This window comes from Halomonas sp. Y3 (genome assembly GCF_024137965.1).
Taxonomy (GTDB): domain Bacteria; phylum Pseudomonadota; class Gammaproteobacteria; order Pseudomonadales; family Halomonadaceae; genus Halomonas; species Halomonas mongoliensis.
On record NZ_CP099975.1, the window covers coordinates 221450 to 276225 of the forward strand.

General features: G+C 66.1%; 55 protein-coding genes, 5 tRNA genes, 3 rRNA genes and 1 pseudogene (2 of these 64 running past the window's edge). 56 read left to right on the plus strand and 8 right to left on the minus strand.

The window, feature by feature from the left end:
* Positions 1-518, plus strand: partial view of a type IV pilus twitching motility protein PilT gene (locus NHL60_RS01095; protein ID WP_253447869.1) — the final stretch only. Its footprint begins 520 nt before the window's first position; only the last 518 of its 1038 coding nucleotides appear in the window; its start codon lies off the left edge, out of view; its stop codon occupies positions 516-518.
* A gap of 26 nt (positions 519-544) precedes the next feature.
* Positions 545-1687, plus strand: a complete 1143-nt coding sequence (locus tag NHL60_RS01100) for a PilT/PilU family type 4a pilus ATPase (protein ID WP_253447873.1) — start codon at positions 545-547, stop codon at positions 1685-1687.
* A gap of 19 nt (positions 1688-1706) precedes the next feature.
* Here NHL60_RS01100 and NHL60_RS01105 read toward each other — a convergent pair whose 3' ends face one another.
* On the minus strand, positions 1707-2846 hold the full coding sequence (locus tag NHL60_RS01105) for an anhydro-N-acetylmuramic acid kinase (protein ID WP_253447875.1): 1140 nt from the start codon (positions 2844-2846) through the stop codon (positions 1707-1709).
* A 115-nt stretch (positions 2847-2961) separates the two neighbouring features.
* On the opposite strand from NHL60_RS01105, the gene tyrS reads away from it, so the two are divergent.
* The 6 genes from tyrS to rrf all read left to right on the plus strand — a co-directional run bounded on the left by tyrS (position 2962) and on the right by rrf (position 10390).
* A complete protein-coding gene (tyrS, locus tag NHL60_RS01110; protein WP_253447878.1) occupies positions 2962-4161 on the plus strand; it encodes a tyrosine--tRNA ligase in 1200 nt (399 codons plus the stop codon).
* Between the two features lie 804 nt (positions 4162-4965).
* Positions 4966-6504: ribosomal RNA gene (locus NHL60_RS01115) — 16S ribosomal RNA — on the plus strand.
* 95 nt (positions 6505-6599) lie between these two features.
* Positions 6600-6676 (plus strand) — tRNA-Ile (locus NHL60_RS01120).
* Positions 6677-6887: 211 nt separating this feature from the next.
* Positions 6888-6963 (plus strand) — tRNA-Ala (locus NHL60_RS01125).
* Between the two features lie 343 nt (positions 6964-7306).
* Positions 7307-10195, plus strand: a 23S ribosomal RNA gene (locus NHL60_RS01130).
* 79 nt (positions 10196-10274) lie between these two features.
* A 5S ribosomal RNA gene (rrf, locus tag NHL60_RS01135) occupies positions 10275-10390 on the plus strand.
* The 16S, 23S and 5S rRNA genes sit together here with 2 tRNA genes alongside, the layout of an rRNA operon.
* 343 nt (positions 10391-10733) lie before the next feature.
* Here rrf and hisC read toward each other — a convergent pair.
* Positions 10734-11789, minus strand: a complete 1056-nt coding sequence (hisC, locus tag NHL60_RS01140) for a histidinol-phosphate transaminase (protein WP_253447881.1) — start codon at positions 11787-11789, stop codon at positions 10734-10736.
* 125 nt (positions 11790-11914) lie between these two features.
* Here hisC and NHL60_RS01145 point away from each other — a divergent pair, with 125 nt between their 5' ends.
* From NHL60_RS01145 to mnmH, 5 genes are all read left to right on the plus strand, one after another.
* The gene (locus tag NHL60_RS01145) at positions 11915-12811 is read left to right on the plus strand and encodes an AEC family transporter (protein ID WP_253447884.1); all 897 of its coding nucleotides are present in this window, start codon (positions 11915-11917) and stop codon (positions 12809-12811) included.
* 98 nt (positions 12812-12909) lie between these two features.
* On the plus strand, positions 12910-13359 hold the full coding sequence (locus tag NHL60_RS01150) for a copper resistance protein NlpE N-terminal domain-containing protein (RefSeq protein ID WP_253447887.1): 450 nt from the start codon (positions 12910-12912) through the stop codon (positions 13357-13359).
* Positions 13360-13463: 104 nt separating this feature from the next.
* Positions 13464-14843, plus strand: a complete 1380-nt coding sequence (radA, locus tag NHL60_RS01155; protein WP_253447889.1) for a DNA repair protein RadA — start codon at positions 13464-13466, stop codon at positions 14841-14843.
* 85 nt (positions 14844-14928) lie between these two features.
* The gene (gene selD / locus NHL60_RS01160) at positions 14929-15966 is read left to right on the plus strand and encodes a selenide, water dikinase SelD (RefSeq protein WP_253447891.1); all 1038 of its coding nucleotides are present in this window, start codon (positions 14929-14931) and stop codon (positions 15964-15966) included.
* Positions 15963-17099 carry a tRNA 2-selenouridine(34) synthase MnmH gene (gene mnmH, locus NHL60_RS01165; RefSeq protein WP_253447894.1) on the plus strand — a complete coding sequence of 379 codons (1137 nt, stop codon included), beginning with the start codon at positions 15963-15965 and terminating at the stop codon, positions 17097-17099. Before selD ends, mnmH begins: the two co-directional genes overlap by 4 nt.
* Positions 17100-17112: 13 nt before the next feature.
* Here mnmH and NHL60_RS01170 read toward each other — a convergent pair whose 3' ends face one another.
* The gene (locus tag NHL60_RS01170; RefSeq protein WP_253447897.1) at positions 17113-17808 is read right to left on the minus strand and encodes a type 1 glutamine amidotransferase; all 696 of its coding nucleotides are present in this window, start codon (positions 17806-17808) and stop codon (positions 17113-17115) included.
* 45 nt (positions 17809-17853) lie between these two features.
* On the opposite strand from NHL60_RS01170, the gene NHL60_RS01175 reads away from it, so the two are divergent.
* On the plus strand, positions 17854-18147 hold the full coding sequence (locus tag NHL60_RS01175; protein ID WP_253447899.1) for an MGMT family protein: 294 nt from the start codon (positions 17854-17856) through the stop codon (positions 18145-18147).
* A gap of 25 nt (positions 18148-18172) precedes the next feature.
* Positions 18173-18751 carry a YjaG family protein gene (locus tag NHL60_RS01180; protein WP_253447902.1) on the plus strand — a complete coding sequence of 193 codons (579 nt, stop codon included), beginning with the start codon at positions 18173-18175 and terminating at the stop codon, positions 18749-18751.
* A 6-nt stretch (positions 18752-18757) separates the two neighbouring features.
* On the opposite strand, the gene NHL60_RS01185 is transcribed toward NHL60_RS01180, so the two are convergent.
* The 5 genes from NHL60_RS01185 to hisB form a co-directional block, all read right to left on the minus strand.
* Positions 18758-19285 (minus strand): hypothetical protein, encoded by a 528-nt coding sequence (locus NHL60_RS01185; protein ID WP_253447905.1) that lies wholly within the window; start codon positions 19283-19285, stop codon positions 18758-18760.
* 20 nt (positions 19286-19305) lie between these two features.
* Positions 19306-20079 (minus strand): imidazole glycerol phosphate synthase subunit HisF, encoded by a 774-nt coding sequence (hisF, locus tag NHL60_RS01190; RefSeq protein ID WP_253447908.1) that lies wholly within the window; start codon positions 20077-20079, stop codon positions 19306-19308.
* 1 nt (position 20080) lies between these two features.
* The gene (gene hisA, locus NHL60_RS01195; RefSeq protein WP_253447911.1) at positions 20081-20830 is read right to left on the minus strand and encodes a 1-(5-phosphoribosyl)-5-[(5-phosphoribosylamino)methylideneamino]imidazole-4-carboxamide isomerase; all 750 of its coding nucleotides are present in this window, start codon (positions 20828-20830) and stop codon (positions 20081-20083) included.
* A 110-nt stretch (positions 20831-20940) separates the two neighbouring features.
* Positions 20941-21582, minus strand: coding sequence for an imidazole glycerol phosphate synthase subunit HisH (gene hisH / locus NHL60_RS01200; protein ID WP_253447914.1), 642 nt, complete (start codon positions 21580-21582; stop codon positions 20941-20943).
* A 40-nt stretch (positions 21583-21622) separates the two neighbouring features.
* Complete coding sequence (hisB, locus tag NHL60_RS01205; protein WP_253447917.1) at positions 21623-22216, minus strand: imidazoleglycerol-phosphate dehydratase HisB; 594 nt, start codon at positions 22214-22216, stop codon at positions 21623-21625.
* Positions 22217-22408: 192 nt separating this feature from the next.
* Between hisB and NHL60_RS01210 the strand changes: the two genes are divergently transcribed.
* From NHL60_RS01210 to NHL60_RS01410, 41 genes and pseudogenes are all read left to right on the plus strand, one after another.
* On the plus strand, positions 22409-22858 hold the full coding sequence (locus tag NHL60_RS01210; RefSeq protein WP_253447920.1) for an acetyl-CoA sensor PanZ family protein: 450 nt from the start codon (positions 22409-22411) through the stop codon (positions 22856-22858).
* A complete protein-coding gene (locus NHL60_RS01215) occupies positions 22855-25206 on the plus strand; it encodes an AsmA family protein (protein ID WP_253447923.1) in 2352 nt (783 codons plus the stop codon). Before NHL60_RS01210 ends, NHL60_RS01215 begins: the two co-directional genes overlap by 4 nt.
* A 79-nt stretch (positions 25207-25285) precedes the next feature.
* Complete coding sequence (gene mutY, locus NHL60_RS01220) at positions 25286-26374, plus strand: A/G-specific adenine glycosylase (RefSeq protein WP_253447926.1); 1089 nt, start codon at positions 25286-25288, stop codon at positions 26372-26374.
* Positions 26375-26400: 26 nt separating this feature from the next.
* Positions 26401-26673 carry an oxidative damage protection protein gene (locus NHL60_RS01225; RefSeq protein WP_183334210.1) on the plus strand — a complete coding sequence of 91 codons (273 nt, stop codon included), beginning with the start codon at positions 26401-26403 and terminating at the stop codon, positions 26671-26673.
* A 91-nt stretch (positions 26674-26764) separates the two neighbouring features.
* Positions 26765-26840, plus strand: a tRNA-Phe gene (locus tag NHL60_RS01230).
* 6 nt (positions 26841-26846) lie between these two features.
* Positions 26847-26921, plus strand: a tRNA-Gln gene (locus NHL60_RS01235).
* Positions 26922-27017: 96 nt separating this feature from the next.
* Positions 27018-27093: transfer RNA gene (locus tag NHL60_RS01240), tRNA-Thr, on the plus strand.
* Positions 27094-27231: 138 nt separating this feature from the next.
* Complete coding sequence (locus NHL60_RS01245; protein WP_110070726.1) at positions 27232-28098, plus strand: ParA family protein; 867 nt, start codon at positions 27232-27234, stop codon at positions 28096-28098.
* Positions 28085-29488, plus strand: coding sequence for a replicative DNA helicase (gene dnaB, locus NHL60_RS01250; protein ID WP_253447929.1), 1404 nt, complete (start codon positions 28085-28087; stop codon positions 29486-29488). Before NHL60_RS01245 ends, dnaB begins: the two co-directional genes overlap by 14 nt.
* Positions 29485-29865: a hypothetical protein gene (locus NHL60_RS01255; RefSeq protein WP_096654976.1), complete on the plus strand. Its 381-nt coding sequence runs from the start codon at positions 29485-29487 to the stop codon at positions 29863-29865. The genes dnaB and NHL60_RS01255 overlap by 4 nt, the downstream gene beginning before the upstream one ends.
* Positions 29858-30094, plus strand: a complete 237-nt coding sequence (locus tag NHL60_RS01260; protein WP_096654978.1) for a hypothetical protein — start codon at positions 29858-29860, stop codon at positions 30092-30094. Before NHL60_RS01255 ends, NHL60_RS01260 begins: the two co-directional genes overlap by 8 nt.
* Positions 30095-30169: 75 nt before the next feature.
* Complete coding sequence (locus tag NHL60_RS01265) at positions 30170-32074, plus strand: ParB family protein (protein ID WP_253447932.1); 1905 nt, start codon at positions 30170-30172, stop codon at positions 32072-32074.
* Positions 32071-32673, plus strand: coding sequence for a DUF2857 domain-containing protein (locus tag NHL60_RS01270; protein WP_096654982.1), 603 nt, complete (start codon positions 32071-32073; stop codon positions 32671-32673). The genes NHL60_RS01265 and NHL60_RS01270 overlap by 4 nt, the downstream gene beginning before the upstream one ends.
* Positions 32673-34031: an STY4528 family pathogenicity island replication protein gene (locus tag NHL60_RS01275; protein ID WP_253447934.1), complete on the plus strand. Its 1359-nt coding sequence runs from the start codon at positions 32673-32675 to the stop codon at positions 34029-34031. Before NHL60_RS01270 ends, NHL60_RS01275 begins: the two co-directional genes overlap by 1 nt.
* Positions 34032-34113: 82 nt before the next feature.
* Positions 34114-34863, plus strand: a complete 750-nt coding sequence (locus NHL60_RS01280) for a PFL_4669 family integrating conjugative element protein (protein ID WP_023004985.1) — start codon at positions 34114-34116, stop codon at positions 34861-34863.
* A 727-nt stretch (positions 34864-35590) separates the two neighbouring features.
* Positions 35591-36046 carry a DUF3158 family protein gene (locus tag NHL60_RS01285; RefSeq protein ID WP_169956674.1) on the plus strand — a complete coding sequence of 152 codons (456 nt, stop codon included), beginning with the start codon at positions 35591-35593 and terminating at the stop codon, positions 36044-36046.
* 18 nt (positions 36047-36064) lie between these two features.
* Entirely contained in the window at positions 36065-36499 is a 435-nt protein-coding gene (locus tag NHL60_RS01290; protein ID WP_253447936.1) for a single-stranded DNA-binding protein, read from the plus strand.
* Positions 36500-36536: 37 nt separating this feature from the next.
* Positions 36537-37124, plus strand: a complete 588-nt coding sequence (locus tag NHL60_RS01295) for a hypothetical protein (RefSeq protein ID WP_253447939.1) — start codon at positions 36537-36539, stop codon at positions 37122-37124.
* 20 nt (positions 37125-37144) lie between these two features.
* Positions 37145-37369, plus strand: coding sequence for a hypothetical protein (locus NHL60_RS01300; protein ID WP_253447941.1), 225 nt, complete (start codon positions 37145-37147; stop codon positions 37367-37369).
* A 102-nt stretch (positions 37370-37471) separates the two neighbouring features.
* Complete coding sequence (locus NHL60_RS01305) at positions 37472-39364, plus strand: DNA topoisomerase III (RefSeq protein WP_253447945.1); 1893 nt, start codon at positions 37472-37474, stop codon at positions 39362-39364.
* 823 nt (positions 39365-40187) lie between these two features.
* Positions 40188-40463, plus strand: coding sequence for a hypothetical protein (locus NHL60_RS01310; protein WP_253447948.1), 276 nt, complete (start codon positions 40188-40190; stop codon positions 40461-40463).
* Positions 40464-40568: 105 nt separating this feature from the next.
* Positions 40569-41102, plus strand: coding sequence for an STY4534 family ICE replication protein (locus NHL60_RS01315; protein ID WP_096654998.1), 534 nt, complete (start codon positions 40569-40571; stop codon positions 41100-41102).
* Between the two features lie 91 nt (positions 41103-41193).
* Complete coding sequence (locus NHL60_RS01320; protein WP_253447951.1) at positions 41194-41430, plus strand: hypothetical protein; 237 nt, start codon at positions 41194-41196, stop codon at positions 41428-41430.
* A gap of 86 nt (positions 41431-41516) precedes the next feature.
* Complete coding sequence (locus NHL60_RS01325; RefSeq protein WP_096655003.1) at positions 41517-42053, plus strand: hypothetical protein; 537 nt, start codon at positions 41517-41519, stop codon at positions 42051-42053.
* Positions 42054-42193: 140 nt separating this feature from the next.
* Positions 42194-42838: a PilL N-terminal domain-containing protein gene (locus tag NHL60_RS01330; RefSeq protein ID WP_253447953.1), complete on the plus strand. Its 645-nt coding sequence runs from the start codon at positions 42194-42196 to the stop codon at positions 42836-42838.
* Positions 42831-43592 (plus strand): hypothetical protein, encoded by a 762-nt coding sequence (locus tag NHL60_RS01335; RefSeq protein WP_253447956.1) that lies wholly within the window; start codon positions 42831-42833, stop codon positions 43590-43592. The genes NHL60_RS01330 and NHL60_RS01335 overlap by 8 nt, the downstream gene beginning before the upstream one ends.
* Before the next feature lie 19 nt (positions 43593-43611).
* A complete protein-coding gene (locus tag NHL60_RS01340) occupies positions 43612-44367 on the plus strand; it encodes a TIGR03759 family integrating conjugative element protein (protein WP_253447958.1) in 756 nt (251 codons plus the stop codon).
* Positions 44368-44376: 9 nt separating this feature from the next.
* A complete protein-coding gene (locus tag NHL60_RS01345) occupies positions 44377-44961 on the plus strand; it encodes a transglycosylase SLT domain-containing protein (protein WP_253447960.1) in 585 nt (194 codons plus the stop codon).
* A gap of 14 nt (positions 44962-44975) precedes the next feature.
* Positions 44976-45551: an integrating conjugative element protein gene (locus NHL60_RS01350; RefSeq protein ID WP_253447963.1), complete on the plus strand. Its 576-nt coding sequence runs from the start codon at positions 44976-44978 to the stop codon at positions 45549-45551.
* A 9-nt stretch (positions 45552-45560) separates the two neighbouring features.
* Positions 45561-47606 (plus strand): annotated as a pseudogene (gene traD / locus NHL60_RS01355) (type IV conjugative transfer system coupling protein TraD); the annotation flags it as partial.
* Between the two features lie 217 nt (positions 47607-47823).
* Positions 47824-48114, plus strand: coding sequence for a hypothetical protein (locus NHL60_RS01360; protein ID WP_133066809.1), 291 nt, complete (start codon positions 47824-47826; stop codon positions 48112-48114).
* 1 nt (position 48115) lies between these two features.
* Positions 48116-48808, plus strand: a complete 693-nt coding sequence (locus NHL60_RS01365) for a TIGR03747 family integrating conjugative element membrane protein (RefSeq protein WP_253447969.1) — start codon at positions 48116-48118, stop codon at positions 48806-48808.
* 194 nt (positions 48809-49002) lie between these two features.
* On the plus strand, positions 49003-49356 hold the full coding sequence (locus tag NHL60_RS01370; protein ID WP_253447972.1) for an RAQPRD family integrative conjugative element protein: 354 nt from the start codon (positions 49003-49005) through the stop codon (positions 49354-49356).
* Positions 49356-49571 (plus strand): TIGR03758 family integrating conjugative element protein, encoded by a 216-nt coding sequence (locus NHL60_RS01375; RefSeq protein ID WP_096655021.1) that lies wholly within the window; start codon positions 49356-49358, stop codon positions 49569-49571. The genes NHL60_RS01370 and NHL60_RS01375 overlap by 1 nt, the downstream gene beginning before the upstream one ends.
* 59 nt (positions 49572-49630) lie before the next feature.
* Positions 49631-50011 (plus strand): TIGR03745 family integrating conjugative element membrane protein, encoded by a 381-nt coding sequence (locus tag NHL60_RS01380; protein WP_253447975.1) that lies wholly within the window; start codon positions 49631-49633, stop codon positions 50009-50011.
* Complete coding sequence (locus tag NHL60_RS01385) at positions 50011-50394, plus strand: TIGR03750 family conjugal transfer protein (RefSeq protein ID WP_253447978.1); 384 nt, start codon at positions 50011-50013, stop codon at positions 50392-50394. Before NHL60_RS01380 ends, NHL60_RS01385 begins: the two co-directional genes overlap by 1 nt.
* Positions 50391-51038, plus strand: coding sequence for a PFL_4703 family integrating conjugative element protein (locus tag NHL60_RS01390; protein WP_253447981.1), 648 nt, complete (start codon positions 50391-50393; stop codon positions 51036-51038). Before NHL60_RS01385 ends, NHL60_RS01390 begins: the two co-directional genes overlap by 4 nt.
* Positions 51035-51925 carry a TIGR03749 family integrating conjugative element protein gene (locus NHL60_RS01395; RefSeq protein ID WP_253447984.1) on the plus strand — a complete coding sequence of 297 codons (891 nt, stop codon included), beginning with the start codon at positions 51035-51037 and terminating at the stop codon, positions 51923-51925. Before NHL60_RS01390 ends, NHL60_RS01395 begins: the two co-directional genes overlap by 4 nt.
* Positions 51922-53367, plus strand: a complete 1446-nt coding sequence (locus NHL60_RS01400) for a TIGR03752 family integrating conjugative element protein (RefSeq protein WP_253447987.1) — start codon at positions 51922-51924, stop codon at positions 53365-53367. The genes NHL60_RS01395 and NHL60_RS01400 overlap by 4 nt, the downstream gene beginning before the upstream one ends.
* 61 nt (positions 53368-53428) lie before the next feature.
* The gene (locus NHL60_RS01405) at positions 53429-53845 is read left to right on the plus strand and encodes a TIGR03751 family conjugal transfer lipoprotein (protein WP_253447990.1); all 417 of its coding nucleotides are present in this window, start codon (positions 53429-53431) and stop codon (positions 53843-53845) included.
* Positions 53845-54776: the start of a conjugative transfer ATPase gene (locus NHL60_RS01410; protein ID WP_253447994.1), read on the plus strand. The gene runs 1996 nt beyond the window's last position; only the first 932 of its 2928 coding nucleotides appear in the window; its start codon is at positions 53845-53847; the stop codon falls past the right edge of the window. Before NHL60_RS01405 ends, NHL60_RS01410 begins: the two co-directional genes overlap by 1 nt.

The window sequence follows — 54776 nt, forward strand, 5'->3', positions numbered from 1 at the left end:
ACCAGCGCGAGGTGCACCGCGACACCCACGGTTTTGCTCAGGCCCTGCGCAGCGCCCTGCGCGAGGACCCGGACGTGATCCTGGTGGGTGAGATGCGCGACCTGGAAACCATCCGCCTGGCGCTGACCGCAGCGGAGACCGGCCATCTGGTGTTCGGTACCCTGCACACCACCTCGGCGGCCAAGACCATCGACCGGATCATCGATGTCTTTCCGGGGGAGGAGAAGTCCATGGTGCGCTCCATGCTCTCCGAGTCGCTGCAGGCAGTGGTCTCGCAGTCCCTGCTCAAGCGCATCGGCGGCGGGCGAGTGGCTGCCCACGAGATACTGATCGCCACGGCGGCGGTACGCAACCTGGTTCGCGAGGACAAGGTGGCACAGATCTATTCGGCCATCCAGACCGGAGGGAGTCTCGGGATGCAGACTCTGGACGCTTCACTTGCCAAGTTGGTCGCCGATAATCTGGTGACCCGTGAGGAAGCTCAATCCAAGGCCAAGGGTGTTCTGCAGGCGCTCTGACAGGACAGTGACGAGGGGGCAGGGGAATGATGGCGAAGGAGTGGCTCTATCAGCTGCTGGACATCATGGTGCAGCAGGAGGCGTCGGATCTGCTGATCTCGGTCAATGCACCGCCGACGCTCAAGCGGGCCGGTCAGCTGATTCCCATGGGAGATCAGCGGCTTTCCGTGGAGCAGGTCAACGAGCTGGTCAATATCGCCATTCCCGTGGGCATGGCCGAGCGCTTTCAGCTGGAGCGCGAGGCCAACTTCGCGCTTAGCCTCAAGGACAGGGGGCGCTTTCGTGTCAGCGCCTTTCAGCAGCGCAACCAGAAGGCCATGGTGATTCGCCGAATCGCCTTCGAGATTCCTCACCTGGAGACGCTCGGGCTGCCGGGCGTGCTGGGCGAGCTGGCCAACCTCAAGCGCGGTCTGGTGTTCGTGGTGGGGGGGACCGGTACCGGCAAGTCGACCACCCTGGCCTCGATGATCCAGCAGCGTAACGAGACCCTGGGGGGCCATATCATCAGCGTCGAGGACCCCATCGAGTATGTGCATCCGCACAAGAAGGCGATCATCAACCAGCGTGAGGTAGGCATCGATACCGACTCCTTCGAGGTGGCGCTGAAGAACACCCTACGCCAGGCTCCTGACGTCGTGCTGATCGGCGAGATCCGGACCCGGGAAACCATGGAGCATGCCCTGACCTTTGCCGAGACCGGCCACCTCTGCCTGGCGACCCTGCATGCCAACAACGCCAACCAGGCACTGGACCGCATCATTCACTTCTTCCCCCACGAGCGCCACGAGCAGATCTGGCTGGACCTTTCCCTCAACCTGCGTGCCATCGTGGCCCAGCAGCTGCTGCCCACGGTGGACGGTGGCCGCTGTGCGGCCATCGAGATCCTGCTCAGGTCGCCACTGATCAGCGACCTGATCGGCAAGGGAGATGTCAGCGAGATCAAGCGGGTGATGGGGCGCTCCCGGGATCAGGGCATGCAGACCTTTGATCAGGCGCTCTACGACCTCTTTCGGGCGGGGAGGATCACCGAGGAGGTGGCGCTGGTGCACGCCGATTCGGCCAACGACCTGCGCATGATGATCAAGTACGGCGATGAGGGTAGCGAGGGGCTGGCCCAGGCGCGCAAGGCGGCGAGCCAGCTCTCGCTCAAGCGCGACGAGGACTTCTGATGTGGCGGCTGCCCCCGGCTCAGGGGGCGTAGACCCCGCCCAGCACTCGGGGGCCCGCCGCGCCGGTCACCGAGGAGAGGTTGCCCGGCAGGCCGCGCAGCCTTCGCCAGGCCAGCCAGGCGAAGGCGCCGGCCTCCAGCCAGTCGGCGGGCCAGCCCGAGTCGGCGCTTGAGACAAGCGTGGTGGTGGGCAGCCGGCGGGCCAGCCGGGCCAGCAGGTCGCGGTTGTGGGCGCCGCCGCCGCAGGGAATCAGTCGTGCGGGTTCGGGGGCCTGCAGCCGCTCCCGCGCCATCTCCACGGCCAGGGCCACGCTGGCTGCCGTCAGCTCGGCCAGGGTGGCCTGGACGTCCTCGGGACGCTCCCGTCCGCTCAGCCGTTTCGCAAGCCATTCCAGGTGAAAGAGCTCGCGGCCCGTGCTGCGCGGCGGGGGCAGGTGAAAGAAGGGCTCCGCCAGCAGCCGGCCGAGCAGGGCCGCGTCGACTCGCCCCGAAGCGGCCCAGGCGCCATCGGCGTCGAAGTGGCCGCCGCGGTGGCGTGCGTGCCAGGCGTCCAGCAGGGCGTTGGCGGGACCGGAGTCGAAACCCAGCGGTGACCGCGGGTCCTCGCGCGGTGGCAGCAGGGTCAGGTTGGCGAAGCCGCCCAGGTTGAGCACCAGCTGCCACTCTCCCTCCGCACGGAAGAGCGCCTGGTGGAAGGCCGGCGCCAGGGGTGCCGCCTGCCCCCCCGCGGCCAGATCCCTGCGCCGGAAGTCGGCCACCACGCAGAGCCCGGTGAGCTCGGCCAGCAGGCTGGGATTGTCCAGCTGCAGGGTGTAGGCGGGGCCGCCGGCGTGCCCCAGCGGGGCGTGTTCGATGGTCTGGCCGTGGCTGGCGATGGCCTCCACCGTCTCCCGGGGCGTGCCGCTGACTTCCAGCAGGGCCGCCACGGCATCTGCCTGCAGACGGCAGAAGAGATCCTCGGCGGCGGCGAGCTCCGCAAAGCTCGGACGCTCGGTGTGGCACAGCGCCCAAAGGGAGTCGCGCAGGGCGGCGGGCATGGGCTCGGCGTGGGTCGCCAGGAGGCGCGGGCGGCCGCTCTCCGAGGTGTCGTCCATTTCCACCAGGGCTGCGTCGATACCGTCCAGGCTGGTGCCGGACATCAGGCCAATATAAAGGGGCATGGCACTCTCTCGGGTCGTTGGTGCGTCACTGCAGGGCGTCGACTCATGCTACCATTCTGCCCCATTCGATGGTCCCGGCCGGGGCCCGGCAACCGTACACGTGGAGTAGGAGATGATGAGCGACGTGGCTAGCGCACTGGCGCTGCTCAAGCGAGGCACACAGGAGATCCTGCTGGAAGAGGAGCTGATCAAGAAGCTGGAGTCCGGGCGCAAGCTGCGGATCAAGGCGGGTTTCGACCCCACCGCCCCCGACCTGCACCTGGGCCACAGCGTGCTGCTGACCAAGATGCGTCAGTTCCAGGACCTCGGCCACCAGATCATCTTCCTGATCGGCGACTTCACCGGGCGCATCGGTGACCCCACCGGCAAGAACGTCACCCGCAAGCCGCTCACCGAGGAGGAGGTCCGTGCCAACGCCCAGACCTACAAGGAGCAGGTGTTCAAGATCCTGGACCCCGAGAAGACCGAGGTGCGCTTCAACTCCGAGTGGTTCGGCGAGCTCAACGCCGCCCGCATGATCGAACTGGCCGCCCAGAGCACGGTGGCGCGCATGCTCGAGCGGGACGACTTCGACAAGCGCTACAAGTCCGGGCAGCCGATCTCCATCCACGAGTTCCTCTATCCGCTGGTGCAGGGGTACGACTCCGTAGCGCTTGAAGCCGACATCGAGATGGGCGGCACCGACCAGAAGTTCAACCTGCTGATGGGGCGCGAAATCCAGAAGCATTACGGCATGGAGCCCCAGGTAGTCATTACCATGCCGCTGCTCGAGGGGCTGGACGGCGTGCAGAAGATGTCCAAGTCGCTGGGCAACTATGTGGGAGTGGATGAGGCCCCGGGCGCCATGTTCAACAAGCTGGTCTCCATGCCTGACAGCCTGATGTGGCGCTACTTCGAGCTGCTCTCGCTGAAGTCCAACGAGGAGATCGAGTCGCTCAAGCGCGACGTTGAGGCCGGCGCCAACCCCCGCGACATCAAGATGGTCCTGGCCCGTGAGCTGATCGGCCGCTATCACGGCGAGGAGGCCGCGGCCAATGCGCATCGCTCTGCGGGCAATCAGCTGGCCGAGGGTGAGCTCCCCGAGGACCTGCCCGAGGTGGAAGTGGACTTCGAAGGCAGCGAGCAGGCGCCCATTGCCGCGGTGCTCAACCGCTCCGGCCTGGCCAATAACAGCGCTCAGGCCAAGGACATGCTGGGCAACGGCCGGGTCAAGGTAGACGGCGAAGTGGTCGAGCGGGACCATATGTTGACGACCGGCAAGAGCTACGTGATCCAAGCGGGCAAGAAGCGCTACGCCCGGGTGACTCTCAAGTAGTGGGCCATCGGCTACCCGACATCAGCTGTAGTTGATAGATGCTGCGCCCGCTTCATGCGGGCGCAGCCGTTTCCAGGCTCCGCTCTTCTTTATTTGGCGCTGCTCCAGGGGTGACTCGAGATCTATTCACAACCCTGGGCCGCCGGGGCGCTGTGGGCAGTTTCGGGGCGCGCTGACTCGAAAGCTTCGCCTTTCCGCCACCGTTCTGAAACTTTTTTACCGGAAGGGCTTGCAGGGCCCCGGGGAAAACCGTAAAGTACGCATCCGCTGCCGGTGACCAGCAAGGTTGCAGGCGGTAACAGGTGGTAGAAGTGATTGATCTGTCTGAGTTTTTTGAAACGCTTCGAAAAACTTTCAGTTGACAATCACTGCAGATTCGCTAGAATGTGCGCCACTAAGTCTACGGGGCTCGCTGAGGGCTCTATTCGCAGACGCCTCGGCAGGATGAGGCGGGCTGTCAGCGGAAGCCGGTCGGGATGCAGCGCATCGCCAACCACCGCTTGACACGCTGAAGCGAATCGGTAGAATACGCCTTCCTCGCAGGGCGCTGACGGCAGGCGGAGAGCTCAAGAGAGCCTACTCCGGTCGACAGCACAGCGAGACGCTTCACTCCACAGGGTTCGCCCGAGAGTTCGAAGCCGCTCTTTAACAATCGATCAGGTAATTCATGTGGGCGCTTGTCGATGAGTTCGGTGACCAGTCACAGAACCATCAAGGCAAGCGACTCGTCAAGACCTCCGGGTCTTTTGAGAAACGTTTGAACCTTGAGCCAAGTTTGGTGCGCTTAATGCACTATATGATCTTAAACTGAAGAGTTTGATCATGGCTCAGATTGAACGCTGGCGGCAGGCCTAACACATGCAAGTCGAGCGGAAACGATGGAAGCTTGCTTCCAGGCGTCGAGCGGCGGACGGGTGAGTAATGCATGGGAATCTGCCCGATAGTGGGGGATAACCTGGGGAAACCCAGGCTAATACCGCATACGTCCTACGGGAGAAAGCAGGGGATCTTCGGACCTTGCGCTATCGGATGAGCCCATGTCGGATTAGCTTGTTGGTGAGGTAATGGCTCACCAAGGCGACGATCCGTAGCTGGTCTGAGAGGATGATCAGCCACATCGGGACTGAGACACGGCCCGAACTCCTACGGGAGGCAGCAGTGGGGAATATTGGACAATGGGCGAAAGCCTGATCCAGCCATGCCGCGTGTGTGAAGAAGGCCCTCGGGTTGTAAAGCACTTTCAGTGGGGAAGAAAGCCTTGGGATTAATACTCCCGAGGAAGGACATCACCCACAGAAGAAGCACCGGCTAACTCCGTGCCAGCAGCCGCGGTAATACGGAGGGTGCGAGCGTTAATCGGAATTACTGGGCGTAAAGCGCGCGTAGGCGGTCTGATAAGCCGGTTGTGAAAGCCCCGGGCTCAACCTGGGAACGGCATCCGGAACTGTCAGGCTAGAGTGCAGGAGAGGAAGGTAGAATTCCCGGTGTAGCGGTGAAATGCGTAGAGATCGGGAGGAATACCAGTGGCGAAGGCGGCCTTCTGGACTGACACTGACGCTGAGGTGCGAAAGCGTGGGTAGCAAACAGGATTAGATACCCTGGTAGTCCACGCCGTAAACGATGTCGACTAGCCGTTGGGGTCCTTGAGACCTTTGTGGCGCAGTTAACGCGATAAGTCGACCGCCTGGGGAGTACGGCCGCAAGGTTAAAACTCAAATGAATTGACGGGGGCCCGCACAAGCGGTGGAGCATGTGGTTTAATTCGATGCAACGCGAAGAACCTTACCTACCCTTGACATCGAGAGAACTTGGCAGAGATGCCTTGGTGCCTTCGGGAACTCTCAGACAGGTGCTGCATGGCTGTCGTCAGCTCGTGTTGTGAAATGTTGGGTTAAGTCCCGTAACGAGCGCAACCCTTGTCCTTATTTGCCAGCGCGTAATGGCGGGAACTCTAAGGAGACTGCCGGTGACAAACCGGAGGAAGGTGGGGACGACGTCAAGTCATCATGGCCCTTACGGGTAGGGCTACACACGTGCTACAATGGACGGTACAAAGGGTTGCAAAGCCGCGAGGTGGAGCTAATCCCATAAAGCTGTTCTCAGTCCGGATCGGAGTCTGCAACTCGACTCCGTGAAGTCGGAATCGCTAGTAATCGTGAATCAGAATGTCACGGTGAATACGTTCCCGGGCCTTGTACACACCGCCCGTCACACCATGGGAGTGGACTGCACCAGAAGTGGTTAGCCTAACTTCGGAGGGCGATCACCACGGTGTGGTTCATGACTGGGGTGAAGTCGTAACAAGGTAGCCGTAGGGGAACCTGCGGCTGGATCACCTCCTTATCGACGACGTCACCGACTCGCGACAAGTGCTCACAATGAATTACCTGATCGACCAGAGCAAAAGACTGTTTGGGTATAGGCCCAGCGTGACCAATGGGTCTGTAGCTCAGTTGGTTAGAGCGCACCCCTGATAAGGGTGAGGTCGGCAGTTCAAATCTGCCCAGACCCACCATTCTCTGAACGGCCGGGTAGCTCAGTTGGTTAGAGCGCACCCCCAGAAGTTCTGTAAAGAGAAGGGTGAGGTCGCGAGGTTTATTCAAATCTGCCCAGACCCACCAAATTTTATCCAGTCCTGCGTTATTTTGTGACTCGCATAGCAGGCTATGCATCGCCACAAAATGCCTTGGCCTGAATAAAATTACCCAGAAGTATCGGGTATCAGTGGGGCCATAGCTCAGCTGGGAGAGCGCCTGCCTTGCACGCAGGAGGTCAGCGGTTCGATCCCGCTTGGCTCCACCACTTTCTTCGGAAAGTATTGAGGAGCTCAGCTAGAAGAGCGCCTGCCGGCACTAGGAGGTCGCGCCGGGGTCGCGCTCGACTTCGAGCGAAACGTCGCACCGCCCGCTTGGCTCCACCATCGTCTCCCCTGCAGCAGTCTTACCTGATCGGATCCGCAGTCATAAGCCAGCATCTCTGCAAAAAATGTCAGGTTTATGACTGTCGATTGACAGTCGCTCTTTAACAATGTGAATCATGCTGACAAACGTTCCTTCTGGAGTGATCCAGAAGAAACAAGTGATACGTCTCAAGCGTATCCGGCAATGTCGTACGTTATCGCAGACCAGACCCTTTGGGGTTATATGGTCAAGCGATTAAGCGCACACGGTGGATGCCTAGGCAGCCAGAGGCGATGAAAGACGTGGAAGCCTGCGATAAGGCTCGGCGAGGTGGCAAACAACCTGTGACCCGGGCATCTCTGAATGGGGAAACCCACCCAGCACAAGCTGGGTATCCCGCACTGAATACATAGGTGTCGGGAGGCGAACCAGGGGAACTGAAACATCTAAGTACCCTGAGGAAAAGAAATCAACCGAGATTCCCCCAGTAGCGGCGAGCGAACGGGGACCAGCCCTTAAGCATGTGACTGATTAGGCGAACGCGCTGGGAAGCGCGGCCATAGTGGGTGATAGCCCCGTAGTCGAAAATCTGATCATGTGAAATCGAGTAGGTCGGGGCACGTGAAACCTTGACTGAACATGGGGGGACCATCCTCCAAGGCTAAATACTCCTGGCTGACCGATAGTGAACCAGTACCGTGAGGGAAAGGCGAAAAGAACCCCGGAGAGGGGAGTGAAATAGATCCTGAAACCGTGTGCGTACAAGCAGTGGGAGCAGACTCGTTCTGTGACCGCGTACCTTTTGTATAATGGGTCAGCGACTTATTTTCAGTGGCGAGCTTAACCGTATAGGGGAGGCGTAGGGAAACCGAGTCTTAACTGGGCGACCAGTCGCTGGGAATAGACCCGAAACCGGGCGATCTATCCATGAGCAGGTTGAAGGTTGAGTAACATCAACTGGAGGACCGAACCAGGATCTGTTGAAAAAGATTTGGATGACTTGTGGATCGGAGTGAAAGGCTAATCAAGCCCGGAGATAGCTGGTTCTCCTCGAAAGCTATTTAGGTAGCGCCTCACGTATCACCGCCGGGGGTAGAGCACTGTTTCGGCTAGGGGGTCATCCCGACTTACCAACCCGAGGCAAACTCCGAATACCGGTGAGTGCAAGCGTGGGAGACACACAGCGGGTGCTAACGTCCGTTGTGAAAAGGGAAACAACCCAGACCGTCAGCTAAGGTCCCCAAATCCTGGTTAAGTGGGAAACGATGTGGGAAGGCTCAGACAGCTAGGAGGTTGGCTTAGAAGCAGCCATCCTTTAAAGAAAGCGTAATAGCTCACTAGTCGAGTCGGCCTGCGCGGAAGATGTAACGGGGCTCAAACCAGGTACCGAAGCTACGGGTTCGTCGAATGACGAGCGGTAGAGGAGCGTCGTGTAAGCCGATGAAGGTGAGTCGAGAGGCTTGCTGGAGGTATCACGAGTGCGAATGCTGACATGAGTAACGACAAGGGGAGTGAAAAACTCCCCCGCCGGAAGACCAAGGGTTTCTGTTCGACGCTAATCGGAGCAGAGTGAGTCGGCCCCTAAGGCGAGGCCGAAAGGCGTAGTCGATGGGAAACGGGTCAATATTCCCGTACCTCACTGTATTGCGATGGGGGGACGAAGAAGGCTAGGTGAGCCAGGCGTTGGTTGTCCTGGTGAAAGCCAGTAGGCTGGGATCTCAGGCAAATCCGGGATCCTAAGGCCGAGAGGCGAGACGAACTGACTACGGTCAGGAAGTCATCGATGCCACGCTTCCAGGAAAAGCCTCTAAGCTTCAGATACAGTGAGACCGTACCCCAAACCGACACAGGTGGTCAGGTAGAGAATACCAAGGCGCTTGAGAGAACTCGGGTGAAGGAACTAGGCAAAATGGTGCCGTAACTTCGGGAGAAGGCACGCCGCATTAGTGTGAAGGCCCTCGCGGTCGGAGCACGAAGCGGTCGAAGATACCAGGTGGCTGCAACTGTTTATTAAAAACACAGCACTCTGCAAACGCGTAAGCGGACGTATAGGGTGTGACGCCTGCCCGGTGCCGGAAGGTTAATTGATGGTGTTAGCGCAAGCGAAGCTCCTGATCGAAGCCCCGGTAAACGGCGGCCGTAACTATAACGGTCCTAAGGTAGCGAAATTCCTTGTCGGGTAAGTTCCGACCTGCACGAATGGCGTAATGATGGCCACGCTGTCTCCACCCGAGACTCAGTGAAATTGAAATCGCAGTGAAGATGCTGTGTACCCGCGGCTAGACGGAAAGACCCCGTGAACCTTTACTATAGCTTCACACTGGACGCTGATGTTGCTTGTGTAGGATAGCTGGGAGGCTTTGAAACCCGGACGCCAGTTCGGGTGGAGCCAACCTTGAAATACCAGCCTGGCATCATTGGCGTTCTAACTCAGGTCCGTTATCCGGATCGAGGACCGTGTGTGGTGGGTAGTTTGACTGGGGCGGTCTCCTCCCAAAGCGTAACGGAGGAGCACGAAGGTACCCTCAGCACGGTTGGAAATCGTGCATTGAGTGCAAGAGCATAAGGGTGCTTGACTGCGAGACAGACACGTCGAGCAGGTACGAAAGTAGGTTCTAGTGATCCGGTGGTTCTGTATGGAAGGGCCATCGCTCAACGGATAAAAGGTACTCCGGGGATAACAGGCTGATACCGCCCAAGAGTTCACATCGACGGCGGTGTTTGGCACCTCGATGTCGGCTCATCACATCCTGGGGCTGAAGTCGGTCCCAAGGGTATGGCTGTTCGCCATTTAAAGTGGTACGCGAGCTGGGTTTAGAACGTCGTGAGACAGTTCGGTCCCTATCTGCCGTGGGCGTTGGAAGTTTGAGAAGAGCTGCTCCTAGTACGAGAGGACCGGAGTGGACGCACCTCTGGTGTTCCGGTTGTCACGCCAGTGGCATTGCCGGGTAGCTATGTGCGGACAGGATAACCGCTGAAAGCATCTAAGCGGGAAGCCCCCTTCAAGATGAGACTTCCCTGAGGCCTCGAGCCTCCTGAAGGGCCCAGCGAGACCAGCTGGTTGATAGGTCGGATGTGGAAGCGCTGCAAGGCGTTGAGCTAACCGATACTAATGGCCCGTGAGGCTTGACCATATAACACCCAAGGGGTCTGTCGATAACAGACGACGCCGGGTACGCGAGACGTATCTCAGCATGATTCACACCCTTTTCGCCTGACGACCATAGCGTGCGTGAACCACCTGATCCCATGCCGAACTCAGCAGTGAAACCGCTCAGCGCCGATGGTAGTGTGGGGTCTCCCCATGTGAGAGTAGGTCATCGTCAGGCACTTATACAGAAAAACCCCGATCATCGTGAGATGGTCGGGGTTTTTCGCATGGCGGCAGCGTGACGAGCTAGGCTTCTCTCCATTGATCCCGCCTGTCGGGAACAGGCGGAAACCGCGTCAGCGGGCCCGTAGGGCGAGACTCAGGATGAGGCGAGTCGAGTCGCGGAGTGCCGGCCCCCGGAGCCCGGCGCGATCATCGTCAGGCACTTATACCGAGAAAACCCCGAGCATTCAGATGTTCGGGGTTTTTTCGTGGCCATTCGGCGGGTACCTATTCAGAAAAGCCCCGATCATCGTGAGGTGGTCGGGGCTTTTTGCGTCTGGCGACGCGGTCGCTGTCGGTCAGCGGCAGATTGCCTCCAGGGCCTCCATCAGGCTGTCCATCTCATCCTCGGTGCCGATCGTGATGCGCAGGTAGTCGCGCAGGGCCTCGGTGTTGAAGTGGCGTACCAGGATGCCGCGCTCGCGCAGGCCGACAAACAGCTGGGCCGCATCGTGTTCCGGGTGGCTGACCAGCACGAAATTGGTCCGGGAGGGCAGTACCTCAAAGCCCAGCTTCTCGAGCCTGCCGCGGGTGCGTTCGCGGGTGGTGATCACCTTCTCGCGACACGCCTCGAAGTGCTCCCTGTCCTCCAGGGCGGCGATGGCCACGGCGCTGGCCAGGCTGTCGATAGGGTAGGAGTTGAAGGAGTCCTTGACCCGGTTCAGCCCCTCGATCAGCTCTCGGGAGCCCACCGCATAGCCCAGTCGCAGGCCGGCCAGGCTGCGGGACTTGGAGAAGGTGCCGGTCACCAGCAGGTTGGGGAAGCGAGCCACCAGGGAAGTGGCGCTTTCGCCGCCGAAGTCCACGTAGGCCTCGTCCACCAGCACCACGGACTCCGTGACGCGACCCAGCAGCGCCTCGATGGCGTCGCGGCCATGGCCGTGCCCGGTGGGGGCGTTGGGGTTGGCGAAGATCGCCCCGCCGCTGCCGGCCGAGAAGGCGTTCAGGTCCACCTCATGGCTAGCCGTGAGGGGGAGGGCGCGGCGCTCGATGCCATAGAGCCGGCAGTAGACGGGATAGAAGCTGTAGGTGATCTCGGGCATCTCCAGCGGCTTCTCCTGACAGAAGAAGGCCTGGAAGGCCAGCGCCAGCACCTCGTCGGAGCCGTTGCCGACGAATACCTGCTCGGCCTCGACGCCGAACTCCAGGGCCAGGGCCTCGCGCAGGGCGCGGGATTCCGGGTCCGGATAGAGGCGCAGGTGGTCGGTGCGGAATTCGCGCAGTACGGCACCCACGCCGGGGGCCGGCGGGTAGGGGTTCTCGTTGGTATTCAGCTTGATCAGGCGCTCGCGGGGCTGCTCACCGGGGACATAGGGCGTCAGCTCGCGCACCCTGGGGCTCCAGAACTTGCTCATGTTGGCTCGCTTCGTTGGCAAGGGACAGGACTCGGCTCATGTTGACCTGCCCGCGGCAGCCGTGCAAGCCGGCACCGTGCTAGTCTGTGGAGCGCTTGCATAGATTCGAATCCACTGGAATCCCCATGACCGCCCAGATTCTTGCCACCCTGCTGCCGGTATTCCTGATCGCCGGCTGCGGCACCCTCTACGGCCGCTTCCGGACGCCGGACATTCGCAGCATCAATACGCTCAACATGGAGCTGTTCGTGCCGATGCTTGTCTTCGCCGTGCTGGCCGACGGCGAGGCGCCCCTGGAGGAGTATGTGGGCCTGGCGCTCGGGGGCGCGGTGATCGTGGTGGGCTCCGGCGTGCTGCTCTGGCCGCTGGTGAAGTGGCTGAAGCTCAACCCGAAGACCTTCCTGCCGCCGATGATGTTCAACAACTCCGGCAACATGGGGATACCGCTGCTGCTGCTGGCCTTCGGCGAGGCGGCGCTGCCCGCCGCTGTGGTCCTCTTCATCGTCGAGATGCTGCTGCACTTCTCGCTGGGGCTCTGGATGCTCAGCCCTGGCACGCCGCTGTGGCGCATCCTGCGCATGCCCATCGTGCTGGCCAGCATCGCCGGCCTGGCCGTCAACCTGGCCGGTGTCGGCCTGCCGGGCTGGCTGCTGGAGGCGTTGCATATGCTGGGTGGCGTCTGTATTCCGCTGCTGCTCTTTGCCCTCGGGGTGCGGATGCTCGACATCGACTTCGGCGACTGGAAGACCGGGGTGCTGGGGGCGCTGCTCTGCCCGCTCTCGGGGCTGGTGCTGGCCGTCCCGCTGATCTGGCTGCTGGGCCTTTCCGGCCTCCAGGCGGCGGCGCTGTGGGTCTTTGCCGCCCTGCCGCCGGCGGTACTCAACTACCTGGTCGCCGAACAGTACCGCCAGGAGCCCCACAAGGTGGCCTCCCTGGTGCTGATCGGCAACCTGGGGGCGTTGGTGGTGATGCCGGTGGTGCTGGCCCTGGTCTTTGGCCACGTCCATCCGGCGGCGGGCTGAAAGCCAGGCAGGCTGTCCGCCGCTGGCATGAGAGGTTATGCTGTCAGACAGGCCGCCGTGAATGACGGTGTCATTGCCCACTGCTCAGGAGGACACACATGCAAATCAGGACCTTGCTCGCGGGATCGGCCATGCTGGCACTGCTGGCCGGCTGTGCCGCCGGACCGACTCCCGGGCCCAGTGCGCCTGGACCCTATGTTGCGGAAGAACGCTATCAGGGTACCCTGCCGTGCCGCAACTGTGACGGTATCGACCTGGATGTGGTCATGCAGGGTAGCGAGCAGAGCCAGCCGGAGGAGCGGACCTTTACCCTTCAGGCCTCCTATCGTGCCCATCCCCAGAACCCGCCCGATGAGAATTACGCCGGCAACTGGGAGGTGCTCAGCGGCACCGCGACCGACCCGGACGCAACCGTCTACGAACTGACGCCGGACGGCGAGGGGCAGATCTACTACTTCCTGCGCTTGGACGAGCAGACCCTGGAGCTGATCGACCCCCAGCGTCGCCGCTTCCAGAACAGCGAGATGCTGCAGCTGCAGCGTCGCTGATCCACTGCGGTCAGGGACGAACCCCGGGGCGGCCATGGTGCCGCCCCGGGTGTTTGCGGGCTGCTAGAATGCCCCTCCAGCCAGGATCCGGGAGTCGAAACACCATGGCCAAGGCAAAGAGCGCCTTCGTCTGCACCGAGTGCGGTGCCGAGTACCGCAAGTGGCAGGGGCAGTGCACCAGCTGCCAGGAGTGGAACACCCTGAGCGAGGTTCGCCTGGCCGCCGCGCGGCCCGGTGCCGGGAGCACAGGCGCCGGCGGTGGGCGCAGCGGCTATGCCGGGGCCCTGACGCGGGAGGTGGTGGACCTCGCCAATGTGGATCTCTCCGAGGTGCCGAGGCTCTCCTCCACCTTCGGCGAGTTCGACCGGGTGCTGGGGGGCGGGCTGGTGCCGGGGTCGGCGGTGCTGCTGGGGGGACACCCCGGCGCCGGCAAGTCGACCCTGCTGCTGCAGACCGCCTGCAAGCTGGCCCAGTCCCGCCGGGTGCTCTATGTCACCGGTGAGGAGTCGCTCTCCCAGGTGGCGATGCGCGCCCACCGCCTCCAGCTGCCGGTCCAGGGGCTCAAGATGCTGGCCGAGACCAGCGTCGAGACCGTGCTCGCCGTGGCCGAGCGGGAGCGCCCCGAGATACTGGTGATCGACTCCATCCAGACCATGCACCTGGAGGACATCGCCTCGGCGCCGGGGGGCGTGGCTCAGGTCCGCGAGTCCGCCGCGGCCCTGACCCGCTTCGCCAAGCAGAGCAACACCGTGCTGCTGCTGGTGGGCCATGTGACCAAGGATGGCACCCTGGCCGGCCCCAAGGTGCTCGAGCACATGATCGACGCCTCCCTGCTGCTGGAGGGAGGGGCCGACTCGCGCTTTCGCACCCTGCGTGGGCAGAAGAACCGCTTCGGCGCGGTCAATGAGCTGGGGGTCTTCGCCATGCTCGAGCACGGTCTCAAGGAGGTGAAGAACCCCAGCGCCATCTTCCTCTCCCGGGCCGAGGAGCAGTCGCCGGGCAGCCTGGTGATGGTGGTCTGGGAGGGCACACGGCCGATTCTCGTCGAGGTGCAGGCGCTGCTCGACGACTCGGCGCTGGGCAACCCCCGGCGGGTCGCCGTGGGTCTCGATCCCAATCGCCTGGCCATGCTGCTGGCGGTGCTGCACCGCCACGGTGGGCTCTTCACCGGCGACCAGGATGTCTTCCTCAACGTGGTGGGCGGGGTCAAGGTGCTGGAGACCAGTGCCGACCTGGCCGTGCTGCTGGCGGTGGTCTCCAGCCTGCAGAGCCGGCCGCTGCCCCGGGAGCTGGTGGTGTTCGGCGAGGTGGGGCTTTCCGGCGAGATCCGCCCGGTGCCCAGCGGCCAGGAGCGCATCGTCGAGGCGGCCAAGCACGGCTTTACCCGCGCCATCGTGCCTCGCGGAAATGCACCCAAGTCATCGCCTCCCGGCATGGAGGTGGTCGCCGTGGACAAGCTCGCCGATGCGCTGGAGGCACTCTAGCTGCCGGGCCGAGCCCTTAACCAGCGGTCGTGTCCGGCCCGATCTGCAGAGTAGAATAGTCCCACCGTTTGCCAAGGAGATCCCGATGAGTGCCATTCGCCTGACCCAGTACAGCCACGGCGCCGGCTGTGGCTGCAAGATCGCCCCCGACGTGCTCGACGGCATCCTGGCCAAGGCCGGCCCGGGCGCCTCCCACTCGCGGCTGATCGTCGGCAACCAGGGGCGCGAGGACGCCGCCGTCTACGACCTGGGCGACGGTCGCGGCATGATCGCCACCACCGACTTCTTCATGCCCATCGTCGACGACCCCTTCGACTTCGGGCGCATCGCCGCCACCAATGCCATCAGCGACGTCTTCGCCATGGGCGGCACCCCGGTGATGGCGCTGGGGATTCTTGGCTGGCCCCTGGACAAGCTGCCCGCGGAGGTGGCCGGGGACGTCCTGGCCGGCGCCCAGGCGGTATGCCGTGAGCTCGGCCTGGCCCTGGCCGGTGGCCACTCCATCGACGCCCCGGAGCCGATCTTCGGCCTGGCGGTCAACGGCCTGGTGGAACTCGACCACCTCAAGCTCAACAAGGGGGCGAAGCCGGGGGACCTGCTGTTCCTGACCAAGCCGCTGGGGGTGGGCATGCTCACCACCGCCGAGAAGAAGGGGCTGCTGGCGGCGGGCCACCAGAGCCTGGCCCGGGAGACCATGCTCAAGTCCAACCGCATCGGCGTGGACCTGGCCAGGGTGGCCGGCGTTCACGCCATGACCGATGTGACCGGCTTCGGCCTGGCCGGGCACCTGGCCGAGGTGTGTGCGGCCAGCGGCGTGGCGGCCCGCATCGACTTTCGACGTCTGCCGCGGCTGGCCGAGGCCGAGGCCTACCGCCGCCAGGGCGCGGTGCCAGGCGGTACCCTGCGTAACCGTCAGGCCCTGGGCGAGAGTCTGCCCGAGATGGACGAGGTCCACTGGCAGTGGCTCTGTGACCCTCAGACCTCCGGCGGCCTGCTGCTCTCGGTGGACCCGGCCTGGGAAGATGACGTGGAGCGCATCGGCCGCGATCACGGTATCGAGCTGGTTCCCTTCGGTGAAGTGGTCAAGGCCGAGGGGCCGGCGCTGATCGAGGTCATCGGATGAGCGAACTGCCGCTGGTGGCCCCCGACCTTGCGCTGCTGGGCGAGGAGCGGGTGCTGATCGATGTCCGCGCGCCGGTGGAGTTTGCCCAGGGCGCGCTGCCCGGTGCGGTGAATCTGCCGCTGATGGAGGACGAGGAGCGCCGCCTGGTCGGCATCGAGTACAAGCAGCGCGGCCAGCAGGCCGCCATCGAGCTCGGCCAGCGGCTGGTCAGCGGCGACATCAAGGCGGCCCGGGTGAACGCCTGGCTGGAGGCCCTGGAAGCGCACCCCGAGGCCATCGTCTACTGCTTTCGCGGCGGCCTGCGCTCGCAGATCGCCCAGCAGTGGATCCAGGAAGCCGGCGTTACTCGGCCGCGCATTCGCGGCGGCTGGAAGGCGATGCGCCAGGCGCTGTGCGCGCGCATCGACGCCGCCGCCGACCAGCCCCTGCTGGTGGTGGGGGGGCTGACCGGCTGTGCCAAGACCGCGCTGATACAGGCCCTGGACAACGGCCTGGACCTGGAGGGCTGTGCCCGGCACAAGGGCTCGGCCTTCGGCCGCCATCCGCTGCCGGCCCCTAGCCAGATCGACTTCGAGCACGCCATGGGGCTGAGGCTGCTCGACCTGCCTGGCCCCGTCGTGGTGGAGGACGAGTCGCGACATATCGGCGCTGCCAACATCCCGCTGACCTTCTGGCGTGCCATGGAGCAGGCGCCGCGGCTGCGCGTGGAGATGCCCCTGGACTGGCGCCTGGCGCAGATCCACAAGGACTACATCGACGATCTCTGGGAAGTCTATCGCCACCAGTGCGGCGAGTGGCTGGGCTGGGCGCTGATGCGCAAGCAGCTCGCCGGCGCTCTGGGGCGGCTGCGCAAGCGCCTGGGCAGCGCCCGGCTGGCGCGGCTGCAGCGCCTGCAGCAGCTCGCCTTCCGCGAGCACGAGCGCGGCAACCGCCAGGCCCACGAGGCGTGGCTGGCACCGCTGCTTACCGAGTACTACGACCCCATGTACCGCTACCAGCTCGAACGCCACCCGGAGCAGCACTTCCTCCACGTGGGTGACTGGGAGAGCTGCCTGGCCGCTGCCCGGGAGTGGAGTGCTGCCCAGGCGGCAGAAGGTTCGGCGGCGGGCGCCCGGGTCGGGGCCGCCGGGTGAACCTGGATTTCGCTCAGGCCGCCAGGGGGCGCAGCCACTGGCTGAGCATGCGGTCGAGCAGCGGCGCCAGCTTCACGAAGCGCTGAGGGTCGGCCAGCAGGGCCTCGTCCGGTTGAGCGTGGGGGCTGTCGGCATGGCCATCGGGCCTGGGGCCGTGCTCGAGCAGGGCGGCCACGCTCTCCGGCGTGGCCTCCAGGTGGCAGAGCAGGCCGATCACGCGGCCACCATCCCAGCTGAAGCCCTGCAGCGGGCTCGCCTCGCTGCCACCCAGCGTCACGGCATCCTCGGGCAGGGCAAAGACATCCCGGTGCCACATGAAGGCCTCGAACTGCTCGGGCAGATCCAGGGGGCTCTCCGCCGCCAGGGTCACCCGGTGCCAGCCGACTTCGGCGCAGCGCCCACGAGCCACCACGGCCCCCAGCGCCTCGGCGATCAGGCGAGCCCCGTAGCCGATGCCCAGCAGCGGCTTATGGCTGTCCAGGGCGCGCTCCACCAGCCGGCGCTCCCGCTTCAGCCAGGGCTGATCGGCAGGATCGAGGGGGCCGGCCGGGCCGTCGAGCAGCACCAGGGCGTCGCAGTCGGCGAGCCGGGGGGGAAGCTCTCCCGCCGCCAGATGGAACACCGTATGGCTATGGCCCATGCTGGAGAGCCAGTCGGCCAGGCGCGCCGGGCCCTGGTGGGGGCTGTGCTGGAGCAGGTGGAGATGCATGGGGAACCTCACCGTCGAAGGAAGTGCCAGGGGGCGCAAGGGTACATGAAGCCGACATGGCGAGAACAGGTGTTCAGCGTAATGGCCGCGATCCCGGCCGGGCGGGTGACCACCTACGGGCGCATCGCCGCCATGGCCGATGGGGTCACCCCGCGGATGGTGGCTCGCGCCCTGCGCGAGCTGCCCGCGGGGCACGGGCTGCCCTGGTATCGGGTGGTGACCGCCTCGCGGAAGCTGGCCGACCACCCCGGCGCGGCGGAACAGCGAGAACGACTGGCGGCGGAGGGCGTGGTGCTGGATGACCGCGGCCGCGTGCCGGTAGAGCGGCTATGGCCGTAAGACAGCGTTATTCAAAGGAGAGTCCATGAGCGGTTTCTACCAGCGCCTGCAGGCCCTCGAGCCGCGTCGCCAGCAGGCCTTCATGGCGGCGCTCTGCGAGCGCCTGCTGCCAAACTATGCCCTCTACGCCCAGACCGCCGATCAGGGCAACCCTCGGGCGCTGCGTGCGATCCTCGACCTGGTGTGGGAGCGACTCTCGGTGAAGGAGGCGAAGATCGATTTTGCCCTCCAGGCCGAGAAGCTGGCCGAGCTGGCGCCAGGCGAGGAGGACGACAGCTTCGGCGCGCGCCGCGCCTCGGAGGCGGTGGCGGCGCTCTCGGCCCTGCTGGATACCCTGCAGGGGGAGGCGCCGGAGGCGGTGCTGGAGGTGAGCCGCGCGTCGCGAGGGGGTGTCAGGGCCTTTATCGAGCTGACCGAGGGCGAGGAGGACGGCGAGCGGCTGGCCGCCCTGGTGCGCGACCACCCGCTGATGGCGGACGAGAACGACTTCCAGGATGCAGTGCTCGAGGCCGTCGAGGGCCCGCTGGGTCGGGATGAGCTCAAGGCGCTGCGCCGCCTGGGGCGCAACGACGGGTTCAGCAACCTCGGGCTCTCACCTGACTAGCCGGGTTCAGAAGCGCCAGCCGGCGGTCACCATCAGGCCGGCGGCACCGAAGATGATCAGGTCCGTCTCCAGGCGCCTCCAGCTGACGCCCACCGTGGGCAGGATGCCCGGGGCCACCTCGTAGCGGTTGAAGGGGATCTTGTCGCGGTACTCGCCGCGATAGCCGTGCAGGATGCCGGCGGAGAGCTTGGCGCGGATGCGGGTGTCGCCGGACTCCCACATGGTGAGCTCGCGGCCCACGTAGAGGTAGTGGGAGTCCTGGTTGAAGGAGTTCTTGAAGCGCGCGAAGCCGGCGAACCAGAGCTCGGGGTTGTGGAGTTCCACCCCGATCAGCCGCTGGTTGTTGGTGTGCTCCGGGTCAGGGCTGAAGTGGTCGGTATAGAGGCTGGTCTGCACCAGCACGCTGTCGAGCTCCATCACCGGCGGCCAGTCGATTCGCTCGCGCCAGCCCTCTGCCGGCTCCTCCGCCAGGGCGGGGAGGGCCGGCAGCAGGAGACCGAGCAGCAGGGCGGCCAGGGCGTTGCGTAGCGGCATCCGGTCGTCTCCCGAGGCGCTCAGAGGCGCATCTCGATGCCGCGCTCGGCCATATAGCGCTTGGCCTCGGGGATGGTGTACTCGCCGAAGTGGAAGATGCTGGCGGCCAGCACCGCATCGGCGCCGCCCTCGAGCACACCCTCCACCAGGTGGTCGAGGTTGCCGACCCCGCCGGAAGCGATCACCGGCACGCCCACCGCATCGGTGATGGCGCGGGTCACGCCCAGGTCGAAGCCGGCCTTGGTGCCGTCGCGGTCCATGCTGGTGAGCAGCAGCTCACCGGCGCCGTACGCCACCATCTTCTTCGCCCACTCCACGGCGTCAAGCCCCGTGGGGCGGCGCCCGCCGTGGGTGAAGATCTCCCAGCGCGGCGTCTCGCCCTCGGCGGAGACCCGCTTGGCGTCGATAGCCACCACGATGCACTGGCTGCCGAAGCGTTCGGCGGCCTCGCGCACGAAATCGGGGTTGGTCACCGCGGCGGTGTTGATGGAGACCTTGTCGGCGCCGGCGTTGAGCATGGTGCGGATGTCATCGCAGGTGCGGATGCCGCCGCCCACGGTGAGGGGAATGAAGACCTCGCCGGCGATGCGCTCCACCATCTCCACGGTGGTGTCACGGTCCTCGTGGCTCGCCGTGATGTCGAGGAAGGTAATCTCGTCGGCGCCCTGCTGGTTGTAGCGCTGGGCGATCTCCACCGGGTCACCGGCGTCGCGAATGCCGATGAAGTTGACGCCCTTGACCACGCGGCCGGCGTCGACGTCGAGGCAGGGGATGATGCGCTTGGCGAGTCCCATCTCAGGCTCCTTTCGCGGCGGTGAGTTCATCGCAGAGCCGCTGCCCTTCGGCGACATCCAGGCTGCCCTCATAGATGGCTCGGCCGGTGATGGCGCCCAGGATGCCGGGCTCGCCGGCGGCCACCAGGGCGCGCAGGTCGTCGAGGTTGGTGACGCCGCCGGAGGCGATCACCGGCAGGCCGCCGTCCCGGGCCAGGGCCGCGGTGGCCTCCACGTTGACGCCGTTCATCATGCCGTCTCGGGCGATATCGGTGTAGACGATGCTGGAGACGCCGTCGTCGGCGAAGCGCTTGGCGAGATCCACGGCCTTCACCTGGGAGACCTCGGCCCAGCCGTCGGTGGCCACGAAGCCGTCATGGGCATCCAGGCCGACGATCACATGGCCCGGGAAGGCGCGGCACATCTCGCCGACGAAGGCGGGCTCCTTGACCGCCTTGGTGCCGATGATCACATAGGAGACGCCGGCGGCCAGGTAGTGCTCGATGGTCTCGGCGGAGCGGATGCCACCGCCGATCTGGATCGGCAGCTCGGGAAAGCGGCGGGCGATGGCGGTGACCGCCTCGCCGTTGACCGGCTTGCCCTCGAAGGCGCCGTTGAGATCCACCAGATGCAGGCGGCGGGCGCCGGCCTTCACCCAGCGCTCGGCCATGGCCACGGGGTCGTCGCCGTAGGTGGTGGCCTCGTCCATGCGGCCCTGCTTCAGGCGCACGCACTGGCCGTCCTTGAGATCGATGGCGGGAATCACCAGCATGTCCAGCTCCTCTTGGGGGCCTCAGCGGGCCCCGGTTGAAAATCGTGGTCGGGCTCAGGGCGCCCAGGTGACCCGGCGCGGCTCAGGGCGCCCAGGTGACCCGGCGCGGCTCAGGGCGCCCAGGTGACAAAGTTCTCGAGCAGCTTGAGGCCGGCCCGGGAGCTCTTCTCCGGGTGGAACTGCACGGCGAAGGTGGCGTCGCGGCCGATGGCCACGTGGGCCTGCACCCGACCATAGTCGGTGGTGCCGAAGACGGTGGCGTCCTCGGCCGCCTCGACGTAGTAGCTGTGTACGAAGTAGAAGTGCTCATCCTGGTCGATATCGGCCCACAGCGGGTGGTCGCGGTGCTGGTGCACCAGATTCCAGCCCATGTGCGGCACCTTGAGTCGCTGGTCGTGGTCGTTGCGCATCTCGGCGGGGAAACGTTTCACCTGGCCGCCGATGAAGCCCAGGCAGTCGATGCCGCCGTTCTCCTCGCTGCGGTCGAGCAGCATCTGCTGGCCCACGCAGATGCCCAGCAGCGGCTTCTCCTGGCGAGCCAGCAGCTCCTCCACCAGGCCGCGCAGCTCGGTCTTCTCGAGCTCGCCCATGCAGTCCCGGATCGCCCCCTGGCCGGGCAGCACCAGACGCGTGGCGCCCAGGATGCGGCGGGGGTCGCGGGTCACCACCACGTTCTCGTGGGTGACGTGCTCCAGGGCCTTGGCAACCGAATGCAGGTTGCCCATTCCGTAGTCGATGACGGCGATGGTCATGGGGCGCTTCTCCTGGCGGCGTGGGGCTTGGGGTTCAGGTTCACAGGCAGCCCTTGGTGGAGGGCATCTGGCCGGCCATGCGGGGGTCCTCTTCCAGGGCCATGCGCAGGGCGCGGCCGAAGGCCTTGAAGATGGTTTCCGCCTGGTGGTGGGCATTGAAGCCCTTCAGGTTGTCGATATGCAGGGTGACCATGCCGTGGTTGACGAAGCCCTGGAAGAACTCCCAGAAGAGCTGGGTGTCTAGGCGGCCGATGGCGGCACGGGTGAACTCCACGTCCATGAACAGGCCGGGGCGGCCGGAGAAGTCCACCACCACTCGGGAGAGCGCCTCGTCCAGGGGCACATAGGCGTGGCCGTAGCGGCGGATGCCGCGCTTGTCGCCCACCGCCCGGGCGAAGGCCTGCCCCAGGGTGATGCCCAGGTCTTCGACGGTGTGGTGGTCGTCGATATGCAGGTCGCCCTCGGCCTTGATGTCGAGGTCGATCAGGCCGTGGCGGGCCACCTGGTCGAGCATGTGATCGAGGAAGGGCACGCCGGTCTCGCAGGCCAGCTTGCCGGTGCCATCGAGGTTGACGGTGACGGTGATCCGGGTCTCCTGGGTGTCACGGCTGACCGTGGCGATACGCTCGGACATTGAGGCTTCTCCAGCGCCTGGGCGCGTGTCGAGGCGGGCCGCTGGAGCAGCGACCCGCATAAACGGGGGTGGCGGCGGGCCTCACCCGCGGCCGCAAAACAGCCATTATAGAGAATCGCCGACCCCATCCGCTACAATGCCCCCCAATGCGCGGCGGCGACCCTCGCCGCCCCGGCCCAGGGAGACCCATCTATGCCGGTGACTCTTCACCCCGTCGACCGAGCCGCCTGGGAAGCGGACGCCCAGGCGCGGCTCGACCTGTCCCGTATCTATGCCGATGCCCCCCCCGAGCGTCTGCCCGCTTCGGCGGACGCCTTTATCGAGGAGCATCTGGGGGAGGGCGGCTGTTTCCTCTGCGCGCGCTTCAACGACCGCCTGATCGGCGCCGTGGCCCAGCGGGATGACGGTGAGGCCTGGTGGCTATCGCACTTCTGCATTCGCAAGCCGACCCGGCGCCGCGGCGTTGGCACCCGGCTGCTGACCCTGGTGGGGCAGTCGGCCCATGGGGCGGGCAGGCCGCTGCGTGCCGAGCTGGATCAGCTGCGTATGGCCGACCAGGTGCTGCTGGTGCGCCTGGGCTACCGGCTCGAGCAGCGCGATGGCTTCCATGAGCTGCACCTGCCCGAGGAGTGTCAGCGATGAAGCGTGTGCTGAGTACCCTGCTGGCCGCCATCGGCATCCTTGCCGTGCTGGCCGTGGCCGCCGTGGTCTATGTCACCACCTTCTTCGACCCCGAGGATCTCAAGCCGCGACTGATCGAGGTGGTGCGCGAGCAGAGCGGCCTGGAGCTGGCGCTGGAGGGCCCCCTGACCTGGTCCTTCTACCCGCGGCTAGGCGTCGGGGTCGAGAAGGCCGATGCCTGGCTGCCCGACCAGGCGGTGAGCGAAGAGGCCTCTTTCGTGGCCTTTCGCCGTGCCGAGGTGAGCCTGGCCTTCGCCCCCCTGCTGCGGGGTGAGGTCGCCATCGATGGCATGACCCTGGAGGGCATGCGCCTGAACCTCGAGCGCGACGAGACGGGCCGTGGCAACTGGGAAACCCTGATGGAGCGCCTGGCCGAGCGCAGCGAGGCCGCCGAGGAGGTGCTGGCCCCGGCCAGCGCCACGACCGGGCCGGTGCCGGATGTCCAGAGTGGCCTGCGGGTGGCGCTCAATATCGCCAGCGTACAGGTGCGCGATGGGGAGGTGAGCTATCGGGACCTGGGGGCAGACCAGGAGCTGCGCCTGGAGAACCTGGCGGTGACCGGCAGCAACGTCAATCCGCGTAACGCCTTCCCGCTGCGCGCCAGCTTCCGCCTGGTCCGCTACGACGACCTGGAGTGGCAGGCCGAGGAGTTGCCCCCGCGCCTGGCCAGCGATGTCACCCTCGAGGGGCGGGCCACCCTGGGCCTGGCAGAGCGCCGCTACCTGCTCGACGGGCTCTCCCTGACCACGGCCAGCCGGCTGGCGGCAGTGGAGGGGGAGCAGAAGCTGAACCTGCAGGGCAGCCAGCTGCGCCTGGACGCCCTGGAGCGCCGCCTGCACCTCGAGGACGGTCGCCTGGAGTCCACGCTGCGCCATCCGGCGCTGGGCAGCGCGCCGCTGCCGCTCTCCATGACCTTCGCCCTGGAGGCCGACCTTCAGGAAGAGACCGCCCGCCTGCGCGACCTCGAGCTGAGCGGCGAACATGGCCTGAGGCTGAGCGGCAACCTCAATGTCAGTCAGCTGCTGGAGGCCCCCGCCTATGATGGCCAGGTGCGCCTGGCCCCCTTCTCGCTGCGCCCCTGGCTCGACCGGTTCGACAGTCTGCCGACGACCGCCGACGCCGAGGCGCTCACCGACGTGGCGCTGACCAGCTCCCTGCAGGGTGATCTGTCGCGGCTCGAGCTGCCTGGCCTGACCCTGATCCTGGACGGCAGCACCTTTACCGGGCGCTTGGCGGCGGGTCTGGACGGCCATGCCCTCGACTTCGACCTGCAGGGGGACCGCCTGGACCTGGACGCCTACCTGCCGTCGACACCGCCCGCCGACGCGCGCGCCTCCACCGGCTTGCCCACCATTGCCAGGGCCCATGCCCAGGAGCCGGGCAACCTGGTGCCGGCGGAGTGGCTCGCCGAGCTGGCGCTGAGGGGCGAGTTGCGGCTGGGCTTGCTGGGGCTCGGAGGGCTCGAGTTCCGCGACGTCGACCTGGCCCTGGAGGGGGGCGACGGCCGCCAGCGCCTCAGTCGCTTCGAGGCCGGCTTCTACGAGGGCAGCCTGGCCGCCAGCGGCGAGCTTGACCTGACCCGCGACCCGATCCGCTGGCAGCTCGAGCCGCGCATCGAGCGGGTGCGTGCCGATGAGCTGCTCGAGGCGCTGGGCGACGAGAAGGCCCCGCTGCGCGGGCGCTTCTCCGCCCAGGGTGAGCTGACCACCCGGGGTAATACCTGGCCCGCGCTCAAGCGCCATCTCGATGGCCGCGTCGAGTCTCGTATCGACGACGGCGCCATTTTTGACGTCAACGTCTCCCGGGAGCTGTGCACCGCGGTGGCGGCCCTGGAGGGGCGCGAGACCACCCGCGACTGGCATCCGGATACCCGCTTCGATGAGGCCGGCGCCACCTTCGTCATCCGCGACGGCACCGCCAGCAGCGATGACCTGCTGATCACCCTGCCCGGTATCGAGATGGGCGGCGAGGGCTGGCTCGACCTCACCAGCGAGCGCTTCGAGCTGCGTGCCGCGGCCCGCTTCGTGGATACCGCCGATGCGGCCTGCCGGGTCAACCCGCGGCTCGAGCGGCTTCCCTTCCCGGTGCGCTGCGAGGGGAGCCTCTCCGGCGAGCGCAGCGAGTGGTGCCGCTTCGACCGCGCGGCCTTCCAGTCCGCCATCGGCGAGGCGCTGCGCGACGAGCTGGGAAGCCGGGCCGGCGAGGAGCTGGAGCGTCGCCTCGAGGGCACCCTTGAGCGCCTCGATGAGCGGGTCGGCGAGGGTGCCGGCCGGGAACTCCGCGACGCCCTGCGCGGTCTCTTGAATTGAGCAACGTCAGTCCCTGCGCCGGCATCCCTGTCGGCGCTTTTTTATGCCCGTCCGCTTTTCCACACAGGAGGGAGCCCCGATGACGGAAGCACCAGCCCCGGTGCTGCCCGCCGCCGCTTTCCAGCGGCGCCTGCTGGAGTGGTTCGACGACCACGGCCGCCACGACCTGCCCTGGCAGCAGGCGCGCACCCCCTATCGGGTGTGGGTCTCGGAGATCATGCTGCAACAGACCCAGGTCACCACCGTGATCCCCTACTTCGAGCGCTTTATGGCTCGGTTTCCTGATGTTGCCGCTCTGGCAGAAGCAGAGCAGGACGAGGTGCTGCACCTCTGGACGGGGCTCGGCTACTACGCCCGGGGGCGCAACCTGCACAAGGCGGCCGGCGTGATCCTCGACGCGCATGGCGGCGAGTTCCCCATGGAGATCGAGGCGCTGGCCGCGCTGCCCGGCATCGGCCGCTCCACTGCGGGGGCCATCATCGCCCAGAGCAGCGGGCGCCGGGCGGTGATCCTCGACGGCAACGTCAAGCGCAGCCTGGCCCGCCTGCATGCGGTGGAGGGCTGGCCCGGCCGCCCGGCGGTGGAGCGTCGCCTGTGGGCGCTGGCCGAGCACTACACGCCCGATGAGCGCCTGGTCGACTATACCCAGGCGATGATGGACCTGGGGGCCACGCTATGCCGCCGAGGCACCCCGGCGTGCGGGCGCTGTCCCTTCGCGGACGTCTGCGTGGCCCACGCCCGCGGCGAGGAGCGCCGCTTCCCCGAGTCGAAGCCGAGCAAGGCGCTACCCACCCGGACCACTCGCATGCTGCTGCTGCGCGATGCCCGGGGGAGGGTGCTGCTCGAACGGCGGCCGGCCAGTGGCCTCTGGGGCGGGCTCTGGAGCCTGCCCCAGTTCGACGACCAGGCGGCGCTTCAGGCCTGGCTCGATACCCAGGCCCCGGGCAGCCGGCTGGAGGCCTCGCAAACGCCCTTCACCCACGTCTTTAGCCATTTCCGCCTGGAGATCACCCCGCAGCCGGCGAGGATCGGCGCCCTGGATTCGGTGGGCGAGGCCCGGCGCTGGTACGATCCACAGGATCCCGACAGCATCGGCCTGGCGGCGCCGGTCAAGGCCCTGCTGGACTCGCTGTCGCCCTTTTCGCTCACTGCACCGGCGGGCCCCTGATCCCCGGTCCACACGAGGAGAGTCCCATGAGCCAGACCGTCTTCTGTCGCAAGTACCAGCAAGAGCTCGAGGCCCTGCCGTTTCCGCCCCTGCCCGGCAAGAAGGGGCAGGAGATCCAGGCCAGCGTGTCGAGGCAGGCCTGGGAGGAGTGGCAGGCACTGCAGACCCGCCTGATCAACGAGAAGCACCTCAACATGCTCGAGCCGTCGGCCCGGGAGTACCTGATGGAGCAGATGGAGCGCTTCCTGGACAACCGCGAGACCGACCAGGCGGAGGGCTACGTGCCGCGGGAGAGCTGAGCCTTGCCCCGGTCCGGCGGCGGCCATCGTTTTGAAACGGAAGGGGTTGACGCGGAAAGTCGGTTGGGGTTTAATACGCACCGTTGGCAGCGGCCAGATAGCTCAGTTGGTAGAGCAGGGGATTGAAAATCCCCGTGTCGGCGGTTCGATTCCGTCTCTGGCCACCACACTGCTGGGGTATCGCCAAGTGGTAAGGCACCGGTTTTTGGTATCGGCATTCCCAGGTTCGAATCCTGGTACCCCAGCCATCGCCAACCTCGATTCCGAAAGACCGTGAACGTGGGTTCACGGTCTTTCTCGCTCAGAGGATGCTCATCCTCCACGCGAGCCCATCGCGTCGCATTGCCGGCATAGCTCAGTTGGTAGAGCAACTGACTTGTAATCAGTAGGTCCCGGGTTCGACTCCTGGTGCCGGCACCATCAAACAGTACGCGAAATCAGCAGCTTACGAGCAAGAGTGGAACCCCCGCCTGGCGTGTCAGTAGACCTGACAGCTTCGTGAAATAGAGACAGATCATCAGCCTCACACTTGTTTCCATCTGGAACCGAGGTGAGGTTATGCGCGTTGTATCCGTTATTTCGACCAAGGGCGGGGTCGGCAAGACCACCGTCACTGCCAATCTGGGCGGCCTCCTGGCCGATGCGGGCCTCAGGGTCCTGTTCATCGACCTGGACAGTCAGCCGACGCTCTCCAGTTACTACCCCCTCCGCACCGAAGCCCCCGGCGGCACCTATGAGCTGATCGCGCTTAGCGACACGGCTCCCGACCGCGTCATATCGCAGACGGCCCATCCCAATCTGGATGTAGTGATCTCCAACGATCATGCCGGCCAGCTTCCTCAGCTGCTGCTCAACGCCCCGGACGGCCGTTTCCGGCTTGCCCAGCTGCTCTCCAATCTGTCGGGCTATGACCTCATCCTGATCGACACCCAGGGGGCGCGCTCCATCACGCTGGAGATGGCGGTCCTGGCTTCCGATCACGCTCTCTCTCCCATCACTCCCGAGCTGCTCTCTGCCCGTGAGTTCGTGCGTGGCACCGTTGGCCTGCTGCGCGATCTCGAGGCGCTCAGCCAGTTCACCCACCTCTCCGTTCCCCCCGTTTCCGTACTCGTGAATCGCCTGGATGAAACCGCCGATGCGCGGGGCATCCACCAGACGCTGGCAGAGATGTTCGCCGCCGGCGAGCAGGGCGTCACCGTCATGCAGAGCACCATCCGCGCCGGTGTCGCCTTCCGACAGGCGGCCAGCGCGGGGTTGCCGGCTCACCAGTTCGAGCCGCGCAAGCCCGCCGGCCGCAAGTCGCCCGCCGCTGCCGACCAGGTCAAGACGATGGCCTGTGAGCTCAACCCCGACTGGCAGCCGCTGATCGACGCCATGGTCAGCACCACCGCCATGCAGGGAGGCTGCCACGATGAGTGCCATTGAGAACCTGGTCGAGCTTCGGGTGGCCGAGGAGCGCCTGGAAGCCGGTTATCTGCCTCCCCACAGCCTGGAGGCAGAGCAGTCGGTGCTGGGTGGGCTGCTGCTGGATAACGCCATGTGGGACGAGGTCGCCGACCGCCTGGCCCCTGTCATGTTCTATCAGCAGGCCCACCGCCTGGTGTTTCAGGCGATCCGGGAGCTGGCAGATCGCGACCAGCCGATGGATGTGGTGACCGTCTCCGAAGCGCTGGAGGAAGCCCACCAGCTGGAGCAGGTGGGAGGGCTCGCGTTTCTGGCTGAGCTGGCCCGCAATACGCCCAGCGCGGCCAATGTGGCGGCCTATGCCGAGATCGTGAAGGACCGCCATGCGCTGCGGCAGCTGATCCACACCTGCTTCACGCTGAACCAGCAGGCCCTGAACGCTCAGGGCCGCACGGCCGCCGAGCTGATCGAGGAGGCCGAGCAGAAGCTCTTCGCCCTGACGGAGGAGCGCCACGACCGGCTGAGCTCCATGAAGGAGATGCTGGGGGAGGCCATCAACGTCATCGATCAGGCCTTCAATGCGCAGGGTGGGGTGACGGGGATCCCGAGCGGCCTGAGCGAGCTGGACGCCATGACCGCGGGCTGGCAGCCGGGGGATCTCATCATCCTGGCCGGCCGCCCCTCCATGGGCAAGACCGCCATGGGGCTCGGCTTTGCGGAGCATGCCCTGATGGCAGAGGAGGCTGCCGGTCCGGTCTTTATCTTCTCCCTGGAGATGCCCGAGTCGCAGCTGATGCTGCGGCTGATCTCCAGCCTGGGCAATGTCTCCCTGCAGAAGCTGCGCACCGGAAAGATGGAAGACGGGGATTGGCCCAAGGTAACCGCCGCGGTCAGTCGGCTCACCCAGCTGGACGGGAAGCTCTTGATCGATGATGCCTCGGGAATCACCGCTTCCAGCCTGAAGGCCCGCGCTCGCCGCATGACCCGCCGCTTCGGGCGCCCCTCCATGATCCTGGTGGACTACCTGCAGCTGCTTCAGGAGCCGGGCAGCGAAAACCGCACCCTCGAGGTGGGCAAGGTCAGCCGCATCCTCAAGGAAACCGCCAAGGAGCTGCGCACCCCGGTGATTGCCCTGTCGCAGCTCAACCGCTCCTTGGAGACCCGCCCCAACAAGCGCCCCTGCATGGCCGACCTACGTGACAGTGGCGCGCTGGAGCAGGATGCCGACGTCATCGCCTTCATCTACCGCGACGAGGTCTACCACCCCGACAACGAAGACAGCCACGGCCTGGCCGAGTTGATCCTGGGCAAGCAGCGCAATGGGCCCACCGGCACCGTGCACCTGGCGTTCCAGGGGGAGTCGGCGCGCTTCAAGCCGTTGGCCTGGCAGCATCAGGAGGTGACCCCATGAGCCAGTATCGCGTGCGCACACCCGAACCCCGTTCCCGGCTTTCTCAGGCGTTGGCTCAGGTCATGAACGAGACTCGCCAGCGTCAGCTTGAGGCTGAGCAGCAGGGGCTCTCATCTCTCGAGCATCTGATCTGCGTGGCTCAGGGACACAGCGGCCAGTCCCATCACCTGCGCCGCCTACTCCTCGCGCTCTACAACGGCGACAGCTGGCCTTTCGAGATGCAGCGGCTGCGCGGGCTCGACCCTGCCCTGCAGGCAGATGCCCTCGCGGTGATCCAGATGGCCACCTACAGCGGCCACGAGATCCACACCTTCATCGAGGGTGGTGATGCCTTGCTGAAACGCTTCTGGGAGATCGAGGAGGCCAAGGATGAGTAAGTCGCTGTCGGCAGCACGAGGGTGCAAGGGGATGCAGCGTCTGGTGCGCTATGCCGCCACCCGGGGGTGGGAGGTGCAGCGTACCAGCGGTGGGCACCTGCGGTTCAGCAAGCCGGGTTGTGCGCCGGTCTTCACCTCCTTTACCACCAAGGACCGCCGCGCCGAGCTCAATGCACGCTCCCAGCTGCGCCGCGCGGAGGGGCAGCAGAGGGGCCGCCATGAAGAGTGATTCCACTGTCATCAGCACCCAGGCGCCGCATGGCGGTGCCGCCTCCGTCCGCTTCGTCACCGAGGAATACCGCCGATGAAACGCCCGAGCGACCAGCAGCTTCGTGAGCGCTTGATGCAGCCCAGCCCCAAGCGTCAGGGGCAGCCCGTGGATGCCATGACACCGCCCGACCAGGAGATGGCCGTCTGGGTCACCCTGGACATGCTCAAGCCCTACGAGCACAACCCCCGGCAGGTCCAGAACCCCAAGTACGAGGAGATCAAGGCGTCGATCCGTGCCGCGGGCCTCAAGCACAAGCCCCCGGTCACCCAGCGGCCGGGCGAGAAGCACTACACCATCTGCGACGGTGGCAATACCCGCCTGCAGATCCTGCGCGAGCTCTATGAAGAGACCGGTGAGTCGCGCTTCCACGCCTTCTATGCCCTGTACCGACCCTGGCAGTCGGAAGTGAAGATGCTGACGGGGCACCTCAGCGAGAACGACAACCGCGGCCAGCTGCTCTGGATCGAGCGCGCCAAGGGTGTGGTGGACGCCAAGGCAATGTATGAGGAGGAGAGCGGCAACACGCTCTCGCAGCGCGAGCTGGTCAAGCGCCTGGCCGAGGATGGCTACCAGGTCGCCCAGAGCCATATCAGCAGGATGCTCTATACCGTCGAGCACCTGCTGCCCACCCTGCCCAACAGCCTCTACAGCGGGCTTGGCCGCTCTCAGGTCGAGCAGTTGATCAGCTACCGGGAAGCCTGCCGGCTGCTCTGGGAGCGCTGCACCGAAGAGGTCGCGCCCGAGGGTTTTGGCGAGGCCTGGCACCAGACCATGGCCTGGTTCGATGACGAGGGCCAGACCGAGATGAACTGGAGCATCGTGGTGGATCGGCTGTGCGGCATGCTGTCGGACCATACCGGCGTGCACTTCAACGTCTGCGAGCTGACCCTCGATAACATCGTCACCTACCGCAAGCGCCGCTGGGACCTGGAAGAGCATCAGGCTTTTGAGGCCCTGGACGTGGAGCTGCAGCAGATGCGCGACCCCAACGCCCAGCCGCCCTCGCTCTATCCGCCGCTGCCCGAGCCCGCCACGGGCGGTGCGCCGGTGGTGAAGGTACCCGCTTCAGATCCTGGCCGTGAACCTCAATCTCAGCCGCAGACCGACCCTCAGGCCGAGCAGCTGCCGTCGCCTCGGACCCTTAGCCGAGACGCGCCTACCGACGATGAGAGGGCAGAGAGCGCCGAGCTGCTTCGGCTGCGTGAGCAGGTTGCCGCTCTGGAGCGCGAAAAACAGCAGCTGAGCGAGTCACCGTCTCCCTCGGTGTCGGTATTCAGCGAGCCGGCATCGGAGGCTGACCCAGTGCCCATGGCGGCACCCGCAGAGGAGGCGGATGACTGGCCAGAGGGTGCAGCGCGGACGGAGGCCGAGCGGGCTGCCCGCCTCGAGGGGCTGACCCAGTCCCGCTGGGAAGAGACTCCAGGGAAGCGCGGCTACCGTCACCATCTGGCCAGCGAGCTCGGCGTGCCCAGCTTCGACTTCGAGCAGCTGGCTCCCCTGGCGGCACCGGTGCTCTCCGGTGAGACCACCCCGCCCATTGCCGACGTCTGGTTTATCGAAGGCGTCGAGGATGAGCCTCGCTCACTGCGTATTCGTATCCGTGAACTGGTGCAGGTCATCGCTCGCTGGGGCGGCTTCGGCGGCAGCGACGTGGTGATCGCCGATGACGACGGCATCGGCTTCGACCTCAACCCACTGCCCGAGGCGGCCGACCGCCGTGCCCGCTTCGCCTGGCAGGCGCTGGCCAGCCTGCGCGGCGAGCTCAATCCCGAGTACCCCGCCGATGCCACCCTGTGGGGAGCGCTGCTGGGCACCCATCGGGAAGAGGGCGCTGAGAACGCCTGGGACGATGCGGTACTGCTTCGTTTCTTCCGTCTGGTGCGGCTGATTCGCCGCCTTCGTGAACACCTGCAGGGACAACAGGAGGCCCAGTCATGAGCTCTTCATCCGCCAACCTGAATCAGGCGCTGCTCAGCCAGGTCATGGGGTTTCTTCGTGAGGGCAACATGCGCCGTGCGCTGGCCCTCGGCTTCAGTGAGGATGAGCTGCGCACCCTGCGGCGACTGAGAGCGAGCGATATCGACTCGCTGGCCTGCGCAGGACCGGTGGTAGCGCGCTTCTCGGTGGATCACGCCGCACTGCGCGGCGTCCTGGCGCGCATCGATCGTGACCAGGACCGTGAGACCTTGATCGACCGCTGCCTGAGGCTGGGGGCCAGCGTCAGCATGATGGGCGCCTTCTTCGGCCTGACCGGCAACGACTGCTCGACGCGCCGTCAGCTGTTGGGCATCGCGCCGCGCCAGGGGCGGCTGGCGATGCCGCCGGAGCAGGCTGAGCACGATGCCTGGGAGCGCTGGCAGCATATCGCCCTGGACCCCAAAGCGACCGATGACCTGCAGGGTATGGTGACCCTCGCCGAGGAGACCGATATCCCGCTGGCGGTGGTGTGGCACCTGGTCAAGCAGTGGGTCGACCCCGGCCAGCCGCGCACGGCGCCGCCGGCCGAAGAGTGGGCGTCACCTGAAGGAGAGCGGTGATGGTGCAGCTTCGTGATGCCACTCGGAAGGGGCTGGATCGCCTGATTGGCCAGGCGGCTTCCGAGCTGACCCAGCGCCGGGGCGAGTCCCCGGCGTCCTCCGTTGTGAACGGTGAGGTTGGGCAGTCTGGAGAAGCCGCATCCTCGGGCCTCGATGGCCTGCTGTTCTTCGGGAACCCCCATGAGACCGTGCCGCGGTCGTTGCTGCTGGATCCGCGCCTCGGGCACGTTGACAAGCTTGGCTGGCAGATGATGCGCATGCTGGTCAATCCGGACCGAACCACCGCGGTGCCGACCTACGACGAACTGCAGCCCTTGCTGCGGGGGGCGCCGGGCCAGAAGGCGTCGCGGGCCACGGTCGCCCGGGTTATCGCTGTGCTTCGCCTGACCCGCTGGGTCAGCCTCGGGCACCGGGCGCGCAACGCGCAGAACGGCCGAATTATCGGCAACGTCTATATCCTGCACGACGAGCCACTTTCGCCCGCAGAAGCTTCGGTGCTGGATGCCGACTACGTTGAGTATGTGTGTCGCTGCCTTGATCACCAGAACAAGGTGGTCAAGGCCGTCGCTGCCATGGTGCTCGAGGAGCTCCAGGAAGCCGGTGCCCTGCATGAGCTGCCGACGCGTCTCGATACCATGGCCTCTCGCTCCCGGCAGGCCCGGAGCCGGTCGCTTGCCAGGCATGACGCTGCCCAGTTCTCTACCGTGACTGACCAGAAGAACCAGGGCAGGCAGCCGAGTTCTCATCGAGAACCCGGCCGAGTGCATCGAGAGAACTCCCCTGGTTTTCAGAGAGAACCAAGCCTGAAATCAAAGGCTTATCGGGCTGTCGAGGCAGTTCTCGATGAAAACTCGGGCAGTTCTTCCCGTACAGTACGTACTTCACACTGTGTAAAACCTACAGGTACCTCAGCCGTGAACCTGCACTGGCCGGCATGTCTCGCGATGGATGAGAGCGAACGCCAGGCGACTCAGCTGCTGATGGCGGAGCTGGCCGGCGACACCCAGCAGGCGATTCTCGATGAGGCGGCAGGGCGCGTGAGCAGTGGCTCGGTGCGAAACCCCAAGGGCTTCCTGCGAGGGCTGATCAAGCGAGCCATCGGCGGCGAGTTCGTGGCGACCGGCTATGCCCAGGCTCAGGCGAAGCGCCGGGTGGGGAGGGCGCCACAGGGGGCTTCCGCCGCCGCCGAGCGGCCGGCAGCTCGAAGCGTACCGCCGTCCTCCCCCTGGACAGCGGAGCCGCCGATTGCCGAGCCGAGCACCACCTCGCCCGAGGAAGCCCAAGCCGCCCGAGAGCAGTGTCTGCGCTCGCTGGGGTTGTGGCCATCGGCCGGGAAAAACCCACTCAGCGGCCATTAACGATTCCCCTGTCTTCCCCGCATCAACTGATTGACAGTGCCTGCCGTACCGCGGACACACATCAGCATGAGGGCAACGCGACATGGCCGTTGATCGCCTGGGAGCACTGCGCAGCAAGATCGAGCTGACGCTACACACCCATCACGCAGCACGGATCTGGAAGGGGCGAGGCGTCGAGACAGGGCGTCCGCAGATTATCGGCATGCGGCAGTTTCTGCTGATCTGCGGTGCGATCAAGCAGAACGCCGCCAAGGATGACCCCTATGCGGATCACTGGCTGCTGCAGCTGGATGCCAAGCTCGCCGAGACGCGAGCTCAGCTGGACCAGCGCCTTCAGGAGCTGGATAACCTGCTGGCTCAGCTGCCGCCAGAGCTGGACGTGGAAGAGAATCTCAACCAGCAGCCCCTCAAGATTCCCGTCTATACGGGCGGCCAACACGGCTGGCTCGCTCTGCGCCTGCTGATCGATTTCGACCGCTTCGTCAGGCGCGTCATGCTTGCTCACCATATCGCCCTGATTGGCCGGCGACAGATGGAGGAATACGTCCGGGTGGGGGGGCACCTCCTGCGCAGCCTGTGCGCGAGCACCCAGAAGTACCCCGGCTTCAGCGGTGCCACCCGGGATGACTTTGCCGCCAACAATGCCAAGGCTCGAGACGCCATCGAGAAGTTCGGCGCACTCCCTGACGATGTGCTCTCCGGCAAGCGGCGCAGCGAGTTTGCACCGCCAATTGCCAAGCCAGCTGAGGCCGCGAGGGCCGGCAGCGACGGCGAGTCGAAAGGAGACTCACCGCCTTCCGCTGGGGAGCCAGGAGACGCTCCCTCGACGTGATTCCACTGGAATCACCTGGGCGGCGGTGCCGAGGAGGCCTCCAGGGTGATGCCAGTGGCATCACTTGGTCGGTGGTGCCGGGGAGGCCTCCAGGGTGATGCCAGTGGCATCACTTGGTCGGTGGTGCCGGAGGAGGCCTTGGGGTGATTCCAGTGTAATCACTTGGGCGGTGGTACCGGGGAGGTCTCTGGGGTGATTCCACTGGAATCACTTGTTCGGCGGTGCCGAGGAGGCCTCCAGGGTGATGCCAGTGGCATCACCTGGGCGGCGGTGCCGAGGAGGCCTCCAGGGTGATGCCAGTGGCATCACTTGGGCGGTGGTGCCGAGGAGGTCTCTGGGGTGATGCCAGTGGCATCACTTGGTCGGTGGTGCCGGGGAGGGCCCCGGGGGTGATTCCAGTGTAATCACCTGGGCGGTGGTACCGGGGAGGTCTCTGGGGTGATTCCACTGGAATCACTTGGGTGGCGGTGCAGGGGAGGCCTCCAGGGTGATGCCACTGGAATCACCTGGGCGGCGGTGCCGGAGGAGGCCTCCGGGGTGATGCCACTGGAATCACTTGATCGGCGGTGCCGGAGGAGGCCTCCAGGGTGATGCCAGTGGCATCACTTGGTCGGTGGTGCCGGGGAGGGCCCCGGGGGTGATTCCACTGGAATCACTTGATCGGCGGTGCCGAGGAGGTCTTCGAGGTGATTCCAGTGGAATCACGGCAAGTGCATGAGGGGGCAGCTTGGATACCGCATCGAACAGCTATGGCAATGATGCATTCAACAGCTACGCAAAGGGTTTTTTAAAACCCTTTAAGGGTAAGGGGGAGCTGATTCGGCTCCGTGATGAGTTGGAGGAGTCGGCAAGAGCGGCGCGGCAAGAGGCGATCGATATAGCCTCGCAGGCGAATGGGGGGTTGCTGAAATCGACCGACCTCTGGCTGACCCCATGGGGTAAATCAGGCGTTCCTGCCAGAACGCTGCAGTGGCGCGATAACAGGCAGAGGAGCATGGGGCTTTGGCTGCTGGAAACGTTCCTGTCTCGCGACGACATATCCGAGGCGATGCGGCAGTCCGTCATCGATCTCGAGGTGCAGCGCTGCGTGTTCAATGCCAAGGCGGCCACGATCAACTGGTCGATCAAGCGAATCGGCAAGGCGCTGGCCGATATCGAGCATGCCGTCTCATTTCAGCGATAACGACCAAGGAGGATACCCATGGGCACCCGCTTTTACGGTGAGGGAAATATCGGCAGCGATCCGGAGGTTCGGACATTCCCCGTGCGTGAGAACCAGCCGCCCCGCACGCTGCTCAGGCTCAATGTGCGGTTCGATAACCTGGTCCCCAAGGATGGAGAGGTCGTGGACCGGGGAGGCTTCTGGGCCGATGTGGAGTGGTGGCACCGGGACGCCGAGCGCTGGTCGCGACTTTACCAGCGGGGCATGCGGGTGGTGGTGGTAGGCAAGATGGTCCAGGACAGCTGGGAGCAGAACGGCGAGACGCGAACGGCGTTCAAGGTGCAGGCGGACCGGGTCGCTATCTTGCCTCATCGGGTGGGTCAGGTAATCATGGATGCACCCCATAGCCATCAGCAGCCGGCTGAGCAGTATGCCAGCGGCCCGGGAGCCAGCCAGGAAGGCTACGGGGGCTAGCCGCTGAAAGATCATGGATGAATCAAGGAGAAGAATGATGAAGGGAGCCAAGAGGGTGCTGTGCTGGATGGGCCTGGGCGTTGCTGTGACGCTGGTAGCGGGCTGTGCCACACAGGACCATCTCTACTCTCAAGGACGCTGCCTGACCTGCATCAACAATCCGGTGACCGGGGAACCAGTCAATTACGACCCCGAGCAGCAGCCTGCTATCGAAAAGGATGCTGTGGCAGCCAGCGGTGACCAAGAGGTATCGGCAAGCAGCCGGCATGGGCGCTTCAGCATGGCATCGCCGCTTGATGTGGATACGGCCTATGCTCGGGTGCGTTCCGAGTTCGGATTCCGCTCCGATGCGGACTTCAACCCGAACAGCAACTCTGACCAGTGGGCGATGATGGACAACGCCTGGCACTTCGATGCCACGCCCGGCGCTTTCTACCAGATGAGTGACTATGCCAGGCAGGCCGTCAACGGTGCCGAGCACTCCCTGGTGCTGAAGACTCAAATCCAGCGCGACGGCAGCGGCTCTCGCATCAACGTTGAGTATCTGCCAACGACCAGTGCCGGGTACGATGGAGATGCCATGGGTGAGGCGCTTGAGGAGCGTTTCCGTATGGCGCTCCGTTAGCGCAGACAGGAGGGCATTCGGTGACATCGCCAGCACTGAGAAAAGAGCGGATCGGCATCACCCATGCGGCGCAGCTGCTGGGTGTTCGTGTCACCGATCTCAAGGATGCCCTTCGGCATGGACGCGACCTTCGCGGCCATGCGCCACCCCAGCCCATTGTCAGAGGTGCCGGCTCGTCCGGCACCCAGATGCTGTTCCTCCTGGGCGAGGTGATGGACGTCGCCGAGCTGATGGCCAGCTCTTGAAGGCGTCGGTGCAAAGCCGTTTCGCTGTCGTTCCCTTTCTTGCTTCGCTCCCTCCCACTGCCTTGCCATGCTGCCCTCCATGCTTATGAGGGAGGTGTGTCAATGCGTCTATTCCTGTGCGAGAAGCCTTCGCAGGCCCGAGATATTGCCCGTGTGATCGGTGCCGGCCAGCGCAGCGAGGGCTTCCTGAAGGGCGAGGGGTGTGTCGTGACCTGGGGGTTCGGGCATCTGCTCGAGCAGGCCCCGCCGGAGCAGTACGACCCGGCGCTCAAGCGCTGGTCGCTGGAGGCGCTGCCGATTCTGCCTTCGATCTGGAAGATGGAGATCAAGAAGAGCGGCCGCAAGCAGTTCGGTGTCGTGAAGAAGCTGCTGGGCCAGGCGACCGAGGTGGTAGTGGCCACCGATGCCGACCGGGAAGGGGAAACCATCGCCCGCGAAATCTTGGATCACTGCGGCTATCGGGGGAAGGTCTCCCGCCTGTGGCTCTCGGCCCTGGATGATGCCTCGATCCGCAAGGCCCTGGCCGGCATCAGGCCCGGCGAGGCGACCTACCCGCTATATCTGGCTGGGCTCGGGCGTAGCCGGGCCGATTGGCTGGTCGGGATGAACCTGACCCGGGCCTATACGGTGCTGGCCCAGCGACAGGGCCATCAGGGAGTACTCTCGGTGGGGCGTGTGCAGACGCCTGCGCTGCGCCTGGTTGTGGATCGCGACCGGGAGATTGCCAACTTCGTTCCCCTGCCCTTCTGGGAAGTCGTGGCGCATCTGCAGGCGTCGGGCGGGACCTTTCAGGCGAAGTGGCAACCGAGTGATGCCTCGATCCAGGATGCCGCGGGGCGCTGCGTCAGCGAGGAAGCCGCCCGGTCATTGGCTCAGCGAGTCACCGGGCAGCAGGGGCGTGTCAGCCACCTCGAGACGAGCCGCAAGAAGGAGGCGGCGCCACTGGTGATGGATCTCTCATCGCTGCAGCAGGAGGCGTCGCGCCGCTTTGGTTACGGTGCCCAGCAGGTATTGGATATCGCCCAGGCGCTCTACGAAGTCCACAAGGCGACCAGCTACCCGCGAACCGACTGTCGGTATCTGCCGGAGTCGCAGCGCGATGATGCCGAGCGCATCGTGACGATGCTGCTGCACTCGGATGAGGTGCTGTCACCGCTTCGCCAGCGGCTGGACACGAGCCGCAAGAGCCGTGTCTGGAACGACAGCAAGATTACCGCCCACCACGGCATCATCCCGACCGCGGCCTGCGACCTGGCCAAGTTGAGCGATGACGAGCGCAACGTCTACGACCTGATTCGTCGCCACTACCTGGCCCAGTTTCTGCCGGCTCACGAGTACGATCGGACCGAGGTGCGGGTAGACCTGGAGGGCGAAGCGTTTGTGGCCTCAGGGCGGCAGGTGCGTGTGGAAGGGTGGCGCGAACTCTTTCCCCGGGCGGCGGTTGGAGATGGCGGCGACGAGGAGCGGGAAGCGCCCCCGCTGCCGTCGCTGAGCGAGGGGGAGTGCTGCCAGGCCCGTCAGCTTGAGGTGCTGGCCAAACAAACGACACCGCCCAAGCCCTTCACCGAGGGCACCCTGGTCGCCGCCATGAAGCATGCCGCTCGGTTCGTGACAGACGAGCGCCTGAAGGCGCGCCTCAAGGAGACGGCAGGGATCGGCACCGAGGCAACGCGAGCCGGCATCATCGAGACGCTGCTGAAGCGGGGCTTCATCAAGCGGCAGAAGCGTGCCCTGGTTTCGACGCCGACCGGCCAGCAGCTGATCGATGCGCTGCCTACCGTCATCACCAATCCCGGCATGACGGCGCTCTGGGAACAGGCGTTGGATGACGTCGCGGCAGGGCGCCTGGCGCTGCAAGAGTTCATGGGCCGTCAGGCCGGCATGGTGGAGAAGCTGGTGCAGCATGCGCGAGAGTCCACGGTGACGATGCCTCAGCCAAAGAGCAAGACGCCAGGAAAAGGCGCCGGCAGCCGGCGCAAGGCGCCATCATCTTGACCCTAAGAGGGGTAGGCTCAATAATGAGGGCTGTACCCCGTTGGTTGCTGACGGTCATCACGCAACGCCCTTTGAGCGCCAACGCTCAATCCCCCAAAGCGACAGCGCCTCGCGAGACTGTCACGTCCCACTCCCTACCTTTGAAGCCAGAGCCACTGACTTCATTGCTTCCACCGGGATACGAGGCTCCTTTATCTCAGGCCAACTTGGTTGGTTGGCCACCTATCTCATACGACGACCGGCCTGCCGGCTGCCTTGATCCAGGGTAGCGGTCAGGCCGGTTGACGTTTCCACGCTGGAAACGCCTGCCCTTCTGCGGAGCCCGCCGCATCACCAACGGGAGCCCTTTGTGCAGGGATCTGTGCTTGATCGACCGAATGCGTCCGCGAAGAGATTCGGGTGCCACCGTGAGCGAAGCATGACAACGAGGGACATGCCTTGGCTCCAGTTGCATGGCGGACATCCTGGTACTTGTCGATACGGCGACGACCCTGTTGATGCCCTCTATGGTCTTCAATCCCAAGACGTGGCGTGCCGCGTCTTGCGAGTGGGGATATCGAGGAGACGCTGCCCAAGCAATGAGCAGCCTTCCAGTGGGCAAGTGCCGCCGCTGGCGGCCCGGTGGTCTCGACCGGTTCCAACCGAGACACCCCAGGCACCCGGGCGTTTCAAGGGTGCGCCGCTTGGCGGTACGCCATCACCCAAGGCCTCGCGCATCCCGAGACGAGGCCGCCCATTCGGGCTGGATGCCACTGCGATTACCACCCATTCGGGGAGATGCCTCCCCAGGGGGCGGACCCCCTGGAACCTGGAGGAAGACCCCATGGCCACGATTGTCGACGACCATGTCATGGTCTGTGACGACTGCCTGATGATCATCGCCAATGACGATGCCACCGGGCTGGATCACTTCCTGGATGAGGAGAGCGCTGCCGCCCGCGAAAGGGAAGTGCGTGAGTCCATCTACGCAGCGCAGCGTGACGGGAACACCCTCGTCGTCGGCGATAGCGAGCACGACGAAGCATTCTCGACATCATCCTGCGACTGCTGCCACACCAACCTGGCGGGCGCTCGGCACCACTGCGTGCTGATGGGCTGAGCCAGCGTCTGAAACCACCCATTGCCCACCCGGGAAGCCACTCGACTTCCCAGAGGGGGCGAGTGTCTTCCGGGCGCACACCGCAACCCACCGAGGAGACACTCCATGACGAACTCCACTCACCAGAGTGCCACCACTGGCTTCTTCGATCTGCATATCACCGGCCTTGGCTATCTCAACCGCATCCGAGAGGTCAGGCCGAAGCGTGGAGACGCGTTCTGGGCATGCGATATCGCCGCCCTGAATGGCCCCGCGGACGATGTGGGCTATACCCGCTTCGACTGTCGGATCAGCGGCCGTGAGGCCGAAGCGCTCGTCAAACGCTGCCGCCAGGCGGTGTATCAGGGCCGCAAGGTGCTGGTGGGCTTCAAGCTTGGCGACCTCTGGACGGACACCTTCGTCTACTCCAGAGGCGACAAGGCGGGCCAGACCGGCGTCAGTCTCAAGGCGCGCCTTCTGTTCATCAGCTGGATCAAGGTGAACGGCGAGATGGTTTACCAGGCGCCCCGCCGCGAAGAGCAGACTGCCGGCAACGACAGATCCGCTGCCTCAGCGGAGCCGTCTGAAACCGGCAATGGCTACGCCGCTGCCCATGCGGGAGAAGCGGCCGGCTCCTTCGATTCGCCGGCTATGCACTGATCCACAGCGCTTCCATCAACCTACCCAGCCGGGGATTTACCTCCCCGTCGGGGAGGTTCTTCTCGGCGATGACAGTCCGCTGGAGAAGACAATGCGAGTGGAAGTTAACCAACTGCTCTACGATCCGCGAGATCCGACCTGCTTCTACATCCTGAGCGAGAGTGCCGGAAGGCTGTACGCCTTCGTGCAGTGCATCGATCGCGGCATGGATCTCAAGGCTCACTACCGCGCCCGCTATTGGGGCGAGTATAGCCACGACGACCCGGATGGCAGCATCCGGCTCATCCTGACTCAAGGGGGTAAATGGCCAGGCCTGCCCCTCGACTAACCACATTACTCATCGCCACCCAGCCGGGGAAATGCCTCCCCGCTGGGAAGGTTCTCCCCGGCGCTGTTATGAACGGGAGAACCACGATGGAACACTTTGTCCCTAATCCCTATGCGGTCGAAGGTGCGCTGATTCGGGAGGCGGTGCTGCGCGAGCAGTTTCGTCTCACGGTGCATGGCACGCGCTGGGAGTATGACGATACCGCTCCCTCGGACCCCTGGTTCGAGGAGACAACCGTCATCGACGCTGGCAGCTTTGCGACGGTCACCGAGATCGTCCATGCAGAGCCCGACCTTCTGGCGCATATCGGCCCGGAGGTCATGCTGTCTCACGCCGAGGTGCGAGACCGGTACGGTCGCCTTGTGGCAGCAGCACGCTTTACGACGGGTGCCTTCGAGTGGCTCATGCCGCCCACCGTTCAGGAAGCGTCTGCGCTACGCGAGCGCGAGCAGGCACTGGAGCAGCGGGCCAGGGAGGAGATTGCCCTGGCAGACAACGTCAGCGCAGCGCGCTGGCTTCGCGAGCAGGCGGCAGGCGTGCGGCTGCAGCTGGCTCTGGACCACTACTATCGACCCTATGTGCGCCGAGAGCTCGAGGCGCTCAGCGTCATGCCAAGGCACTGACGATTCCCAACCTGCGAAGAACGCCCCATTCCGGGGCGTTTTTCCTTTCCCCGCCTGATTACGCTTTCCAATCGACCCGCCCCCGCAAACCCGAGAACCTCCTGCCTCAACGCCATTGAATGGACTCCTTGAGGCAACGCATGCTCAACCTTCCCACCCTCTCGATCGCTGCGCTGATCGCCACCACGCTGCTGGCGGGCTGTGCGCATCAGCCGCAACAGGCTCCTGAACCCTCGAACGCCGACTCTCTGGTGCTTTCGCTGCCGTACTTCGACGTGGACGGCGAGCGGCATCGGGCCGTGGTCACCGGCCCCAACCCGCCGACGACCGAGGCCGTGACTCCGGACATTTACAGCGACGAACTGCCCTCCGTTGAGGTCATTCGCACCGGGCGTTACCAGCTGGTGGCCACTCAGGCCTCGCTGGGTCAGCGCTACCTCCTGGAGCAGACCATCGACGTGCGCATTCCGGCATCCATGACCACCACTGTGGAGGATGCGCTGCATCACACCCTGCGCCATACCGGCTATTCGCTCTGCCCCGCGCCCGGCCCCGCTCAGCGCACCCTCTACCGCAAGCCGCTGCCGGCGGCCCACTACCGGCTGGGCCCGATGCCGCTGCGCGAAGCCCTTCAGGTGCTGGGCGGCGACGCCTGGGAGCTGGAGGTCGACCCTGTCGCCAGAGAGGTCTGCTACCAGGTGCGGGATATCCGCTATGCGCCGGGGCACGGCGACGACAGCCGTGACGAGCGCAACGAAGCAGTGGCGGAGGTGAGCGATGCGTGAGCCTACCGAGCTGTCGCCCAACCACAAGCCGACGGAGCCGCAGCGTCGCCGCAAGTTCGGGGCAGGGAAGGGCAGCAGGAAGACCCTCTACGGTCTGCTGACGGTCAGCCTGGCCGGTGCTGTGGTGTCGGGGGCTCTGCTGTTGAGGCCGGCGCCTGAGGAGGTGCCGGTGGAATCTCTGGTGCAGTCCCAGGTGCAGCAGGCGTTGGTACCGCTGGAGGAGGCGCTCGCCCGAGTGGAATCGCAGCAGACGGTGCTGGAGCAGCACCTGGCGGAGCTGGACCAGCGTCTCGAGCGAGCCGAGCAGCGCGGGCTGGAGAATGCCGCCGATATCACCGCCGCACAGGCGCAGCTGGAACAGCGGGATCCGCTTGAGCCCCGCCTGGCCGAGCTATCCGAGACGCTGAGCCACCTGGATAGCGAGCTCAACCTGCGCGTCACCGCCCAGAACGAGCAGATCCAGACGCTGGAGAAGCGCCTCGAGCAGAGCCGGCAGGCGGCACCACGCCCGGCACCTTCCCGCCAGGCGCCGCGGCCAGCGGCCCCGCCGTCGCCCCCGTTCCAGGTCACCGGCGTCGAGTCCCGGGGCGGGCGCCCCTACGTTGGCGTTTCGCCCAACGGCCTGTCGAGCCTGCGGGATATCCGGCTGCTGGGCGTCGGGGATCGCCAGGATGGCTGGGAGCTGACCAGTATCCGCGGCACCCACGCCGTCTTCAGCCGCAACGGCCGCTCCGTCGACGTCCAGATTCCCTGAGCCCACCGGAGATCCTGCGATGACAAACCCGAAACCTGCTGTGCTTGCCGCGATGACCGTTGCCGTGGCGCTGCTGGCCAGCCAGGCCGCTGCCCAGTCCACTGCCCAGTCCACCATGGAGCATCGCCCCGATGCCTCCGCCGTGATTCAGGAGGCCCAGCGGCTGCTCGAGAGCGAGCGCACCACCACGCGCACGCAGCGGGCCGAGGCCTGGAGGCTGACCGAGCGCGACTGGGAGCGCTACGAGACGCTGATGGAGGGGCCGCGAGGGATCTGGTCGCCCAACCTCGATCCCATCACCGCCCTGGGCGTGGAGGCGCGCAGCGCCGAGGAGCGCCGCCGCTATGCGGAGCTGCTGGTGGCCGTGGAGCGCGAGCGCACCGAGCGGGAGCTGGCGTTCCAGCGGGCCTACGACGAGGCTTGGCAGCGCCTCTATCCCGACGAGATGCCGGTGGATGAGTTCACCTTGCGGCCGCGCAACGCCTTTCACTTCACCGACGAGGGTGCGCTGCAGGCGCGCCTGACGGTGTATGTGGCAGTAGAGGCGTGCGAGCGCTGCGACAGCACCGTCAGCGAGCTGCTGGCCCAGGGCGCCCAGATGGACATCTTCGTGCTCGACAGCGACGGCGACGACGCCGTGATACGCGACTGGGCCCGCCGCGCGGGCGTGCCGGCGGATCGCGTGCGGGCGCGGGACATCACCCTCAACCACGGCCAGCCGGACCCCGAGCACGGCATCACCATGGGGTCGCTGCCGCAGGTCTACCCGAGGTGAGGAGGGGGTATGAGGCTGACAGCATGCCGACGCCTGGTGATGGGCTGCGCGCTTGGCTGTGGTCTGGCGGTGGTGTCATCGCTGGCGAATGCCACCGTAGTACCGCCTGCGTACTTCGACGCCGCAAGCCTGCACCAGGTCCCGCCAGAAGTGCTCTATGCAGTGGCCACGGCGGAATCGGTAGTCAGCTTGAAGGTGGGGCGCCGGCCCTGGCCCTGGACCCTGAACGTGGCGGGGGAGGGCTTCCACTTTGCGACTCGCCAGGCGGCCTGCGATGCCCTGGTGCTGGCCCTTCAGGAAACCCGCGTCGTGGACGTGGGCATCGCCCAGCTCAACGTGCGCTGGCAGCCGCAGCTGTTCGGCGCTGGCAAACGCTTTCCCCACCCCTGCGATGCCCTGGACCCCTACGCCAACCTGGAGGAGGCGGCCCGCCTGCTGCGCGGCCACTTCGAGGTCACCGGCGACTGGGTGCAGGCGGCCGGGCGCTACCACCGTCCCGCTGGCGGAGAGCCGGCGGCCCGCTACCGCCGCCTCGTCGCCGCCGAGCTCGAGCGGCTGCAAGCGTCTCGCCAGCGGCAGCTGGCAGCCAACTAAGGGAGAGTCGACCGATGATGAAATGTAATCTCTGCCGCTGGACGTTACCCGCTCTGATGGGTGGGCTCCTTGGGCTGCTTGCCGCCATTGCCCAGGCGGAGACGATGCCCGAAATGTCCCTAGCCGAGCGGCCTGCCCTGGAGGTGCTTGCCGACCATGGCGGGGAGCCGGCCCGCCCCTACTTCGTTGCCATCGGCATGGCCGACGTGCCGGAGGAGGAGGGCTATGCCCCGGATACGCGTGCGCCGGTGGCGTTCAGCGAGGCGGATATGCTGCCGGTGACCAGCGAGCGGCTGTCGCCCGGCGAGGTGCGCTTTCGACCGCTGGAGCTGCCGAGCCACATGACGCCCTTCTTCCTGGTCGGCGACGATGCGCTGTCGCTTCGCTGGCTGGAGGCCCGCGGGGAGACCCTGCGCGAGCTCAACGCGGTGGGGCTGATCGTCGAGGTGGCCACACCCGAGGGGCTTGAGCGCCTGCGCGAGGCGGCGCCGGGGCTCGAGCTGCGCCCCACGCCGGGGGACGACCTGGCCGGTCGGCTGGGCCTGGCCCACTACCCGGTGCTGGTGACGTCTCAGGGGCTGGAGCAGTAGGAGCGCGCGATGAACCAGACACACCCCCTGGAGGCGCTGCTGCGCCCGGCGGTAGAGCTCAACACCGCCCTGGTCTGCCTGGCCTGTGCGGTGCTCTGCATCATGGCACCCTGGTCGCTGGCCCTGTCGCCCAGCGTGGGCTACGGCATGGCGGCGGGCTTTGCCGCCTTCGGGCTGTTGCGGGCTCGGCAGGCCTGGGTGGTGCTGCGCTACCGCCGCAATATGAAGCGCCTGCCGCGCTTCGCGCTGCGCAGCCGGCAGATCCCGGTCAGCCAGCGGCTGCTGTGGATGGGCAAGGGCTTCAAGTGGGAGGCGCGCCACACCCAGCGGCTGCATGAGAGCCAGCAGCCCCACGTGCAGCGCTATCTGCGCCCGGGGCCCGCCTACCGCGTCGCCCGGGAGCTGGAGAACCGGTTGGAGCGCTATGGGGCCGGTCGGCCGCTGGTGAAGCTGCTCGCCGCGGATGTGCCCTGGAATCCTGTGCGCCCGCTGCCGCCGGTGGGCGGCATGGCGGCACTGCACGCCGTGGAGTGGAAGGAGCGCGACGTCTACCTGCCCCTGGGGGAACGGGTGGGTCACACCCTGGTGGAGGGCACCACCCGGGTCGGCAAGACCCGGCTCGCCGAGATCCTGATCACTCAGGACATCCATCGCGGCGACGTGGTGATCGCCTTCGACCCCAAGGGCGACGCCGACCTGATGATCCGCATGTATGCCGAGGCGCAGCGGGCGGGCCGTGGCGATTCATTCTACGTCTTCCACCTGGGCTGGCCGGATATCTCCGCGCGCTACAACGCCGTGGGCCGCTTCGGGCGCATCTCCGAGGTGGCCACCCGGCTCGCCGGCCAGCTCTCCGGGGAGGGCAATAGCGCCGCCTTCCGCGAGTTCGCCTGGCGCTTCGTCAACATCGTGGCCCGGGCCCGTCATGCCCTGGGGCAGCGTCCCACCTACGAGCAGATCCTCTCGGACGTGGTGAACATCGACGGCCTGATGATCGAGTACGCCCAGCAGACCCTGACCCGCCACGACCAGCACGCCTGGGAGCGTATCACCACCATCGAGGGCAAGCTCAACGACAAGAACATCCCCCGCCAGTTTCAGGGCCGCGACAAGCGGGTGGTGGCCATCGAGCAGTACCTGCAGCAGGTCAAGGTGGTGGACGCCGTGCTCGAGGGGCTGCGCAGCGCCGTGCGCTACGATAAGACCTACTTCGACAAGATCGTGGCGAGCCTGCTGCCGCTGCTGGAGAAGCTGACCACCGGACGCATCGCCGAGCTGCTCTCGCCGGACTACGACGACATCGAAGACCCTCGGCCGATCATCGATTGGCAGCAGATCATCCGCAAACGCGGCATCGTCTACGTGGGCCTGGATGCCATGTCTGATTTCGAGGTGGCCCAGGCGGTGGGCAACTCCATGTTCGCCGACCTGGTCTCGGTGGCCGGCCATATCTACAAGCACGGCATCGATGACGGCCTGCCGGCGGTGAACGGCAAGCGCATGGGCAAGGTGCCGATCAACCTGCACTGCGACGAGTTCAACGAGCTGATGGGCGACGAGTTCATCCCGCTCATCAACAAGGGGGGCGGTGCCGGCATCCAGGTCACCGCCTACACCCAGACCCTCTCCGACATCGAGGCGCGCATCGGCAACGCCGCCAAGGCTGGCCAGGTGGTGGGCAACTTCAACAACCTGGTGATGCTGCGGGTGCGCGAGGAGAAGACCGCCGAGCTGCTGACCCGGCAGCTGCGCCAGGTCAACGTGGCCACCCGCATGCTGGTCAGCATGGCCTCCGACTCCAGCGACATCGCCAACGATATCGACTTCACCAGCTCCGGCGGCGACCGCATCAGCACCGTGCAGGTGCCGATGATCGAGCCTGCCGACGTGGTATCGCTGCCCAAGGGGCAGGCCTTCGCCCTGCTCGAGGGTGGCCAGCTCTGGAAGGTGCGCATGCCGCTGCCGCTACCCGACAGGCACGAGGACATCCCCGGCAGCATCGCCGAGCTCGCCGAGCGCATGAAGCGCGACTACACCACCGGCGAGCAGTGGTGGACCGCGGTGATGCCGCCGCCGGTGAACCTGGAGCTGGGCGAGCTAGGGGCCGAGCTCCCGGTGCGGGCCCGCGATGCCCAGGAGCCGCCGCCTGCGCAGGCAGAAGCCCGAAGGGAGGAGCATGACAAGGACGAGGCCAAGGTGCGCCGGCAGGGGGAGGAGGCCGAGGATCAGCTGCTCGACGAGTGGCCGTTGGCCCAAGAGAGGGAGAACCGTGATGAACATCGAGACAACGCCCATGACGCCTGATACCGCGGCAACCGCCATCGTCTCCAGCGTCGCCCTGGAGAGCGGCTCTTTGAGTGAGCTGCCGCCGGCCCTGTACGGGCTGCTCGACTACGTGGTCATTGGCATCGACCGCATCGAGCTGACCCAGCGCGCCTATCGCAAGGGGCTCTCGCCGGTGTGGGAGCAGGGCGAGCACCCCCATGAGGGGCGACTGATCCTGCACTACCACGACCGCCGCTGGTCGCTGCTCTGCTCGCTGACGCCGGTGAGGGTGCACTGAGATGGCCACGGCAGAGCGCGCCCAGGAAACCCGACGCGGCTGGCTCTCCACGCTGTTCGGCCTGCCGTTTCAGATCATGGCGGTGCTGGTGGTCTCGCTGCTGATGTCGGTGCTGATCGAGTGGGCGGGGATCTACTGGCAGTGGTGGAGCCAGCCCGGGGCCCAGCACGCCCTGGAGACCCTGGAAGCGGAGGTGGCCCGGCTGGATACTACCTTCACCCGCTCGCTGCTGGTCTCGGACCCGGTCGCCCTGGCGACGGGGGCGGTCAGCCGAGCCTATGACTGGCTGTTCGTGAGGAGCGGGATCTCGGCTTGGCTCGAGACCAGCGCCCATCACGGCGGCTGGCTCGGCACCCTGCATGTCTACGTGCAGGCGGCGCTCTACGTCACGCTGATGACCCTGACCCGGGTGGTCATCCTGCTGCTGACCTCGCCGCTCTTCGCCCTGGCGGCCCTGGTCGGCTTCGTCGACGGCCTGGTGCGCCGCGACCTGCGCCGCTTCGGTGCGGGGCGCGAGTCCGCCTTCATCTACCACCATGCCAAGCGAGCCATCACACCGGTCTTCGTGGTGGGCTGGCTGCTCTACCTGAGCGTGCCCTTCGCCATCCACCCCAACGCCTTCCTGCTGCCCTGCGCAGCGCTCTTCGGCCTGCTGGTCAGCATCGCCACGGGGAGCTTCAAGAAGTACCTCTGAGGCCCCACGTCGCGGACCTTCCGCGGCCTCTCGGTTATCGTCCGGAGCCTTCACGGGCTCCGGTGCTTGCGTGTCCAGGGTGTTGAGCGGGCAGAGATAAACGTCGTGTGCGGCGCTTATGGTTTCCTGCTGCGCTGCACCCCGGCGGGCGACAGGATGACGGCAATGCCAGCCAACGGATGGACTGTCTTGCCATGACGCTTCGCCGCCTGCCACGGGCCCTGACGCCCCTGCTCCTGACGCTGCTGACCGCCCATTTCGGTATCGCACATGCCGCCGAGCGCGATGGCCTGCGCGATGAGATCGCCCGCCAGGATCTGGCCCTGATCCAGGACCAGCTGGCCCAGATCCAGCGCATTGTGGACCGGCTCGAGGGCCGCGTCGGGGAGTTCGACCCCCACACCACCCGCGTCTTCCTGGACGTGCCGCGCCTGCGCCGTGACCTCGAGGCGGTGGCCGAGGGCATTGATGACGTGCTCGAGCCGCCTCGCTTGCCGCCTCGGCAGCCTGCGCCGCTCGCCGGCGACTACCTGCGGGAGCGGTACTGATGGAGGCCTTCGCCGCCGGTGCCGGCTTCGAGGCGCCGCCTCTGGGCATCCTGATTGCCGGGGTGGGCTGCACCGTGGTGCTGCTCTGGGCGTGCTGGAGCGCCATCTCCTCCTACCGAGGCTATGCCAAGGGGCGCGTCAGCGGCGACGACTTCGGCTTTGCCGCCCTGCGCGCCGTCTTTCTGGTCGTGGTGATGTTCTGGATTTTCCTATGAGGTCACCGGCCTCGAACCCTGCGTCATTCAGCAATTCGTTACTCAAGAAGGAGCTCGTTATGACTACCGTGCGTTCACTCTTCTCTCGTGCTCGTGCTCGTGCTCATGCCCAGCCCCGGGGCTTTGCCGCGCTTGCTGCGGCGGGGCTCTTGCCGGCCCAGGCCATGGCGCAGGGGCTGCCCTCCATGGAGGCACCGTCGCGAGGGGAGGGGGATGGCCTGCTCACCACTCTGCAGAACTACCTGTTCGACTTCGGCGCCTTGGGCGGCCTGATCCTGGCCACGGTGGCCTTCCTGATCGTCGCCATCGCCGCCATTGCCACCTTCAACGAGGCCCGGGTGCGCGGCGAATGGTCGAAGTTCGGCGTGGTGGTTGTGGTGGGGGTGGTGCTGATCATCGCCATCATCTGGCTGGCCACCAAGGCGTCGGAGATCCTCTGATGGCCAACCGTCTCGACTTTCTGCCGACCCGCCTCAACGCCGCGCCGGTGGTGTTCCGGGGCATGACTGGGCATGAGGTTGGGATGATGGCCCTGGGCGGCCTGGCCGCGGGCCTGCTGCCGGGCGCGATCGGCGCCTGGCTGCTGGAGGCCATCGCCATGGTGCCCACTGTGGCCTTCGCCTGTGCCGGCATGGCGCTCTACTTCGGTGGCGCCGTCATGCGGCGGCTGCGTCGCGGCCGTCCCGCCTCCTGGCTCTATCGCAGCCTTCAGTTCCGCCTGGCCCGGCAAGGCATACGGCTATGGGGCGGCGAGACCCTGATCACCCGCTCCGGCCCCTACTCGCGGCGGCGGATGCGCTACCAGCCGGGAGGACGGCCATGAGTCGCTTTCGTCACGCCCTGAGCGCCCGGGATGCTCATATCACCACCCTGCGCCTGGTCATCGCGGTGCTGGCCCTGCTGAGCGCCGGCCTGTGGTGGGGCTGGAAGTCGGCCCCGGAGAACCTAACCATCCACAATCCGCCCGACCTGCGCTCCGGCAGCACCCGCGCCTGGTGGGAGGTCGACCCCTCGAGCGTCTACGCCTTCGGGTTCTACGTCTGGCAGCAGATCAACCGCTGGCCCTCCGACGGCCAGAGCGACTATCAACGCAACCTGCAGGCCTACTCGCCCTTTCTCACCCCCTCCTGCCAGCGCTACCTGGACAACGACTACGAGACCCGCAACCGCCGTCAAGAGCTCTCCGGGCGCGTGCGCGGCATCTACGAGATCCCCGGGCGCGGCTATCGCGCCAGTGCCGTCGAGGTGCTGAGCCGCGATGCCTGGGTGGTGACCCTGGATATGGCCATCGACGAGCAGTACGCCGGCACGCCGGTGCGCGACCTGTTCATTCGCTATCCGCTGCGCATCGTGCGCGCCGACGTGGATCCCCAGCGCAACCCCTGGGGCCTGCAGGTGGACTGCTTCGAGGGCACCCCGCAGCGCCTGGCGGTGCCCGGCCGTGAGGAGGAAGGAGACCCGCTATGAAGCGCGTGATACTGGCCTGCCTGGCGAGTGCGATGCTGGCCGGCGACGCCCTGGCGGTGGAGATCATGCACTGGGAGCGCCGTCCCCTGGAGATCCCGCTGCCGGTCGATGAGGAGCGCATCGTCACCCTGGACCGCAACGTGCGGGTGGGGCTGCCGCCGGCCCTGGCCAACCCCGAGGTGCTGCGCGTCCAGAGTGCCGGGGGCGTGCTCTACCTGAAGGCCTTCGAGGCATTCGAGACCCAGCGCGTGCGGGTACAGGACGTGGAGAGCGGGGATGTGCTGCTGCTGGACCTCTCGGCCCGCGAAGGGGCCAGCGGCGAGGAGATCCTGGTAGTGGACAGCCGCGAGGCGTCGCCGGCCAGTGGAAATGCTTCATCGGGTTCGTCCACGGGAAGCAGCGGGGCGCAGGCGTCAGAGGCGTCACGGCCTTCGGCTCAGGCGTCAGGCGGTGACGCTCAGCGGGCCACCGCCACGCCGGTGCCCGTGCTGCTGACCCGGCATGCCGCCCAGTCTCTCTACGCGCCACAGCGGACCATCGAGCCTCTGCGCGGCGTCTCGCGCGTGCCCATGCGGCTGCCCGAGTCGCTCGGCACCCTGCTGCCGTCGCTGCCGGTGACCGCCACGCCCCTGGGCGCCTGGCGGCTCGATGGCTGGACGGTCACCGCGGTGAAGCTCGAGAACAACGACCGGCGACGCGCCTTCGAGCTCGACCCGCGCTGGCTGCAGGGAGACTTCTACTCCGCGACCTTCATGCACCCCTACCTGGCCCCGCGGGGCTCCGTGGAGGACACCACCACGGTCTTCCTGGTCACCCGGCGCGGCGGCCTGGACAGGGCGCTGATACCGCTGGAGGAGATGGATCAGGCCGAGGAGGGCACCTCATGACCCTGCGCAGCAACACCCTGCTGAAGGTGCTGGTCCCGGCGCTGCTGGTGATCGTGCTGCTGATCGTGGTGCGCGGCCTGAGCGGCGGCGGCGATGCCGGCACGGACGCCGAGACCGCCGAGGCAGACCCCACGCTGACCCTGAGCGACGACGAGCTGCAGGCGCTCGGCATCGAGGGGGATACCCCGCGGGACACCGTGGCCACATTGGTCGGCCACGTGCAGGCTATGCGTCGCGACCTGGAGCAGGCCCAGGCGGAAACCCAGGCGCTGCGCGACCAGAACGAGCGGCTGATGACCCGCAACCAGGACGTGGACGGCGCCATCGACGAGGCGCTGCGCCGCGAGCGCGAACGGCTGCGCCAGGAGATTGGCCAGTCCCAGCCGGATAGCTCCATGCTGGGCACCCTGCAGCGTCAGCTGGACCAGCTGCGCCGCCAGGTGGACGGGCAGCGCGACGACGACCTGCCCATCGGCCTGGGCCTGGAGGGCGGCGGCGGCCCCAGCGGAACGGCCTACTCGGGCCCCGGCTCGGCGCAGGCGCTGACCTGGGTCGAGCCCCTGGACGCCCAGGAGGACGAACGTGGGCGCGGCGAGACCACCTTCCCGACCCGCTTCGGTGAGGCCGCCGGTGAGCTGGGCGAGGCGGCCCGGCGCGGCTCCAGTGCGGTGGAGAGCCGGGTGACCGGACGCCCCGATGAAGCTAGCGTAGAGCCCGTCTACACCCTGCCGGAGAACTCCACCCTGATGGGCTCGGTGGCCATGACGGCGCTGCTGGGCCGGGTGCCCATCGATGGCACCGTCAACGACCCCTATCCGTTCAAGGTGGTGATCGGCCGCGAGAACCTCACCGCCAACGGCATCACCCTGCCTGAGGTGGAGAGCGCCATTGTCAGCGGCACGGCGACAGGGGATTGGACGCTCTCCTGCGTGCGCGGCCAGGTCAACTCGATGACCTTCGTCTTCGAGGACGGCACCGTGCGCACCCTACCGGCCCCGGAGGACGTCAATTCCGGCGACGGCTCCGGACGCACCACCATCGGTTGGCTGTCCGACCCGCGGGGCCTGCCATGCATCCCCGGGGATCGCAAGACCAATGCCCAGCAGTTCCTGTTGACCAGCTTCATCCTCGGCGCCGCCGAGCAGAGCGCCAATGCCGTCGCCATGGGCGAGGTCACCACCAGCGTGGACAGCGGCGGCGTGGTCAGCGGCCTCACCGGCAGCTCCGGCCGCTATGCGGCCAGCCAGGCCCTGGCCGGTGGCGTCTCCGACGTGCGCCAGTGGGTGCAGGAGCGCTTCGGCCAGACCTTCGATGCCGTGTACGTGCCGCCCGGCCAGCCGGTGGCCATCCATATCGAGCGTGAGCTGCCCATCGACTACGAGACACAAGGAAGGAGGGTGCGATATGACCGCACGGGCGCGGATGTCCTCGATCTGCCGTAGTGGCGTAAATCGTTCTGCGAGAAGTGCTGCAAAAAGCTCCGCCAGGCCGCTGGCGGCGCTGATGACCATCCTGCTGGTGACGGGCTGCGCCACCTCCCAGGAAGAGCTGATGCCGGTGGGCGATACCACCATGATGGAGATCTGGCAGAACCAGGCCGGCCACAGCACCGGCGAACGCCGCCTGCTGGACGTGCGCAGCGAGCTGCGCCGCCCTCTGGAGAGCCCGGAGCTGGTCAGCGAGCAGCTGCGCTACAGCCGCGACGCCAGCAACGAGATCTATAGCCAGTTTCGTCGCCTGCCCAACCCGGATCTGGTGATGTACGTCTTCCCCCACCTGGCCGGGTCCGAGCAGGTGCCGGTACCCGGCTACTCCACGGTGTTTCCCCTCTACCAGCGCGCCCAGTACGCCATGCCCGGCGAGAGCGCTCGCCCGAGCGCAACGCTGGAGAGCCGGGGTGACGAGGGGAGGGCGCGCTGATGTCAAAGTTCGACGACCTGATGAACCGGCTGTTTGGCAGCGCCCCGGCCGGCGACAGCAATCCGGGCCAGACGCAGGAAGCCGTGCTTTCATACCGGGATAAGGCCGAACGGGACGATACGTCAGCGGCCGAGCCCGAAGCGCTGGCCGCGCTCAGCAGCGACGTTCACGGCCGGCCGCTGGCCCTACCCCGGGGCAAGGCGCCCTCGGTGGCTGAGCTGCGCGCGCACTTTCGCCGGGCGCCCTCGTTCAGCAACTACCTGCCCTGGGTGGAGTACCTGCCCGAGTCGAGCTGCTTTCTGCTGGAAGATGGCGTCTCAGTGGGGGTGGTGGCCGAGGTCTTCCCCATCGCCACCGAGGGCCGCGCCCCGGAGTCTCTGGAGGCGATTCGCGACCAGATCGAGGCCGCCTTTCAGGACAGCCTGCCGGAGTATGAGCAGCACCCCTGGGTGGTGCAGCTCTTCGTCAAGGATGAGGTCGACGCCCGCCCCGACCTGGAGCGCATGCGCGACTATGTGCGACCCCGGGCCCGGGAGACCGAGTTCACCCAGGACTGGCTGGCGAGCATGGGCGCCCACCTCAAGGCGATCTCCAAGCCGGGCGGGCTGTTCCAGGATGACGGGGTGACCCAGACCCGCTGGCGGGGCCAGACCCGCCGCACGCGCCTGGTGCTCTACCGCTGGCTCGGCAAGAAGCGCCAGGCGGGAGAGCGTCAGCGGGGGCTCTCCCCCGAGCAGGCCGCCAATCAGGTCTACGAACGGCTGGCCGCCGCGCTGCACGGCGTGGGACTGCGTCTGGAGCGCTACGACGGGCGCGCTTTTCACCGCTGGCTGCTGCCGCGCTTCAACCCGCGGCCGCGGCTGGCCCCCGATGACCCGGCACGCTTCTACGCCCTCTGCGACTACCCCGAGGACGCCGGTGACGTGGCCTG

Bases quoted from the DNA above. Each gene is read 5' to 3' on its own strand.
- NHL60_RS01315 (WP_096654998.1), top strand. From the start codon at position 40,569: ATGACGAACTCCACTCACCAGAGTGCCACCACTGGCTTCTTCGATCTG.
- mnmH (WP_253447894.1), top strand. From the start codon at position 15,963: ATGAGCGAACTGCCGCTGGTGGCCCCCGACCTTGCGCTGCTGGGCGAG.
- selD (WP_253447891.1), top strand. From the start codon at position 14,929: ATGAGTGCCATTCGCCTGACCCAGTACAGCCACGGCGCCGGCTGTGGC.
- NHL60_RS01335 (WP_253447956.1), top strand. From the start codon at position 42,831: ATGCGTGAGCCTACCGAGCTGTCGCCCAACCACAAGCCGACGGAGCCG.
- NHL60_RS01170 (WP_253447897.1), bottom strand. From the start codon at position 17,808: ATGCATCTCCACCTGCTCCAGCACAGCCCCCACCAGGGCCCGGCGCGC.
- NHL60_RS01380 (WP_253447975.1), top strand. From the start codon at position 49,631: ATGACTACCGTGCGTTCACTCTTCTCTCGTGCTCGTGCTCGTGCTCAT.
- NHL60_RS01150 (WP_253447887.1), top strand. From the start codon at position 12,910: ATGCAAATCAGGACCTTGCTCGCGGGATCGGCCATGCTGGCACTGCTG.
- NHL60_RS01390 (WP_253447981.1), top strand. From the start codon at position 50,391: ATGAGTCGCTTTCGTCACGCCCTGAGCGCCCGGGATGCTCATATCACC.
- hisC (WP_253447881.1), bottom strand. From the start codon at position 11,789: ATGAGCAAGTTCTGGAGCCCCAGGGTGCGCGAGCTGACGCCCTATGTC.
- NHL60_RS01375 (WP_096655021.1), top strand. From the start codon at position 49,356: ATGGAGGCCTTCGCCGCCGGTGCCGGCTTCGAGGCGCCGCCTCTGGGC.
- NHL60_RS01330 (WP_253447953.1), top strand. From the start codon at position 42,194: ATGCTCAACCTTCCCACCCTCTCGATCGCTGCGCTGATCGCCACCACG.
- NHL60_RS01320 (WP_253447951.1), top strand. From the start codon at position 41,194: ATGCGAGTGGAAGTTAACCAACTGCTCTACGATCCGCGAGATCCGACC.
- NHL60_RS01175 (WP_253447899.1), top strand. From the start codon at position 17,854: ATGAAGCCGACATGGCGAGAACAGGTGTTCAGCGTAATGGCCGCGATC.
- NHL60_RS01345 (WP_253447960.1), top strand. From the start codon at position 44,377: ATGAGGCTGACAGCATGCCGACGCCTGGTGATGGGCTGCGCGCTTGGC.
- NHL60_RS01215 (WP_253447923.1), top strand. From the start codon at position 22,855: ATGAAGCGTGTGCTGAGTACCCTGCTGGCCGCCATCGGCATCCTTGCC.
- hisH (WP_253447914.1), bottom strand. From the start codon at position 21,582: ATGACCATCGCCGTCATCGACTACGGAATGGGCAACCTGCATTCGGTT.
- NHL60_RS01185 (WP_253447905.1), bottom strand. From the start codon at position 19,285: ATGCCGCTACGCAACGCCCTGGCCGCCCTGCTGCTCGGTCTCCTGCTG.
- NHL60_RS01325 (WP_096655003.1), top strand. From the start codon at position 41,517: ATGGAACACTTTGTCCCTAATCCCTATGCGGTCGAAGGTGCGCTGATT.
- NHL60_RS01105 (WP_253447875.1), bottom strand. From the start codon at position 2,846: ATGCCCCTTTATATTGGCCTGATGTCCGGCACCAGCCTGGACGGTATC.
- NHL60_RS01255 (WP_096654976.1), top strand. From the start codon at position 29,485: ATGAGCCAGTATCGCGTGCGCACACCCGAACCCCGTTCCCGGCTTTCT.
- NHL60_RS01275 (WP_253447934.1), top strand. From the start codon at position 32,673: ATGGTGCAGCTTCGTGATGCCACTCGGAAGGGGCTGGATCGCCTGATT.
- NHL60_RS01350 (WP_253447963.1), top strand. From the start codon at position 44,976: ATGATGAAATGTAATCTCTGCCGCTGGACGTTACCCGCTCTGATGGGT.
- NHL60_RS01370 (WP_253447972.1), top strand. From the start codon at position 49,003: ATGACGCTTCGCCGCCTGCCACGGGCCCTGACGCCCCTGCTCCTGACG.
- NHL60_RS01365 (WP_253447969.1), top strand. From the start codon at position 48,116: ATGGCCACGGCAGAGCGCGCCCAGGAAACCCGACGCGGCTGGCTCTCC.
- NHL60_RS01245 (WP_110070726.1), top strand. From the start codon at position 27,232: ATGCGCGTTGTATCCGTTATTTCGACCAAGGGCGGGGTCGGCAAGACC.
- dnaB (WP_253447929.1), top strand. From the start codon at position 28,085: ATGAGTGCCATTGAGAACCTGGTCGAGCTTCGGGTGGCCGAGGAGCGC.
- NHL60_RS01100 (WP_253447873.1), top strand. From the start codon at position 545: ATGATGGCGAAGGAGTGGCTCTATCAGCTGCTGGACATCATGGTGCAG.
- NHL60_RS01210 (WP_253447920.1), top strand. From the start codon at position 22,409: ATGCCGGTGACTCTTCACCCCGTCGACCGAGCCGCCTGGGAAGCGGAC.
- hisB (WP_253447917.1), bottom strand. From the start codon at position 22,216: ATGTCCGAGCGTATCGCCACGGTCAGCCGTGACACCCAGGAGACCCGG.
- NHL60_RS01360 (WP_133066809.1), top strand. From the start codon at position 47,824: ATGAACATCGAGACAACGCCCATGACGCCTGATACCGCGGCAACCGCC.
- NHL60_RS01385 (WP_253447978.1), top strand. From the start codon at position 50,011: ATGGCCAACCGTCTCGACTTTCTGCCGACCCGCCTCAACGCCGCGCCG.
- NHL60_RS01400 (WP_253447987.1), top strand. From the start codon at position 51,922: ATGACCCTGCGCAGCAACACCCTGCTGAAGGTGCTGGTCCCGGCGCTG.
- hisF (WP_253447908.1), bottom strand. From the start codon at position 20,079: ATGGGACTCGCCAAGCGCATCATCCCCTGCCTCGACGTCGACGCCGGC.
- NHL60_RS01225 (WP_183334210.1), top strand. From the start codon at position 26,401: ATGAGCCAGACCGTCTTCTGTCGCAAGTACCAGCAAGAGCTCGAGGCC.
- NHL60_RS01145 (WP_253447884.1), top strand. From the start codon at position 11,915: ATGACCGCCCAGATTCTTGCCACCCTGCTGCCGGTATTCCTGATCGCC.
- radA (WP_253447889.1), top strand. From the start codon at position 13,464: ATGGCCAAGGCAAAGAGCGCCTTCGTCTGCACCGAGTGCGGTGCCGAG.
- NHL60_RS01270 (WP_096654982.1), top strand. From the start codon at position 32,071: ATGAGCTCTTCATCCGCCAACCTGAATCAGGCGCTGCTCAGCCAGGTC.
- NHL60_RS01340 (WP_253447958.1), top strand. From the start codon at position 43,612: ATGACAAACCCGAAACCTGCTGTGCTTGCCGCGATGACCGTTGCCGTG.
- NHL60_RS01305 (WP_253447945.1), top strand. From the start codon at position 37,472: ATGCGTCTATTCCTGTGCGAGAAGCCTTCGCAGGCCCGAGATATTGCC.
- NHL60_RS01405 (WP_253447990.1), top strand. From the start codon at position 53,429: ATGACCATCCTGCTGGTGACGGGCTGCGCCACCTCCCAGGAAGAGCTG.
- NHL60_RS01295 (WP_253447939.1), top strand. From the start codon at position 36,537: ATGAAGGGAGCCAAGAGGGTGCTGTGCTGGATGGGCCTGGGCGTTGCT.
- NHL60_RS01260 (WP_096654978.1), top strand. From the start codon at position 29,858: ATGAGTAAGTCGCTGTCGGCAGCACGAGGGTGCAAGGGGATGCAGCGT.
- NHL60_RS01280 (WP_023004985.1), top strand. From the start codon at position 34,114: ATGGCCGTTGATCGCCTGGGAGCACTGCGCAGCAAGATCGAGCTGACG.
- NHL60_RS01290 (WP_253447936.1), top strand. From the start codon at position 36,065: ATGGGCACCCGCTTTTACGGTGAGGGAAATATCGGCAGCGATCCGGAG.
- NHL60_RS01395 (WP_253447984.1), top strand. From the start codon at position 51,035: ATGAAGCGCGTGATACTGGCCTGCCTGGCGAGTGCGATGCTGGCCGGC.
- tyrS (WP_253447878.1), top strand. From the start codon at position 2,962: ATGAGCGACGTGGCTAGCGCACTGGCGCTGCTCAAGCGAGGCACACAG.
- hisA (WP_253447911.1), bottom strand. From the start codon at position 20,830: ATGCTGGTGATTCCCGCCATCGATCTCAAGGACGGCCAGTGCGTGCGC.
- NHL60_RS01180 (WP_253447902.1), top strand. From the start codon at position 18,173: ATGAGCGGTTTCTACCAGCGCCTGCAGGCCCTCGAGCCGCGTCGCCAG.
- NHL60_RS01265 (WP_253447932.1), top strand. From the start codon at position 30,170: ATGAAACGCCCGAGCGACCAGCAGCTTCGTGAGCGCTTGATGCAGCCC.
- mutY (WP_253447926.1), top strand. From the start codon at position 25,286: ATGACGGAAGCACCAGCCCCGGTGCTGCCCGCCGCCGCTTTCCAGCGG.
- NHL60_RS01310 (WP_253447948.1), top strand. From the start codon at position 40,188: ATGGCCACGATTGTCGACGACCATGTCATGGTCTGTGACGACTGCCTG.